Raw genomic sequence first — 46,033 nt, forward strand, 5'->3', positions numbered from 1 at the left:
AGCGAGTTGGAGTGATCCTCTTAATGGCTAAGATCATCTACACCCGCACCGACGAAGCGCCTCTGCTTGCAACGTATTCGCTCAAGCCGATCGTTGAAGCCTTCGCGCACACCGCCGGTGTCGAGGTCGAAACACGCGACATCTCACTGGCCGGTCGAATCCTGGCACAGTTTGGCGATGTCCTCCCCGAAGACCAGCAGCACCCCGACTCCCTGGCCGAGCTCGGCGAACTGGCCAAGAAGCCTGAAGCCAACATCATCAAGCTGCCCAACATCTCCGCATCCGTTCCGCAGCTGAAGGCGGCTATTGCCGAACTGCAGAGCCAGGGCTACGACCTTCCCGAATTCCCAGAAGAGCCGAAGACCGAACAAGAGCGCGACATCCGCGAACGCTACGGACGTGCCCTCGGTTCGGCCGTCAACCCGGTCCTGCGCGAAGGCAACTCCGACCGACGGGCACCGCAGGCTGTGAAGAACTTCGCCAAGGCCCACCCGCACCGGATGGGCGAATGGACGAAGGACTCCGGCACCCGCGTGGCAACCATGTCCGCTGACGACTTCCGCTCGAACGAACAGTCTGTCGTCATGGAAGCCGACGACACCCTGCAGATCCGCCTGCGCGGCGAAGACGGCGAAACCACTGTTCTCAAGGACGGCCTGAAGGTCCTCAAGGACGAAGTCGTCGACTCGACTTTCATGAACGTCCGCGCCCTGGAGAAGTTCCTCAAGGAGCAGATCGCCCAGGCCAAGAAGGACGGCGTTCTGTTCTCCGTCCACCTCAAGGCCACCATGATGAAGGTGTCCGACCCCGAACTGTTCGGCCACGTTGTCCGCGCGTTCTTCCCGGAGGTCTACGAAAAGTACGGTGAAGAGCTCACCGCCGCAGGCCTCACCCCGGACTACGGCCTGGCAGCCCTGCTCAACGGGCTTGACGCTCTCGACCCCGAAGTTGCTCAGGGTGTCAAGGCCGAAATCGACGCGGGCTTCGAAAACGGCCCCGCACTGGCCATGGTCGACTCCTCGCGCGGCATCACAAACCTGCACGTGCCCTCGGATGTCATCGTGGACGCTTCCATGCCCGCAATGATCCGCGACGGCGGCAAGATGTGGGGCGCTGACGACGGTCAGCACGACACCCTGGCTGTCATCCCCGACTCCAGCTACGCCGGGGTCTTCCAGGCCACCATTGAGGACTGCAAGGCCAACGGCACGCTCGATCCCGCCACTATGGGCACCGTGCCGAATGTCGGCCTCATGGCGCAGAAAGCCGAAGAGTACGGCAGCCATGACAAGACGTTCATCCTCGACCGCCCCGGCACGGTTGAAGTCGTCAACGCCGCGGGCGATGTCCTCATGTCCCACGAAGTCCAGACCGGCGACATCTGGCGCGCATGCCAGACGAAGGACATTCCGATTCGCGACTGGGTCAAGCTCGCTGTGACCCGCGCTCGTCTGTCGGACACCCCTGCCGTGTTCTGGCTCGATGAGAACCGGGCACACGACCGCAACCTCATCGAGAAGGTCAACACCTACCTCAAGGATCACGACACCTCGGGCCTGGACATCCAGATCATGAGCCCCGTGGATGCCGCCAAGCACTCCCTGGCCCGCATCCGCAACGGCCAGGACACCATTTCGGTGACCGGCAACGTGCTGCGTGACTACAACACCGATCTCTTCCCGATCCTCGAACTGGGCACATCGGCGAAGATGCTCTCGGTGGTTCCGCTGCTTGCCGGCGGTGGGCTGTTTGAGACCGGTGCTGGCGGATCGGCGCCCAAGCACGTCCAGCAGGTGCAGCAGGAAAACCACCTGCGCTGGGATTCGCTCGGCGAGTTCTTCGCCATTGCCGAGTCCTTCCGCCACTTCCTGCACTCGCAGGACAACCAGCGTGCCGGTGTTCTCGCAGACACCCTGGACCGGGCAACGGAGACGTTCCTCAACGAGAACCGCTCGCCTTCGCGCAAGGTCGGCGAAATCGACAACCGCGGCAGCCACTTCTACCTGACCCTGTACTGGGCAGAAGAGCTGGCCAAGCAGACTGACGACGCCGAGCTCGCCAAGGCACTGGCTCCCATTGCCGAAGCGCTGCGCGAAAAGGAAGGCGTCATCACCGAGGAGCTGCTGGCTGTTCAGGGCCAGCCGGTCGACCTCAACGGCTATTACAACCCTGCTGACGAAACGCTGAGCACACTCATGCGCCCGTCGCAGACGTTCAACGCGATTATCGACGAGCTGGGCTGAGCGTCGATCTGACAGACAACAGCTGAGGGCCGGAAGTTCACCGCTTCCGGCCCTCAGCGCTGTGTGCACAGTGACAAACCCGATGCCCCGACAAGCTGACCTGCGCGGGCGCGGATGAAAGAATGGGTGCAGAGAGAAAGGACGTCCCCATGACTCAGCCCAACGGCGATCACTCCCCCGTTCCTGAAAGCAGCTCCCCCGAAACCGTCGAACAGGCAGCTGAAACTGCACCCCAGCAGGCCCAGACACCGGCACAGTCCCAGGCCCAGACACCGCCGCCTGCTGTGAAGGCTTCCGGCGGACTGTCAGCGGGCATTTGGGCTTCGCTCATCATCGGCGCCCTCATTCTGGTGCTTCTGCTCATCTTCATCATTCAGAACAACGAGCCGACCCAGTTCTACTACTTCGGCTGGGAGTTCACCCTGCCGCTGGGCGTATCCATTCTGCTTGCCGCAATTGCGGGCATCGTCATCGCCGGCATCTTCGGCACAGTCCGCATGTTCATCCTCGGCCGGCAGATCAAACGCGCCAACAAGCGCTGATACGGCAGGCCCACCGAGGATCTGCCACACCCTGAGAAAGGACAGGATATGTACTTCATCGTCGTCAAATTCCGTGTCAAAGACGAGTTCGTGGCCGACTGGCCCAACATCGCCCGCGAATTCACGGAGGCCACGCGCGCAGAGCCGGGCAACCTGTGGTTCGACTGGTCCAAGAGCCTGGAGCGCGATGATGAATACGTGCTCGTCGAGGGCTTTGCCGATGACGAAGCCGCCAGCACTCACGTCAATTCGGAGCACTTCAAGAAGATGCAGCAGGACTTCCCGCAGCACCTGAAGGAAACCCCGCTCATCGTGTCCCGCAAGGTCGAAGGCAGCGACTGGGACCGCATGGGCGAAATCTCGGTCGACTGACCCTTTAGGGCACACGCAGTCGATGCGTACAGACGGGGACCGCGGAACCTTCCGCGGTCCCCGTTTCTGCTGGTGCCCTAGTCTTCCGAGCTTTCCTCGCCCAAGCTGAAGCTCACTTCGGACTCTGCCCGCACCTCGGCTGTCCTCTCAAGGGTGCGTGCAACAGTGCACGTCTTCCCGTGGGCGTGGGCGAGGGCCCGTTCGACAGTGCGCGCAGCGCGGCACGGGCTAGGACTCTTTTGCAAAACGCCCACAACAATACGCCGACAGCGGCTTATCAGCCCGTACAGTGAGAAAAACCTTTGTCTTCCCCATGAAAAGGACTCACATGCGACACCTACCGGCAACACTCGGCGCCATTGGGCTCGCCGTTGCGGTAGCCGTGCCCGCTGCCGCGGCGCCGAGCGCCGGCAGCAGCTCCGAACCGGCACCGCAGGAGACCCCCGCCAGCACTCCGCAGGAAAAGGACAGCGACGGGCAGGATCCCAAGGTCGAAACCGTCAAACAGAAAGTTGACGACGGCACATCGGCCCTCATCAGCGCAACCGGCAAGGGCAATGAAAACTCCGTTGTCATCTTCGGTGCCACATGGTCATCAGCCGCTGACCCCACCATCGAGTACCGCTCGAAAGTCACCAACAGCCTCAAATGGTCGATGTGGCAGGAACTCGAGGCCGACCCTGACGAAGGCCCCGACGACGGCTCGAACGAGGCCAACACCCCCGGCACGGGAGCCGTCAGCGCTGCCTACAACGAAAAGATCGAAGTGCGCACCAAGGGCGCACCCGTCACCGTGACCGTCACGACCACCCCGATCACGGACGCCGACCGCACCATGTTCGGCGGCGTCAACGACGAAGGCACATTCTCCTCCCCCGACCTCAACGAACCCGCATCGTCCGCGCCGGAAGCCGACTCCACCTCGGCAGCCGGCAGCGGCCCCATCGCCGGCGGCAAACTCAACGCCAAGAAAGCCGCATCCATCGGCGGCTTCAAGTACTTCTCGCGCAAGCAGTGGGGTGCGCGGAAGGCTCGCTGCTCGACTTCGACGACCAACCGCAACACCGCGACGATCATCCACCACACGGAAGGCTCGAACAGCTACTCCAAGGAGCAGGTTCCGGGCATCCTCCGCGGTATCCAGTCCTACCACCAGGGCAGCCGTCACTGGTGCGACATCGGCTACAACATGCTCGTTGACAAGTACGGCAACATCTACGAGGGTCGCCCCAAGCTCGACAAAGCCGCCATCGGTGCCCACGCATCGAGCGTCAACCGCGGCACGTTCGGCATTTCGGTGATCGGCTCCTACAAGAAGAAGGCGCCTGAGGCAGCAATCAACTCGGTTGCCCGCATCGTCGCCTGGCAGTCCTCGAAGTGGAACTGGAAGATCGACTCCAAGGTCACCCTGACCTCGGCAGGCGGCGCCACCCGCAAGTACCCCAAGGGTGCGAAGATGACCGTGCAGCGCGTATCCAGCCACAGGGACATCGGCAACACCGACTGCCCCGGCGACGGTCTGTACAGCCAGCTGGGTGACATCCGCAAGAAGGCCATCGGCTTCCAGAAGGGCAAGCCTCCGGCACCGGCTGAAAAGCCCAAGAGCCCCATCCAGAAGTTCCACGAGGCCAACAAGTCCAAGACCGGCAAGCCCACGGGCAAGGAGCACGGCGGTCTGCCCGGCGGCGGCGCGTACCGAGCCTTTGAAAAGGGCGCGGTGCACCACTCACCGAAGACCGGCACCCACTTCACCCGGTTCGGCTCCGGCATCCAGAAGGCATGGGCTGCGCAGGCCTTTGAACGCGGCGCGCTGGGCTACCCGACCGGCGAAGAATCCTGCACCATCAAGGACGGCGGCTGCTACCAGGCGTTCCAGAACGGCTCAATCCACTGGTCGCCGAAGGTCGGTGCGCGCAAGCTCATGTACAACTCCGGTATCCGCAAGGAATGGGCCAAGCAGGGCTTTGAACGCGGCAAACTCGGCTACCCCACAACCGAAGAGTTCACGTGGGGCAAGTACAAGCGCGTCAACTTCGAAGGCGGCTACCTCACCTGGAAGAAGGGTGAAGGAGTAAAGCAGCACAACAAGAAGTGATCGTATAAAGCCTGTGGGGCGGCAGTTCTCTGCGAACTGCCGCCCCACTTGCCTGCGGTGGCTTGGCTGAGCATCTGCGGCCGACGCCGAGGCGGAGGTTAGAGTGGTTGATATGACTGAGCTTGCGAAGCTGGACACCGAAGGCGTTCAACGGGTGCTCGCGGTTGTGGCCCACCCGGACGACATGGAGTACGGAGCATCGGCAGCAGTTGCCAAGTGGGCGGCAGAGGGAATCGCAATTCACTATCTGCTGCTGACCGCCGGAGAAGCCGGCATCGCCTCCATCGAACCAGACCGGACCGCAGCCCTTCGCGCGGAAGAACAGCAGGCGGCCTGTGACATCGTCGGAGCTGCGTCACTGGAAATCCTTGGCTTCCCGGACGGACTGCTGGAACCCGACCACAGCGTGCGCAAGGCCATTGTCCGCAAGATCCGCGAAGTACGGCCGCAGATGGCGATCTCACTGACGTGGGAACTCGAAGTCGGCTTCGGCATCAACCACGTCGACCACCGTGCCTGCGGTATGGCACTCATGGACGCCATTCGTGACGCCGACAACCCGTGGATCTTCCAGGACCTGGGTCTTAAGCGCTGGAAGGTCGAACGGGCCCTATTCTGTGCAGCAACAAAGCCCACGCACTATGTCGATGTGTCCGGCGAACCTCTGCAGAAGGGCATCGCCTCACTGGCAGCCCACGAACAGTATCTTGCAGCGCTGCCCGACCACCCCACCCCAGAAGAGATCAACCGGGGTGTGACAGAGGAAGCCGGCAGGCGCCTCGGGATTGAGGCCGCTCTGCCAGTCCGTGAGGTGCGGCTGTGACAGCTGTTCCGTGGCAGCCGGAGTCCGAGCCGAGCGTCACCGACACCGCACTCGTGTTTGAGGGCGGAGGCATGCGGGCTGCCTTTTCTGCCGGCATTGCCATCACACTCATTCGGGCCGGCATTGACTTCCCGCACACCTTCGGGGTCAGTGCGGGCACTTCGACGACGGCAAACCTGGTGTCGCGCGACATCGATCGCGCCAGGCGCAGCTTCGTGGAGTTCTCCACCGACCCGCAGTTCGGGTCGCTGAAGACTTTTGCGCGCGGGCAAGGGCTGTTCAACGCCGAATACATCTACCAGAACACCGCCCTGCCCGATCAGGCCCTGCCGCTTGACTGGGACACCTTCTGCGCGCACCCCTCAGAAGTGTCCGTTGTGGCGTTCAATGCCGAAGACGGCACGACCGTCGAATGGCGGCGTGCTGACTTCCCCACGATGGACGACTACCTGCTGCGAGTGCGAGCATCATCAACCATGCCGATCGTCATGCCCGTCACAGACGTAGACGGCACCCTCTACGTTGACGGTGCTCTTGGTGACGGCGGCGGAATCGCTCTGCCGGCCATGCTTGATGCGGGTTTTGACCGGGGCGTATTCGTGCTGACCCAAGAACGGCGGTATCGGAAATCCCCCGCGCGGTTCAAACACAGCACCCGGCAGATCTTCCGTCGGCTGCCCGCGGTCCCCGCGGCAATGGAAACCCGCGCGGCACGCTACAACAGCATCCGCGAACAGCTGTTCGACCTCGAAGCAGAAGGCAGAGCCTTCATCATCGAACCGGACATCATGCGCATCGGCAACTCCACCCGGAACCTTTCACAGCTGGCTGCCGCACACCGACACGGACTGTTCATCGGCCGGCGCGAACTTCCAAGGCTGCGGGAATTCCTGGGGCTGCCCTACGAATGAGCGTCGCTTCAGCTGCGCGCTGTCAGTTTGAGACGGCTGCCCACTGACGACAGCAGAAGGGCCGGCGGGGTTTCCTCCCGCCGGCCCTTCCAATCAGCTGAGTGCTGACCAGTGAGCTTTACTTGAGCGCGCCCAGTGCCGCCTCGTAATCCGGTTCCTGACCGATTTCGGGAACCTGCTCGGTGTAGACGACCGAACCGTCAGCGTCCACAACGACAACCGCGCGCGACAGAAGACCCTCCAGCGGGCCTGCCGTCATCGTGACGCCGTAGTCCTCACCAAAAGACGAGCGGAAGGCTGACCCGCTTACAACATTGTCGATGCCCTCTGCCGCACAGAAGCGCTCCTGCGCAAACGGAAGGTCCTTCGAAACGTTGAGAACAACCGTGTTGTCACGGCCGCCGGCCTTTTCGTTGAATGCACGGACGCTTGCCTGGCACACACCGGTGTCAATGCTCGGGAAGATGTTGAGGACAATCTGCTTGCCCGCAAAATCTGTCAGCGCGACGTCAGAAAGATCCGTTCCCACAAGTGTGAACACAGGAGCTTTCGCGCCCTTCTCGGGAAGCGTTCCGACGGTGGTGATAGGATTGCCCTGGAAAGTGATGTCTGCCATGAGAATTCCTTTCGTAGATTGGCCGATCCTGCGGTGCTCAGACCACCGGACGGGAGGTCATTGCTCGGCCTTTTCACGAACCTGCCGCTGAATGCGGGCGAGCATCCCCGACATTCCGTTCAGCCGAAGCGGACTGACCTGCTTTTCAATATTGAGCTTAAGCGGGAAATCTGCGGGAACGTCGAGGACTGTCTGCACGGTCGATCCGTTGAGCCCTTCATTGAGGATGCCCGCAAAGCCGCGCGTGGTCGGAGCTTCTGGCGGTGCCGAAAAGAACAGGTGCACAGTGCTGTCCGGCTGGGTGCCGTCAACCTCCACCCGGATGAAGATCGGCGACTGGCACTCCGGAACCGGCTCGAGAAGCTTCGGGTCGTCCTTCAGCCGCTGCGGAAGGTCCGGCAGTTCGTCGCTGAATTCCAGCAGCAGCTCCAGCCGCTGGCTTTCCTCCATAGCGCCGAAGTCGTCGGCGATTTCCTGCAGTGCCTGCGGGATGGTCACTTCTGCAGAGCCTCTCCCGGCTGGTCTCCCTGAACAATGGGCACGCGCATAGCGTTGCCCCATTCGGTCCAGGAGCCGTCGTAGTTCTTCACGTTTTCAAAGCCCAGCAGGTAGGACAGGACAAACCAGGTATGGCTGGAGCGTTCGCCGATCCGGCAGTAAGCGTAGGCCACATCGGTCTTGCCCAATCCGAGATCGTCAATGTAGATCTTGCGCAGTTCCTCAGCCGATTTGAACGTGCCGTCCTCGTTTGCCGCGGTTGCCCACGGAACGGAGTGCGCGGTCGGAATATGTCCTCCGCGCAGAGCGCCCTCTTCCGGGTAGTCCGGCATGTGGGTGCGCTCACCGGTGTATTCCTGCGGGCTGCGCACGTCGATCAGCGGGATCTGGCCGATGGCTTCCAGCACCTCTGGCAGGAGAGCACGGATGGGTGCGTCGTTGCGCTCCACAACCGGGTAATCGGAGCGTTCACGCTGCGGCTTCTCTCGCGTCATTTCGCGGCCTTCGGCCTCCCACTTGGCACGACCGCCGTCCATGAGCCGCACATCGGCGTGGCCGAACAGCTTGAACACCCACATGGCGTATGCGGCCCACCAGTTGGACTTATCGCCGTAGACGACGATCGTGTCGTCGCGGCTGATGCCCTTGGAGCTCATCATTTCGGCGAATTCGGGCCCCTGCACGTAGTCGCGAATCACCTGGTCGTTCAGTTCGGTGTGCCAATCGATCTTGACGGCGCCGGGAATGTGTCCGCTTTCGTAGAGCAGGACGTCTTCGTCAGATTCGACGATGACAACTCCGGGAATGTTGAGGTTCTCTGCCACCCACGCGGTGGAGACAAGCGCTTCCGGGTGCGCGTAGTCGGCGAACTTCGGGTCGGTCGTGTCGGGTGAAGCGTTCACTGGGCCTCCGTACGGCTTAGACAATAGGTCATTGTTTTCTAGCCTAATAGACATATGTGCCGTCGAAGCAATTGAGGACGACCTCAGCTGTCGGCGGTCTGCCCAAGGAAACCGCGAAGCACCGCCAGGAATTCCTCCGGCTTTTCTGAATGCACCCAGTGGCCGGCGTCTTTGACCATGACTTTCTGTGCTCGCGGGAAGAGGGCCCGCATCGGCTGATCGTGTTCATTGCGGATGTACTTCGACTTCGCGCCGCCCATCCACAGGACGGGACCGTCGTAGGTTTCGCCGGCGAAATCGGGGAACGCGTTGATGTCGCTGACCGCGCTGTTGAGCATGGCTACGTTCGCCTGAAACTCAAAGCCGCTGTCTGTCCGGCGCAGATTCTGTAGCAGAAAACCGCGGACAGTGGAGTCAGACACACCGGCTTCTTCGAGTTCAGAATCGGCTTGGCCGCGGCTTTTAAGCGCGGCGAGGTCGAGGCCGGCCAGTGCGCTCAGCAGCGGCACAAAGTTGGAGTCCTCCGAACTGACCGGCGACATGTCTTCGACAATCAGCGACTTAAACAGCTGCGGTTTGCGCAAGGCGGCGACCATTGCCGTCTTCGCTCCCATCGAATGTCCCAGCAGCACCACTGATTCTTCACCGGTTTCGGGAAGCACCGTGGTTTCTATGAACTCGATGACGGCTTGGGCCATGTCCTCGTAGTTGAAATCCTCGGTCCACGGCGAGCTGCCGTGATTGGGCAGATCCGCCAGGAAGCAGCGGTACTGATCTTCAAGCGCCTTGGCGGCGGTGAGAAAGTTGCGTCCGCGGCCCATCAGGCCGTGGAGGAAGACGACTGCCGGTCCGGTCGTGCCGTAGGCGGTGTAGGACAACTGCATGGGGCCTCCCTAAACTGATCCGGTGTTTGATCTTAGTCGGCCGCAGCCGCTCCGCGGGCGAGGTGCCGGTGGGCCCCGCCGCTAGACTACGGGGCGTGACTGATGATCTTTCTCGCTTGAGCTCGTTTATTCGCGTCATTCCGGACTACCCGTCCGAGGACATCCAGTTCCAGGACATTACGCCGCTGCTGGCTGATGCCTGGGCGCTGCGCAGGGCGGCCGAACTCATGGTTGAGCCGTTTGCCGGACAGTTCGATGTTGTAGCAGGAATCGAGGCGCGCGGATTCATCTTCGCCGGTGTCGCAGCCGCCTTGACGGGCACGGGCTTTGTGCCGCTGCGCAAAGCCGGCAAACTGCCGATCGCCGCTGCGCGGGTTGACTACGACCTCGAATACGGTTCGGCGGCAATCGAAGCAAGCGACCAACTGGCCCCCGGAGTGCGGGTGCTGCTCATCGACGACATCCTCGCCACCGGCGGAACGCTCGCCGCGGGCCTGGAGCTCATCAGCACGCTGGGAGCACAGACAGTCGGAACGTCCGTCCTGCTGGAGCTGCAGGATCTTGAGGGCCATAGGCGAGTCCCGAACGTGCATTCGCTGTTCGCTGTGTGACCGTCGGTGCGGACCCCCTCGGTGCTGCCCGCCCTCTCGAAGCCAGGTTTGCGCTTTAGTGCAGATTCACGCGCTGATGCAGCGCATTAAAGCGCAAACCAGCACTACAGCGTGAACCTGCAGTGCGACAGCGCGCTGCCCAGAGCGTCGAACTGCAGTCGGTGCGTCAAGAATCGAGTTGAGCGCGGAAAGCGCGTTCAGCTTTCTCCCCGAAGGGCACCAACACAACCCGACTCACGGTGTCCCCGACCTCGTCAGCCATACTCTTGACGGTTTCGACCGCAATGCGGGCGGCATCGTCCATGGGCCAGCCGTACACACCGGCGGAGATGGCCGGAAACGCAACACTGTGCGCACCAATCCGCTTGGCTTCGCGCAGCGATTCGCGGTAAGCAGACGCCAGTGTCGCCGAACGGTCTTCTTTCTTCGCGTACACCGGACCGACGGTGTGGATCACCCAGGATGCGGAAAGCTCTCCCCCGGTTGTTGCGGCAGCCTGGCCCGCAGGCAGCCCATCGGGGTACGACTGCTCGCGCAGCTGTTTGCACTCGGCCAGAATCGCGGGCCCTCCCGCGCGGTGAATTGCACCGTCAACGCCTCCACCGCCCATGAGCGTGGAGTTTGCCGCGTTGACGATCGCGTCGACTTTCTGCTCAGTGATATCGCCCGGTTCAATGATCAGTTCCATGCCTATCGCTCCTCTGTGCGGTCGAAAACGGCTGACCGTTTCAGGCGCTGTCCTGCAGCCACTGGGCAAGTACGGGCACGTGGGAGTGCTCAACGTCTTTGGCGGCTGTCAGCAGGGTGACGTGGGCGCTGTGGGAAAGCCGCTCGGCAAGGGCTGCGGCTTCGCTGTTCTCATCGAGCTCCGCCCGGTACCGGCTTTGGAATTCCTGCCAGCGGCCTTCGCGGTCGTCGTGGAACCACGACCGCAGCTGGCTGCTGGGGGCAGCGTCTTTGGCCCACTCGTCGATGTTGAGGTCTTCTTTCTTGATGCCTCGGGGCCACATGCGATCCACGAGGACACGGGTGCCCTTTGTCTCGGACTCTTCTCCGTAGGTCCGCCGGAAGGTCCACTTCGAACTGAGCTCAGCCATTGCGGCTCCTTTCACTGTGCTTTTCTGATTCCCAGTGCCTCGCTACACCCCGGGTGAGGCGAGCGGACACGGCTCAGCGCTTGTTCATGCGCTTGGCGCGCTTGCGTGCTTCCTTCTCCAGTTTGGCGCGTTCGCGGCGCTGTTCCTTTGTCATGGAGTCAAGCTGTCCGTGCGGGTCGAGGTATTCGCCGGTTTCGTAGTCGTATGGCACCGGATTGCCCTCGGAATCGGTGCGCTGGTACCAGTCGGTGGCTTCTGACGATGTCGAATCGAACCCGTACCCGGCGGAGTACTCCGAGTTCGGTTCGGTCTGCACAACTTTGACGGCAAAGTTATCGCCGTAGTTCTCCAGCCCGTAGCGCACGGCGCTGTCGAGGATTTTGCGCTGGTAGTTCTGCCGGTACGTGCGCGGGTCGCTGCGCAGTGCCTTCCACAGTCCAACGCACATGAGCACGATGATCACCGAGAACGGAAGCGCTGTGATGACGATGAGGTTCTGCAGGCCGGTCAGAGCGTCGTCTCCGCCGGTCAGCAAGATCACGATGGCGATTCCCGCCATGCACAGCGACCAGAACACGGTCACACCGCGGCGTGGGAAGGGATTGCCCTTCTGCGCAAGCTGCGAGTTGACCAGCGATGCTGAATCAGCGGTTGTGATGAAGAAAATCGCCAGCATGAACATGAGCAGCGGCGCCACAATCTGCCCGCCGGGCAGGTGGTCGAGGACAATGAAGATGGTCTCTTCCGGTGCGGGCATTTCACCGGTTCCGCCGGTGACTGCGCCCGCAGTGTGTTCAAGGTAGATCGCGGTGCCGCCCAGGATGGTGAATGCGAGCACGATGATCGACGATGGGATGAGCAGCACGCCCATGACGAACTGGCGGATGGTGCGACCACGGGAGATCTTCGCGGTGAAGATGCCGACGAACGGCGACCAGCTGACCCACCACGCCCAGTAGAAGATCGTCCAGTTGGTCAGGAACTCTTCCGTGTCGTCGCCTTCGGACATGTTGCGTGCCAGCATTGTCGGCAGTTCGCCCACGTAGTCGATGACAACACCCGGTACGACGTTGAGCAGGAACGCAGTGGGACCGACGATGAGGAAGAAGAACGCCAGGCCCACCGACAGCCACATATTGGTGTTCGACAGCAGGCGAATGCCCTTCGAAACACCGGATACTGCGGATATGATGGTGCCGATTGTCAGCACCATGATGATGAGAATGGCGATCGTGTTGCCGGTCGTGTTCCAGCCGGTGACAACCTCTGCGCCGCGGGCGATCTGCAGTGCGCCGATGCCCAGCGAGGCGGCGGTTCCGAACAGGGTCGCGATGATAGCCAGACCGTCGATGATCCTCGAACCCAGCGAGTTCGAGTCACCCGTGATGAAGCTGAGGATGGACGACATAAGCGGCACACGGCCGCGACGGAACGAGAAGTAGGCAACAGCCAGGCCGACAATCGCGTAGATGGCCCACGCGTTGAGGCCCCAGTGCAGCGCTGTCTGCACGAGACCGCCGACGATCGCGGGGTCGGTGCCGCCTTCATATGCGTTCGGCCGCGGCTGAAGGTAATGCAGCAGCGGTTCATAGGGGCCGAAGAAGATCAGCGCAATGCCGATTCCTGCCGCAAACAGCATGGCCGCCCACGAACCGGTGGAGAATTCGGGCTTTTCGCCGTCGAGCCCAAGGGGAATGCGGCCGGCTCGGCTGAAGGCCAGCACCAACAGGAAGACGAGCAGACCGGCTGCGATCACCGTGAATATCCAGCCGAGGTTCTGCATAGTCCAGGTGAGCATGGTGCCGGAGATGCTCTTCACAGCTTCTGGCTGAACAATGCCCCAGGCCACGAAGGAAATGATCAGCGCACCGACAACCACAAGAATCGGCTTGTCAATGCCGTAGCGAACGCGCTGATCTTCGATGGACACGCCGGGTACCAGGGCGGGGTGAACCCCGTGCGGATATTTTGGCGGTTGGAAGATCTTCTTGCCCGCACGCAGGGTCTTATCGAGCTTGCTGTGGGGCTTTTCCGGCGGAGTGTCCTCTGCTTTCGAAGGCGTCTGTGGTTTGTCGTTCATAGTTTTCTACCTTAGGAAACCGCAGAACTATTGCAAGGACACCGTTTTTCGGAGGGGAAAGCAGAACAGAAGCACGAGGCGGAAGTCGCCTTCCGCCTCGTGCCTTGGGGTTGTTCGCTGAGCTGAGTCAGACAGCTGCCGCCCTCTGGCGGGCCCGGTTGTAGTTGAGGAGGCCGCGCACCCAGGGGGCGTAGTCTTCGCGCGGGACTTTTTCGGAAAAGACGTCCGTTTGTGCGTCGTAGGCGAAGTTGTCGTTGAGAACAGCCAGTCGAATGAACTCTTCGCAGGCGCTTTCGGGAATGCCGAATTCCTCGGCGAACTGCTCGCGGCTGAACGCAGCGGGTGCGGTTTCTGTGAACGGGCGGATGTTTACATCTGTCTTCATCACCCTTCTATTCAAGCAAACGCCGCGCGCAGCTCCCAGGCGACCCCACAGCGCGGCTGACATTCTGCCCGGTGCGCACCTAGGCTGGGCGTATGAGTGATAGCACGCAGATGAAGTACAACCGCCTGGGCCGTGCGGGCCTCAAAGTGAGCGAACTGTCGTTCGGTTCGTGGGTCACATTCGGCGATTCCATCGACACCGGTCTTGCCAAAGAGTGCATGCAGACAGCTGCCGAGGCGGGTGTGAACTTCTTCGACAACGCCGAGGTCTATGCCGGTGGGAAGTCCGAAGAGATCATGGGCCGGGCTATTGAAGAGCTCGGCTGGAAGCGCAGTTCCTATGTCATTTCGACCAAGCTGTTCTGGGGCATTGAGGACAACGTCAATCTCAAGAACACCCTCAACCGCAAGTATCTGATGCAGGGCATTGACGGCTCGCTTGAGCGCTTGGGGCTTGACTTCGTCGACCTTGTCTTCTGCCACCGTCCAGACCCGGAGACGACCCTGGAGGAAACGGTGTGGGCGATGAGCGACATCGTCTCCAGCGGCAAGGCTCTCTACTGGGGAACCTCCGAATGGTCTGCCGAGGAGATCCGCGGCGCCTACGAAATCGCAGAGCGCCACCACCTGCACAAGCCCTACATGGAACAGCCGCAGTACAACCTGCTCAACCGCACCCGCGTGGAAGACGAGTACGCGCGCCTCTATGACGACATCGGGCTGGGTCTGACCACGTGGAGCCCGCTTGCAGGCGGCATCCTCACAGGCAAGTACCTCGACGGCGTTCCCGAAGGTTCACGTGCGACGGCACAAGGCCACAGCCATTTGGCCGAAGAGTCCGCAAAGCGGGAAACTGCTGACCGGGTGCGCCGCGTTGTCGACATGGCCCGCGACCTCGATGTCACACCGGCGCAGCTGTCATTGGCCTGGCTGCTCAAGAACCCGCGTGTTTCGACGGTCATCACGGGAGCAAGCTCCGTCGACCAGGTCACGGACAATATGGGTGCACTCGCGGCCAAGGAGCGCCTTGACGACAGCGCCAAAGCTCAGCTGGACGAGATCTTCAGCTGAATCCGTAAGGCAGAGTGCTCTGCAAGGCGGGGCGCTCTGCACGGACAGTGCCGAAGCATCCGGCTGCCCGGCAGGCTTTACGCACCCGGTGCAGGGTCGATCTGCCAGCGGGTCAGCGGCTCTGCTTCGGCCGTCAGGGCTGGCCGGTAGGCGGCTTCACCCGCGGCGTGCACTTTGATGAACGCCGTGATGCGCGACAGAATGCGCGGGTCGTTGATGATTCCGCTGTCGTGTCGGCCGGCAATCCGGGTGAGCATCGCGCGCTGCCGCGACTTCTTCATGCTGGTGTAGATGGGCCGGGCGTGTTCGCTCATGGGTGCGACCGTGTCGTTGCTGCCGCCGACAATGAGCACCGGCGCTGTGACCTTGCTGAAGCCGCGCTTGGCCCACGGGTTGAGGGCGACGACCGCGGAGACGCTTTCGCGCTCCGCGGCGATCAAGGATCCTCCCCCGCCCATGGAATAGCCGACGAAGGCGGTTTTCGCGGGGTCGATGACGCTTGCCCATTCACCGCGGCCGCGTGCGTCGTCGAGTGCGCTGAGGATCTGTTCGGCTCGGTTTTCCGGAAACGCCTTCGGTTCGATTGAACCGGCGGCAAGAACCGCACAGCCGTGGGTGGCAAGCCGTTTGCCGATGATGTGCATTTCCTCCGCCCTGCCCGTATAGCCGGGGAAGGTCACGACCACGGGGCAGCGGTTCTGCGGTTCTCGGGGCCAGAAAAGGGTGGCAGCGCCGTAGCCGGGTGTCCTGACCAGGCGCGACTGGAGGAGTTTGTGGGGTCCGGGAACGCGCACATCAGCGGCGGAAGCACTGACCGCACCGAACTGTCCCGGCTGTGTGCGGGCAGCGGGCATGACTGTCAGTGCGGCGGCTGCGAGGCTGCCGAGTGCAAATGATCGTCTGCTGACGAACCTGCCGGACATGGCACTCCTGGAATGTGGGGAAGACCCATTCAATGTAACGCCCGCCTGCTCGTTTTCGGCTGAAGTGCCGACCGGGCGTGTTGGTCTGCCCGGCTGTCTGGGGAGGCTCAGGACTGACGAGGCGCCGCCTGCTTCCGCTCGGTCCGCGCCTTTTCGATGAAGGCCCTAATGAGTTCGGGATCCTTCACTCCCCGACTGGATTCCACGCCGGATGACACATCGACGCCGATCGCCCCCGATGAAGCCGCAGCTTGCGCGACGTTGTCGGGTGTCAGGCCTCCGGCGAGGACAAACGGCCCGCGGTCGCGTTCATGCAGCTGTGTTTGGTCCCAGCGCTGGCCTGCACCCGGCGCGGGAGCATCAAGCAGCAGGAGGTCGTCACCATAGGCACCGGCGCGGGCTTCAGGGTCGTGAGCGAGCGACACAGCACGCCACAGCTTCAGACCCGGTGCCGCAGCGCGTGCGGCAGTGAAATCAGAGTGCTCGTAGTGGCCATGCAGCTGCAGAGCATCAGCGCCGATCCGCTGAGCCATAGAAGCAGCACCAGCCGCGTCCATGTCGAAGACCACGAGAACAGCGAGTGCTGACCCCGCCTCGTGAATCCACGTGACAATCTGTTTCGCGGTGTCCTCGTCCACGTGCCGCGGCGAGGGTCCGTAGTGCATGATGCCCAGAGCATCCGCACCGGCGTCAACGGCAACCCGCACGTCTTCGCGTGTTCGCACACCGCAGATTTTCACAAACAGAGATTCGCTCACGGTAGTCATCCTGCACTTTCGTGTTCACCGTCGACGTAGAACCAGCGACCGGCGCGTGTCACAAAGGACGAACGCTCCCGCATGGTGCCCGGCTGACCGCCGACACGGTAATGGGCCGCGAACTCGACGATTCCCGTCGAATCACCCGCTCCTCCGTCGACCGTGTCGAGGATGTCAAGAGAAGTCCACTCCACCTCGGGATCAGGCTGTGTATCAGTCGGCCGGGTGCGAGGATGCCAGGTGCGGAACAGATAGTCGGCATCGTGCAGGACAAAAGCCGTAAAGCGCGAGCGCATGAGCGCTTCAGCCGTGTCCGCTGTACGAGTTCCCTCAAGCAGAGGCAGACAGCACTCGCCCAGGGCACTCCCGCGGGGCAGGCCGCCGCATGGGCACACGTCAGAGGTAGGGCGTGGAATCATCAGCTGGCTTCTATGATCCGGTCGTTTTCGTCTTGGCCCGAACCTTCTGCGCGGCGACCGCCGATCTTATCGACGATCATGGCAATCGCACCGTCGCCGGTGACATTTGCCGCAGTTCCGAAGCTATCCAGCGCTATGTAGGCGGCGAACATGAGACCGACTTCCATCTGCCCAAAGCCGAGCATCTGAGTGAGAAGACCGGCCGCAGCGGCAATCGCGCCACCGGGAACGCCCGGTGCGGCAATCATCATCACTCCCAGCATGAGAATGAACGGAAGATACGTGAGGAACGCCGTATCACCGCCGGTGATCATGAGAACCGCCATGGAGAAGCACGTGATCTTGATCATCGAACCGGACAGGTGGACGGTTGCGCACAGGGGAACGACGAAACCGGCCACAGTGTCGGACACCCCGTTCTTCTTCGCCGAGCGCAGGGTCACCGGGATCGTGGCGGCCGAAGACGATGTTCCCAGAGCGGTGAAGTAGGCATCGCGCATGTTCCACAGGGATTTGAGCGGATTGCGCCCGGCAATCGCTCCGGCCGCGGTGTACTGGATGAGCAGCATCAGCACGGTCAGCGCGAACGACACGATGACCACCAGCAGGAACTTCTGCACCACGATGACGGCTGCACCGCTGTGGGACAGGTCCGCGAATATGCCGAAGATGAACAGCGGCAGGGCCGGGACGATGACGTTGCGGATGAGGCTTTCGACAATCGAGCGGAACTCGATTGCGCCGCGGTAGAGAACCCGGCTGCGGAACCCCGTCAGGCCAGCGCCGATGATGATCGCCAGAACGAGGGCGCTCATAACGCCGATGACGGGTTCGAGCACGATTTCGGTGGCGACTTCCGCAGCTGCCGTCGGATCAGCGGCATCTACTTCAGTGGGTGCGCTGACCACCGTGAAGTAGGGTTCGAAGCCGTCCCCCTCTGCTTCTGCAATGCCCTTGATGTCAGTACCCTCAAGTGAAGAGCGGAACAGCCAGCTGGCGGTGAAGTAGGCCAGCAGGCCCGCAATGAAGGTCGAGGTGTAGGCGATTCCCGCGGTCAGGCCCAGCTGCTTGCCTCCCCCTTTGCCCAGTTCCGCAATCGCCGGGGCGACAAGACCGAAGATGATCAGCGGCACCACGAACGCCAGCAGTCCCGAGAACACCGAATTGTAGGTGGCGGAGATTCCGCCGAGCCATTCCGGCAGGATTGGGCCGGTAAGGATTCCGAGGACGATCGCGATGACGATCCACACCAGCAGCGGGAGTGATCGGGACAGCTTCATTGGTCGTTGTGCTTTCTGCGGTGGGCAAAGAGGCGGATGAGGGGAATACACAGGATTCTAGGAAAACCCTGTGCGGCTGGTGCACTCAGCCACCGCTGGACTCGTCTTCTTCTGCGACCCGTTCGGCCTCTTCGACCATTTCGTCATGCGTCATGTCGCGCTGGTCGGGCTGGCGTCCCTCAGCCAGCGCCTTGTCCGCGGGAGACTGCGGCATAACGCGCGTGCCGATAGTGCCGGGCTGCTGGCGGCCGTGAATCGAAGCACCCGCAGTTTCTGGCATGAACCACGTGGCCACCAGACCGATGACGCAGGCGAGGATCATGTAATACGCCGGGAACAGGAGGTCGCCTGTTGCCTTGACGCCGGCTTCGTTGATCAGGCCGGCCGTGCCGCCGAGAGCCGACACGGACAGGTTGTAGGTGACCGAGAAGCCCAGCAGACGCACGTGTGCGGGGAACATCGCCGGGAAGGTCGCCGAAATCGTGGCGAGCATCGGTACGTAGGCGATGCCGAGAACGGCGAAGCCCACGAGCGCAAAGCCGAAGCCCAGCGACATCATCTTGAACATGGGGATGGCCAGAACGCCCACCGCAATGGTCGTGAAGAACCACAGCGGGCGACGGCCGAACTTGTCCGATGCCGCGCCGAAGATCGGCATGAACAGCACGATGAACAGCTCGCCCACGAGGATCACGATGAGCGATGTCTGTGAATCCATGCCGATCTGCGCTTCAAAGTACGACGGCATGTAGGTCAGCAGCGTGTAGTTGACCATGTTGACGGTTGCGACCAGCGCAAACAGGATGATGACGTCGCGGCGGTACTCCTTGAACACCGCGCGGAAGCGGTCCATTGTCGAGGTGTCGTCCTCTTCCGGATCTTCCTGGATTTCGTTGAACACCGGGGTGTCCTCAAGCTTCGAGCGCAGGTACCAGCCGATGAAGCCCATGGGCAGTGCGATGAGGAACGGGATCCTCCAGCCGAAGGAGTCCATCTGCTCCGGGGTCACGGTGAACTGGATGATGAGCATGAGTGCCGCACCGATGACATAGCCGGTCAGCGAGCTCGCTTCGAGGAACGAACCGAAGAAGCCGCGACGGCGGTTGGGAGCGTACTCAGCCATGTAGGTGGCGGCTCCGCCGTACTCACCGCCGGTGGAAAAGCCCTGCACCAGACGCAGGACGATGAGCAGGATGGGCGCCCAGATGCCGATCGTCTGATAAGTGGGCAGCAGGCCGATGAGGGTTGTTGCCCCGGCCATGAGCAGAATCGTGGCGGCCAGCACGCCCTTGCGGCCGATCTTGTCGCCCATGGGCCCCCAGAAGAATCCGCCCAGGGGTCTCGCCAGGAAGGAAATGGCGTACGTCGCCATGGTGGCCATGATCTGGTATTCGCCGAGTGCATCGAAGAAGTGATGGGCGATGTACGTTGCGGCGATCGCGTAGACGCCGTAGTCGTACCACTCGGTCATATTGCCGATGGCCGAGGCTGCTGTTGCCCTGCGGACAACCTTCGGATCAGCCGCGTGGTCTTCGGCTTCGCGTGCGTAGTCTGATGCGAGCAATTCTTCTGAGCTGCTGTCAGAACTCATACAAACCTTCCTGTTTCGAGACATCAATCACTGTAACGGAGAGCAGTGACGATGGCTAAAGCAGGAAAATCTACATGGCCGGCAGGCGCAGGGTGACAGTTGAACCCTGTCCGTACCAGGACTGCAGCGCGGCGGTGCCGCCGTGGCGTTCGACGATGGCACGGACCATCGGCAGTCCGAGCCCGCTGCCTTCCGTCCCGCGGACCTCGCGTGAACGGCCGAGCTCTTCCCATACGGTTTCGATCTCATCCGGCGCTATCCCGCGGCCCGTGTCGGCACATTCAATGACAACCCAACCGTTCTCTTCACGGCCGCGAACTTCAATGTGTGCTCCCGGTGGCGAGTACTTCACCGCGTTGCTCAACACGTTTGACACGGCCAAGAACAAAAGATCTGAGTCACCTCGAACGTGCGGCAGGGGCCGCGGTGCCTGAGGCAGAGACACCTGGAACCTGCGCTCCCGGGCACCCGGAATTTCAAGAACCGTCTGCACTGCCTCGTGAACAAGAGCGCCGATGTTGACCGCGGAGGGTTCGAGTTCAGCGTGTTCGACTTCGCTGATCTTGCGCAGATTGTTCAGCAGACTGCTCAGGCGCACAGCCTGAGCATCGATGCTGTCGCGCTGCCGCTGGGACGGTTCGTCGGCCAGGGCTGCGCGAATGCCCTGAATGGGGTTCTTCAGTTCGTGGTCCAGACGGGCCAGCAGGCGCTGGCGGCGGCGCATCTGCTCATCGCGCACCTGCGCTGAGGCTTTGACGGCACCGCGCCTGGCAAGGACGACGGCGGCGAAACCAGCCGCGAACAGGCCGGACAGCAGCAGGCCGAAAACGAGGGGCGCCCACGCTACCCGGGCCGTGATGACCGCCTGGGTTTGGGAGTCGACGAACAGCCACCCCACCGTCACGATCAGCCCGATGAGCAGGGGCGCAAGCAGCGCAGAGGCGATGACCAGCGGCGTCCGCTGCTGTTTCTGTTCGCTCATCCGCGATCCACTGCTCCAAGAAATCGATATCCTGCACCCGACACCGTCTCAATGTAGGCGGGATCGCTCGAATCATCACCCAGTTCCCTGCGGATTTCAGCAATTCTGTGATCAACCGCGCGCGTGGTCACAATCGCTTCGAAGCCCCACACGGTTTCCAGCAGACGCTGGCGAGAGAACACCTCGTCAGGGTGGCTCATGAGGAACTCCAGCAGAGCGAAGGCGCGCGGCGTCAGCTGTCGTTCGCATCCGTCGACGAAAATCCTGCGGGCCGGTCGGTCCAAACGAAGCTCACCCGATACCAGAGCCTGGGCGGCGCTCAACGGCGTCTGGCCCCGCTGGGTGCGGCGCAGAACCGCGCGGACGCGCGCCATGAGCTCAACCGGATCGAACGGTTTGGTCATATAGTCATCCGCACCGTCATCGAGGGCGGCTGCCCGTTCGAAAGTCTCCCCCACCTCGGTCAGCAGGATGACGGGCAGCCATTCGTCGTCGGCCCTGATGCGGCGCAAGACCTCACGACCGTCGAGGTTCGGCATAAGTACATCAAGGATGACAAGGTCCGGGCGGCGGGCTTCGATAGCCTGCAGCGCCTCGACACCGTCAGCTGCGGTTTCAGTGTCGAGGCCGCTGCGGCGCAGCACGGGGGCCAAGTGCTCGCGGATGGTGGAGTCATCATCGACGAGCAGCACATGCGGTCGCGTCTGGGCGGACATTGTGTTCCTTCGCGGACTCAGCCGTCGTAGCGGATTTCAACCCGTCGGTTCTTCTCGCGACCTTCCGGATTGTCTTTGCCGCCCTTGTCATTCGGTTCGATCGGCTTGCTGTCACCGAAGCCCTTGACTTCGGTCTTGATGTCAGACCGGGCTTCCTTAATGGCTTTCGACACTGCCTCGGCGCGACGCTTAGACAGAACGTCGTTGCCTTCCTTGTAGGGCAGATTGTCCGTGTGCCCTTCAACCCGGACGGTAGCGTTCTGCGGCACTTTCTTGACCAGTTCGGCGATCTTCTTCTTCGCACCGTCAGACAGGTCCCATTTGCCGAGGTCAAACAGCACATCCGAGGACAGCGTGACGACTTTTTCGCCGGCGTCTTCGCGCGTGTCGTCCATCGGCTCGATGTTGTCTTCCAGCGGGATGATCTCGGCCTTGATCGGGTTGATTTCCGCTTTCACGGCAGCTGCTGCGGGAACAGCGCCGAACGCCATGACTCCGACCAAGCCGACGGCTGCGAGCTTGGCGCGGGCGCTCACTGGATCTTCACGCCCTTGACCAGCGGCTCACCTTCCCACAGGAAGATGTCCATCGTGTCAACGTCTTCCGGCGGAGCACCGAAAGCGGCCTTGGCCTGTGCCTCTCGGCCCGGGTTCAGCTTGGTGTCTGTGACATCGGTGAGTTCGTCAATAGCCTTGTGCTTGTTGAAGTTCTTCGTGTCAACCGCGTATGGACGGAAACCGGAACCGCGGACCCTGAACAGCGATTTCTGGTCGTCCATCGTGGTTTCCAGAGTAAAGCCGTAGACAGCTTCTACCGTTTGCTGGTTGCGCTTGACGCTGATCAGGCGAACCTTGAGCTTGGCATTCTTGTCGCCGTCAATCTCCACCGGAACTTCGGCTTCACCCAGCGATTCGCCCGAAGCAGCCGCTTCTGAACCGCTGCCTGAGTCCTGCGAATCGTCACCGGCAGAATCTTCACCGCTCTGGGACGCCGCTTCACCGGAACCGCTGTCAGAGCTGTCAGAGCTGTCGTTCTTCTGCGACTCTTCAGAGGTTTCCTTTTTGTCGTCAGAGCCGGTGTTGAAGTCAACCGAGCACCCTGTCAGACCCAGGGATGCAGCCACGGCCGCAGCGGCGATGACTGTTCGTGCTTTTGTCGTGCGCATGCGAAACCTTTCGGTAGCGGACCGGGTGGGCCCTGTCGTGCTTGCTGACTCAAGACTACGAACGCGGAAAGCACTGTTCGTCGCACAGAAGTCGCAAGAGTCCGGAAACTTGTACCAGCTTCGCGACATTCTGAGACACACAGGTGAACTCAGCGTGTACGCCTCAGCGGCGGCTTGACTCAATCACCTCGCGTGCAAAGCCGTCGAACAGCGCCTGCGCATTGCGTGCGCTGTCTGCTTCAACGCGGTCTGCGTGTTCAACAAGAGCGTCCTTGTCAAAGCCCAGCTTGGCCAGACCGTCTGCTTCCCAACGGCGCACCGAGTCAGCGGACGCTTCGGGATGGAATTGCATGCCCCACGACCGTCCAATGCGGAAAGCCTGGATTTCGCACAGTTCGCTGCTGCCCAGCAGCTGGGCTGTGGCCGGCAGCTCGGTGATGCGGTCCACGTGGCTTTCGATGAAGTGGGCTTTCGGCCCCACCTTGCCGAACACGGGGTCATCGGCAGCCTCTGAGGTGAATGTGATTTCGGTTGCGCCCTTTTCGGGTGCCCCGGTTTCGGCCTTCACCGTGCCGCCTGCCACGTGGGCCAGCAGCTGGCCGCCCAAGCAGATGCCCAGCTGCGGTTTGTCGGCATCCCACGCGGCGCGTACGAGTTCAGCTTCACGCTCCAGCCACGGCGCCCGGTCGGTTTCATCCGGCATGTACCCGCCGCCCAAGTAGACGAAGCCGTCATAGTCATTGACCACTTCCGGGCCTGGAATGTCGTTGACAGTGCCGTCGGGTCCCGGTCCGATCCGCAGATCAAACTCGATGTGGTGGTCAATGAGGCGTGGGAGCAGTCGCCTGGGCTGTGAATCGATGTCGTTGACGACTATGAGGATGCGGGCCACGATGCTCACTCTCCCGAGCGCAGGAAGCTGCGGTAGCGGTCGTCGTGAGCTTCCAGCACGCGCAGCGCATTGTCGAAGCCGAGCTTTTCAAGGTCTTCTTCTGACCAGGAACGCGAGCGCAGTTCGTCGATGAGCGCCGGATAGGTGCTGGCATTGTCCAACCCGGTGGGGAAGGAATCCGTTCCGCAGAAGTCCGAGCCGATGCCCACGTGATCAATTCCGATGCGTTCGCGCACGTAGTCGATGTGGTCGGCGACTTCGCTGATGGTGACTTCCGGAGCTGTGCCCTTTTCGCCGTCTTTGACCCACTCGTATCGGTCCTGTGAAACGAAGGAGGGCACGAAGGTCAGCATGTGCACTCCCCCGTTTGCCGGCAGCCGGTCGATGATGTCATCGGGCACATTGCGCGGGTGCGAGCACAGGCTCATAGCGTTTGAGTGGGTGAAGAGCACCGGCAGGTCGGTCATGCCAAGCACCTGGTCCATGACACTGGGCGCCACGTGAGACAGGTCCGGGATCATGCCGATCCGGTTCATCTCCGTGACCACTTCCCGGCCGAAGTCGCTCAGTCCCCCATGCACCGCCTCGTCAGTTGCGGAGTCTGCCCAGCTGTGGGTGGTCGACCACGTCAGTGTCATGTAGCGAGCGCCGAGCTTGGCGAACATGCGCAGGGCACCAAGTGATTCGTTGATCTGGTTGCCGCCCTCAACACCGAGCAGACCGCCGATGCGCCCGGCAGCTCGTGCTGCGCGGATGGCTTCCGCTGTTGTCGCCCAGGCGAGGTCAGCCGGATAGGTGCTGATCATGCGGTCAACGAGGTCGATCTGCTCGAGTGTCCAGCGGACAGCTTCGTCGCCCTTGATGGCCGAGTCGACGAACACCGACCAGAACTGTGCGGCGACACCGCCGTCGCGCAGCTGCGGAATATTGGTTTCGACAACCTCGTCGGGCCGGTCGAGATCAGTGACCGATGAGCCGCGGGTTTCGCGCAGCAGATACGGGAGGTCATTGTGGCCATCGAAAATGGGGATGAGTGGAGACGACATCGCGGGTCCTTTCTTCAGTCCGGATGGGGTTAGTCAGGCGTGCAGGTGGGCGCTGATGAGACCGCCGGCTTCGCGCATGATCGGCATGACTTCGAGCACTCGGTCCTCATCTGCCGCCCAGTTGGCGAAGACAGCGTAGGCCACGCGGCGTTCGCGCGTGAACGCGATTCCGGTGTCGGCCCGAACGCTGGAGTCGGTGCCGGTCTTGTTCACAATCCATTCGCCGCGCGTGTAGTAGTAGTGCGCGAGCGGATCGGGTTCGAAGTAGGACGCCACCATCGACGTATCCGCCCCAGCGCCGAGCCAGCGGCGCAGCATTTCAGAAGACATCGGGTCGAACAGTTCGTCACGTGACAGCCGCGCCATGTAGTCGCTCAGTTCATAGGCGGTGCCCGATGACAGACGACGGGGTGCTCCTGCCGGTCGCGGCCAGCGCAGGAAATCGTGCAGTGCAGAGTCTTTGTAGCCCAGTGCTTCGATTTCCTTGGCCACGCGGTCCAGGCCGACCCGAGAGATGAGCACGTTTGTGGCGAAGTTGTCGCTGAACGCTCCGATGAGCATGCCGACGTCGTGGATTGTGAGGTCCGGCTGGTCCAACAGGTACCAGATGCCGGATTCGTCGACGCGTTCGGCGGCGTTGCGGGTCAGCCGTTCATCCAGGCGCAGTTCGCCGTTGTTCTTCATCTTCAGTGCTGCGTGCAGCAGGAAGATTTTGGCGATCGAGGCGGTTGAGAGCACCCGGTGGGGTTCGTGGCTGAATACCTCTTCGCCCGTGTCGATGTCGATTGCACGTGCTGAGAATTCGACCCCGTCAAGACGTGTGAACAGGTCCGCTGTCATTGTGCTGCCTTTCTCCGGCGCTGTTGGCAACCGGCTGTTTAGACGACGTTAAAACTATGCGAAGAGGCTCATGACCTGGCCGGCGGCCAGACCGAAGAACGTACCGGCGAATGCCCCGATGAGGGCGAAGAGAACGCCCACGGGAACAAGTTCGCGGTTGAAGGCACCGGCGACGACGGGGGCGGACGCCACACCGCCGATGTTCGCGGTCGAAGCGACAGCCAGGCTGAACAGCTCCGTTTTGGTGAGTTTGGCGTAGATGATCATGAGGACCATGTGGATGGCCACAACCATGAGTCCTGCGAGCAGGTAGATCGGCGCTTCGAACAGCGATGTGAAGTCCGAACCGGCTGCGATGACGCCGATGATGATGTACAGCATGATGTACGCGACGTCCGAAGCGCCGGCCATCTTCCCGTACCGGGTCGAACCGATCACCAGACCCACGATGCTCACGATCAGGATGGTCCAGGTTGTCGAGTTCACGACGACGCCGATTTCCGGCAGCTTTCCGCCGATCACGGTGGCCAGCGCCGAACCGAACAGCCCGATGGCCAGCACTCGCAACAGTGCCACGAGGTCCATTGTGTCGGCATCAGATGCGCTTTCCTCGGCGCCTTCAGCGGTCGATGCGGCATGAGACAGGGCCGCGGTGTCGGCTTTTGTCCACGCGTTGAACTTGTCGGATACGCCGACGGACGAAAACATCACCAGCAGCCACAGGGAGTACACGATGGTGTCGACGATGAGCACGTGACCGAAGATGTTCTCCGGTGGGTTGAGGATGCCCTGCACGGCAGCCATGTTCGCCGAACCACCGGTCCACGAAGCCGCGAGTGCTGCCAGGCCCTTCCACGCTTCGGCATCCAGCACACCTTTGAACACGGCGAAGGTGATGATGAATCCCAGCATGATCGAAACTGCGGTCGCAGCGTAGGTCAGCAGCAGCTTCGGTCCCAGTTTGATGATCTTTCGGACATCGCACTGGAACAGCAGCAACATGATCATCGCCGGCAGCAGAGCGTCTTTGACTCCTCCGCCAACAGCGTCGATCGAATCAGACTCACCGAAGACCCCGACGGTGTTCAGCAGCGCTGCTATCAGGTAGAGAAAGACGAATCCAGGTACGTACCGGAAAACCGGAAGCCCGCGGGCTTTGTCCAGGTAGACGAGAATCGCGGCTATCGCAATGAGCAGGCTGATGAACAGAAAACCGTCAGTGATCATGGCTGCTTAGGGCTTCACTCCTCGCTCGGCTCTATCGTCACAGTGGGCATTGTGCCGTCTTCCGGTGCGCTCAGCTTGGCGCGCACGCCCAAGGGTATCGAACCGGCGTGCGGGTGATGGCCCAGTTCAACCTCCCACACGACCGGCACCCCCGCCTCACCGAAGTACTCCCGCAGAAGCGCCCTGCGGTCGGCATCTTCACCGCAGCTCTCCCACGAACCCAAGACCACCGCACCGGCGCGTTCAAGCCAGCCGATGCGCTTGAGCTGCAGAAGCAGGTTGTCCAGGCGGTACACGTCCTCGTCAACGTCTTCCAGAAAGAGGATGCCCGGCTGATCGGGCGCTCCCGGCTGGAATTCGGGTGCGCCGACCCCGGCAGCGAGCAGACTGAGATTGCCCCCGTAGGTGATTCCCGTGAACTCACCAGCCGTGAGAGTCTGTGCGGACTTGCCCAGGCGGATCTGCTCATCTGACCACGGCGAGAACAGCCAGCGTTTGATGTCAGCGCGCACGCGTTCACTGTCACCGAAAACAGCATTGCCGACCATGGGACAGAACAGCGTGGGCACTCCCACGTGGTGCGCCCAGGCCTGGTGCAGGGCGGTGATGTCGCTGGAGCCCGTCAGCAGCTTGGGTCGGCCATCGGGCCTCAGAGCGCTGTCGGCCATGCGCCCGAAGTCGATTTCATCAAGCAGACGCATGGCTCCATAGCCGCCGCGCAGTGCGATGACCGCCGCCGCTTCAGGATCACACCAGGCTTCCACCAGGTCGCGGCGGCGCTCGTCGTCGCTGCCAGCCAGGTACGAGGCCCGAGCGTCGACTTTGCGGAGGTTCTCACCGACCTGCACGTTAAGCCCCCACTGTTCAAGCGCTGCGATTGCCGGTTCAACCGTGCCTTCGGGAGCCGGCCCCGAGGGGGCTACGAGCCACACTCGATCGCCCGGCGCCAGCGGAGCCTGCTCAGCGAAGGGATTGCGATCAGCCATCGGCGGCGCCTCCTGTTTCCGGTGTTTCGGTGGTGTTTGATGAAGCGGCGCTCACCTGTGCCGCAGGTGCCGGTGCGGTGTTCGACTGTGCGGCCCGCTCAGCACGGAAGCCGGGCACAGCTGCCAGCAGTCTGCGCGTGTAGTCGTGCTGGGGGTCCAGAAGAACGTCCTCAACCGGGCCGTGCTCAACGATTTCACCGCGATACATGACCGCAACCGTATCGGCGATGTTCCAGGCCAGACCGAGGTCGTGGGTGATGACAAGCGCGGTCAGCCCGATGTTCTTCTTCAAAGCCAGGAAAAGAGACAGGATCTCGCCGCGCACCGAAGCGTCGAGGGAGGCCACCGGTTCGTCGGCAATGAGCACATCGGGCTCGAGTGCCAGCGCGCTGGCAATAACAACGCGCTGGCGCTGCCCGCCGGAAAGCTCCTGCGGGATGGGCTCGAAGAAGTCCTCCCCGGGGGTCAGCTCCGCAGCTTCCAGGCTTTCGCGCACCCGCGCCCGTTCGTCACCGGTGAACTTCTGCACGCGCAGGCCTTCGGCGACGGACTCATAGACCGAGCGCGAAGGGTTCAGCGATCCCGACGGGTCCTGCAGAATCATCTGCACGTCGCGCCGAAACCTGCGCAGACCGCGCTTGGTGCTCGGCAGGGACTCGCCCTGGAACAGAAGCTCTGATCCGCTGTCGGGCGGCTGCAGGCCCAAGAGCGTGCGCGCAAGCGTAGTCTTGCCCGAACCGGACTGACCGACAACAGCAAGAATCTCAGAGCGGTGCAGCTTGAGGTCAACGTTGTTGACGGCCTTTGTCAACCGCCCGCGAGCCTTAAAGGTGACGTTGAGGCTGCGCGCCTCGAGCACCACCTCGTCAGTCATGGTGTGGGGAGTTTCGACGTCAACTCGGGCCGGGTTGCGGGTGATCGGGTTGAGCCTTGACGCAGGGTCGCCGATGGTGGGGAACGCATCCGCCAGCTGCTGGGTGTAGGGCTCCTCCGGCTTGCTGCAGATCTGCTCGGCGGGGCCGATTTCAACGATTCGCCCGCTCTTCATAATCGCGATCCGCTCACACGCCGTGGCAAGCACGGAGAGGTCGTGCGAAATCATCAGCAGCGAAATTCCGCGAGCCTCGACGAGTTCTCGCAGGCGCGTGAGGATCTGCGCCTGGACGATGACGTCGAGTGCCGTGGTCGGTTCGTCGGCAATGATGATGTCGGGATCGCACGCCAGCGCCATTGCGATCATGACCCGCTGCTTCTGGCCACCGGACAGTTCGTGCGGATATGCCTGGGCGATCTGGGCGTCGAGGTCAACCTGTTCCAGCAGGCTCACCACACGCGCTTTGCGCTCAGCTTCGGACCGCCATTCGTCTTTGACGTGCAGGTTGAGCGCTTCGAGTATCTGCTTGCCCACTGCGCGCACCGGATTGAGCGAGTGCAGGGCACCCTGGAAGACGATCGCGGCTTCTGACCAGCGCACGGCGCGCATCTGGCCGAAGTTCAGTTCGGCAATATCGGTTCCGCCCAGCAGCACCCGTCCAGTCAGAGTCGCATTGTCCGGCAGCAGGCGCAGCACGGAGAGGATCAGCGTGGACTTACCCGAACCGGATTCGCCCGCAATGCCCAGGGTGCTGCCAGCCGGCAGTTCGAGGCTGACGTTCGACACGGCGGGAATGTCGCCGCGAGAGGTTTTCGACGAGTACGTAATCGACACATCGTCAAAAACAAGGTCCTTGCCCAATGCAGCGGCAGATTTTTCTGCTGGACTCATCAGCGGCTCCTGAGTGTCGGATTGGCAATGGCTTCAATGGCGCGGCCCACCAGGGTAAAGGCGAGGACCACCGCGACGATCGCAAGTCCCGGGGTGAGGATGAACCACCAGTAGCCGGAGGTTGCTGCCGAAACATCCATGGCGTTTTTCAGAATGGTTCCCCAGGACTGCTGTGTTGTGTCGCCCAGGCCAAGGAAGGCGAGTGTCGATTCGGCGATGATCGCGCTGCCCACCGTCAGTGTGGTGTTGGCCAACACCAGCGGCATGACCGCCGGCAGCAGGTGCGTGGTGATGATGTGCCAGTGACCGGCGCCTAAGACCTTTGCCCGCTCAATGTAGAGGCGGGATTCGGCCGACAGCGTCTGTGCGCGGACAATGCGCGCTGTCCCCGCCCACGAGGTCACGCCGATCGCAATGACGATTGTGAAGACACCGCGTTCAAGCACGGATGAAAGGACAATTGCCAGCAGCAGCGAGGGCAGCACGAGGAAGAAGTCGATGATCCGCATGATGAGCCCGCCGACCCAGCCGGTGAAGTGACCGGCTGCAATGCCCATGATCGTTCCGATGATCATGGACATCGCGGTGGCGGCCACACCGACGATGAGCGAAACCCTGGCACCCCACACCAGGCGCGCCCACAGTTCGCGACCGTAGTTGTCTGTGCCCAGCGGGTGCTCGGCACTCGGGGGTGCGTAGCGCGGATTATCGAGGTTCTGGGTGACGTCGAGCATTGCACGGTCGGCAATGAGCGGGGCGAACACGGCCACGATGATCACCAAGAGCAGAACGATCGCACCGATGATGCCCGCGCGGTCTTCCAGGAAGATCTTCCAGTTCTTCTTGGCAGCCTCGGCACGCCGGTTCCACGCGAGTGCGCGGGCGCTCGAGGGAACCGCGGCACGCTGTCCAGCGTCATCGGCTGCCGTCTGCTGTTCAGAGGAGGCGTTGCGGGATGTCATTCAGGCCCTCCTGACGCGCGGGTCGAGCTGGCGGTACACGAGGTCAGCCAGCAGGTTCATGATGATGATGGCAGCTGAGAAGACGACGAAGGTCCCCTGCAGCAGAGGGAGATCAGGCCCGGATATCGCCTCGTAGGTCAGCTTCCCCAGCCCGGGCCACGAGAACACGGTTTCGACCGTGAGCGCACCGGCAATCAGGCCGCCGATGTGCATGAAAACCAGCGTCACCGTCGGCAGCAGGGCGTTGGGGACGGCGTGCTTGAGGCGGACGTCGTCTTCGCGCAGCCCCTTGGCGCGGGCGGTGGTCAGGTAGTCAGCACTCATCTCACCCAGCAGTGATGCGCGCATCACCATGAGGTACTGCGCGTAGACGACCGCTGTCATCGTGATGACCGGGAGGATGAGGTGCTTGGCGACATCGAGCACATAGTCAATACCACCCGGTTCGATTCCCGGTGAGACCATGCCGCCGGTCGGCAGCCACTGCAGCCTGCCGGAGAACACCATGAGGAGCAGAAGTGCGAGCCAGAATGTCGGCACGGACCAGAAGATCAGGCTCGTGGAGGTTGTCAGCTTGTCGAACAGCGATCCGCGCTTCCAGGCGGCCAACTGCCCCATCCACAGGCCCAGGCTGATGGCCAGAATCGCTGCGGTGCCGGTCAGCAGCAGGGTCGGCCACGCGTATTCGGCAATGAGGCTGCTGACTGACTGCTTGTAGACGTAGCTGGTCCCCAGGTTCCCGGTGAAGATTCCCACCAGGTAGTCCCAGAACTGGACCAGCACAGGCTTGTCAAGTCCGTATTCAGCGCGCAGCTGTGCCATCTGTTCGGGGCTCATCTGCCTTTCGCGGGCAATCTTCTGCACCGGGTCGCCCGGCAGGATTCGAAAGGCGAAGAAGCCGAGTACAACAACCATGAGGAGGCTGATGAGAGCTCCGCCGACCTTTCTGAGCAGATAGCTGAGGTAGGACTGGCCCGCCGGGGGCGCGTCAGTGTCGTCAGGACCGCCGGAAGCTCCGCTCTTGAGCTTCTGCTCTTCGGCCTGTGTTTGTGCGTTCACAGACATGTTTCTGCTTTCCACGCTCTGCTTGGATCTGCGGCAGGGCGTTAACGGTGCTCGAGGCGCCGGTCACCACTCGTGTGTCCGGCGCCTCGAATCTGTGGGCTAGGTGGCCCGTGGTCTCACGCTCGGTCGTCGGCGCTGCGGCGCCGCAGGATCAGCGGGATTGCCACAGCGGCAATCACGACGACCGCTCCGATGCCGATCCACAGTCCTGCCGAGGAGCCGCTTCCCTTGCCGTCGTCGACTTCGTCTGCGGGAGCCGCCGTCAGGAAGCCCCAGTAGCCGGACTGGTTGCCGATCACACCGCCGTCTTCGGGCTGCGTGGTGAAGCCGCCGAAGCGGTCGGAGCGGTAGGCCTCGAGTTGCTTGGGGTACCACAGGGTGATCTGCGGGGCGTCGTCGTAGTGCTGCTGGAGGGCCTGGTGGACGTACTCCTGGCGTTTGCCTTCGTCGAGTTCGGTGTGCTGCTTCTTGTACAGTTCGTCGAACTCCTTGCTGCAGTAGCCGTCCTGCGAGGTCGGGCCGTTGCCCTCAGCGTCCGGACGTGATGCGCAGGTGTTGATCGACAGCTGGTATTCCGGGTCGGGGGTAACCGACCAGCCGGTCACGTAGATGTCGAAGTCACCCTTCATCGTGCGGTCGGAAATCGTGTCGGAATCGCTGGATTCGGCTTTGATTTCAACTCCGATTTCTTTCAGCCACGGCGTGATGAACTCTGCAATGGACTGTTCCGTCGGGGTTTCGGCATCTGTCAGCAGGCGCAGGGAGAGCTTCTTGCCGTCCTTTTCGCGTATGCCGCCAGAGCCTTCTTTCCAGCCGGCTTCATCGAGCAGCTTCTTGGCCGCTTCGGGATCGTGGGAGACGATCTTGTCGGACTTGGGCAGGTGCCATTTTTCAAAGGATTCGGGAACGAAGCTCGTCGCTTCCGTCGCGTAGTCCTTCATGACCTGTTCGCGCAGGGTGTCTGTGTCGATGCCCAAGCGCAGAGCCTGGCGGACCTTGACGTCTTTGAGCGCTTCATTGCCGGTTCCGTAGGCTTCGCCTTCAGGGGTTTCAAAGCCGGGGTTGACGCCAAGAGCTGTGAAGCGGCGGGATTCGCCCACATTGGTTTCGATGTTGTCGGCGTTTTCCAGCGCTGACATCTGTTCGGGGGTCAGCCCGGTCACGAAGTCGACGTCGCCGGCGCGCAGCGCCTGCACCATGGCGTCGCTGTTGGTGTAGTAGGTGTACTGGATGGTGTCGATCTTCGGCTTGCCCTTCCAGAAGTTCGGATTGGCCTTCAGCGTGATCGACTGGTTGGCTTTGTAGCTGTCCAGGACGTACGGACCGGAGCCTACGACTTCAGAGTCGTTGGCGTCCTTGGCGGGGTCCTTCTTTTTGGACCACACGTGTTCGGGGACGACAGGAAGTTCGACACCGGGGTTCGGCGCCTGCGGCGACTTGAGTTTGATGACCACGGTGTGTTCGTCAGAGGCTTCGACCGATTCGAAATTCTCCACCAGCGAGCCGTTGGCCGCACCCATGGCCGAGTCGTCCATGATCTGTTTGTAGGTGTAGACAACGTCGTCTGCCGAAATCGGCTCGCCGTCGGACCACTTCATTCCCTCGCGAATGGTGAACGTCCATTCGTCACCCGAATCATTGGCGTCCCATTTCTCCGCCAGCCCCTCGGTCGGAGCGAAATCCTTCGAGTCGTACTGCACGAGGTTTTCGTACACGTAGCGATTGATGGCTGTCGGCGTGAGGTAAATCGAAGTGAACGGGTTGAAATTGTCAACAAGGCCCGATGTGGCAATCCGCATGGTCGTTTCCGACGCCGCCTGCTCGGTCGACTGGGCTGCTGCGGGCAGTGCGGCTCCGGTTGATCCGAGAACCGTCATCGCGGCAGCCGCGGCTGCTGCTGTGCACCGTTTGAGAGCTGATCTGAACATATCTTCCTTCCGGCTTGCTTCTTCAGCGCCAGCTTCTTCGCGTGGCGTTTGGGGCGGGCCGAATGTGTGCTGATTCGACAGCCCCTCAGAAGCTGTTTCTGTAAGTTACATCACAGACTCCTGAGTGATCAAAATCATTCGCCGAACAACCTGGTGTGAAGTGCTCGGGCCTCCTCCCCCACCCCTGTCGGCATGAAATTCAGCCGAGTACCCTGGAAGTGAGGGCAGCGACGATGATCGGGCCACAAGCTCGAATTCACAGTTGTTCTCACACACAGACATCACAGTGCATGAGGAGCAGTGGTATGAAGGCCGCACGCTTTTACGACCGTAAAGACATCCGCATTGAAGACATCCCCGAACCCGAGCTGAAGCCCGGCACCGTTGCCATTGACGTCGCGTGGTGCGGCATCTGCGGCACGGACCTCCACGAATACCTCGAAGGCCCCATCTTCATCCCGCCGAAGGGCCACCCGCACCCCATTTCGGGCGAAGAGGCGCCGGTCACCATGGGCCACGAATTCTCCGGCACCATCACCGCTCTCGGTGAGGGCGTCACCGGCCTGGAGGTCGGACAGAACGTCGTCGTCGAGCCCTACATCATCGGTGAAGATGTCGACACCGGTGAAGGTCAGGAATACCAGCTGTCCGAAAACATGAACTTCATCGGCCTGGGCGGCCGCGGCGGCGGTCTGTCCGAAAAGATCGTCGTTGAGCAGCGCTGGGTCCACCCCATCGGCGACGTTCCGCTGGACGAAGCTGCTCTCATTGAGCCGCTGTCCGTGGGCCACCATGCCTTTGTCCGCTCCGACGCAAAGTCCGGTGACGTTGCGGTTGTCGGCGGTGCTGGCCCCATCGGCCTGCTGACGGCAGCTGTGCTCAAGGCTGAGGGTCTGACCGTCTACATTTCGGAACTGTCCGAGGCCCGCAAGGAAATGGCCCGCAACACCGGTGTGGCCGACGAAGTCTTCGACCCCCGCGAAGTCGATGTCGCAGCCAAGGTGAAGGAACTCACCGGCGGCAAGGGCGCTGATGTGGGCTTTGAATGCTCGTCTGTCCCGGTTGTCCTCGACATGCTCATGGACGCCGTTCGTCCCGGCGGTGTCATCGTCAACGTGTCCATCTGGGGCCACAAGCCCGAGGTCGACATGCCGACCCTGGTTCTCAAGGAAATCGACCTGCGCGGAACCATCGGCTACTCGAACGACCACCCTGCCACCATCAAACTGGTGCAGGACGGCAAGCTCGACCTGTCGAAGTTCATCACCGCCCGCATCAAGCTTGAGGAACTGGTTGACAAGGGCTTCGACCAGCTCATCAACAACAATGAGCAGCACGTGAAGATTCTCGTAGACCCGAACGCCTGATCGGTTCAGGGCTGAACGAAGCTCAAACAGATGATCCGGCCCGGCGGGAAACCAGTACGGTTTCCCACCGGGCCGACGGCTGCTGGTTCAATAGCCTTAACCGATCTCGTCAAACAAAGTGAGAGCCATGGAGCGCTTCATCATCACCGTCGCCTGCGCAGATACACCGGGCATAGTCCACGCCGTCACGGAGGTCCTCGTTGGCTTAGGCGGGAACATTGTCGAGTCCCAGCAGTTCACCTCGCCGGACTCCGGAACATTCTTCCTGCGCGTTGAAGTCGACGCACCGTGCAGCCGCGACCAGCTGGAAGCAGCAATGACGCCGGTCAGGGAGCGCTTCAGCATGGAGCTTGGCCTGCACCGCAAGGCCGACAGGGTGCGCACTCTCATCATGTGTTCAAAAGACCCGCGGACCCTCAACGAAGTGCTGTTCGATCACCACCTGGGCCAGCTCAACATCGATGTGCCGCTCGTGGCGTCGAACCACATGGACCTGAAGAAGCACGCCGACTTCTACGGCATCGACTACGAGCATGTCCCGATCACCAAGGACACGAAAGCCAATGCCGAAGCTCGCCTGCTGGAACTCATCGAGGAACATGACATCGAGCTGGTCATCCTCGCCCGCTATATGCAGATCCTGTCAGACGACCTCGCAGAGAGGCTGGCGGGGCGAGTCATCAACATCCACCACTCGTTCCTGCCTGCATTCAAGGGGGCCCGCCCCTACCATCAGGCACACGCGCGCGGCGTAAAGCTCATCGGTGCCACGGCCCACTATGTGACGGCCGACCTTGACGAAGGCCCGATCATCGAACAGAACGTCGTACGCGTCGACCACAGCAAGTCACCGGGTGAGCTCATCGCCATCGGCCGCAATGTTGAGGGGCGGACTCTGGCTCAGGCGGTGCGCTGGCACGCCGACCACCGTGTGCTCATGGACGGAACCCGCACCGTCGTGTTCAGCTGATACACCCCTCTTCAGCCCTTGTCGGAGAACATACGACATAGTTTTGTTGCGTTATAAGATGAGGTTAGCCTAACCTAATGTTTCGTCTCTTTAATCCAGATCGAAACAGAGCAACCCTGTGTCTCCATTCCCCACCGCTCGCGCCAGGCGAGCTCTCGCAGCAGCGGCAATCGCCGGCTCACTCGCATTCACCCTCGCTGCCTGCGGCACCGAGCAGTCCGGCAGCAGCGGCAGCCAAACACAGGCCGCCACGGCCACTGACGAATTCCCGGTCACGGTCGAGCACGCATTCGGCAAGACCACCGTCGAGCAGAACCCTCAGCGAGTGGCGACGGTCGGATGGGCCAACCACGAAGTCCCGTTGGCCCTCGGAATTGTGCCGGTCGGAATGTCGAAGGCCACGTGGGGAGATGATGATGGCAACGGCATCATGCCGTGGAACGAAGAGAAGCTCTCGGAACTCGGCGGAGAAGCGCCGGTCCTCTTCGACGAAACCGACGGCATCCCGTTTGAGGAAGTTGCCAACACAAAGCCCGATGTCATCCTCGCGTCCTATTCCGGGCTGACGAAGGAAGACTACGAAACCCTCAGCAAGATCGCCCCGGTTGTGGCCTACCCCGACATTCCCTGGGGAACGTCGATGAAGGACATGACGGAGATGAACGCTGCGGCCCTGGGACGAAAGGCCGATGGCGAAAAGCTTGTTCAGGACGCTGAAAAGAAGGTTGCCGACGCTCTCGACAAGCATCCAGACCTGAAGGGCAAGAAGGTGCTGTTCACGTCGTTCAGCGGTACCGAGGATTCATCTAAGGTCGGCTTCTTCTCAACAACAGATCCCCGCATGGGCTTTTTGGCTGAACACGGCCTTGCCGCACCGGACTACGTCAAGAGCGAATCCGAGAAGAGCGATGAGTTCTGGCTCGAGGTGTCAGCGGAGAAGCCCGAGGTGTTCAAGGACGCCGACCTCGTTGTGTCGTACTCGTCAGGCAGCAAGGAAGACGACGAAAAGCAGTTGAAGAGCATGCAGTCCGATCCGCTCCTGTCGAAGATCCCCGCAATCGCCGACGGCCGTGTCGCATTCCTTGAGAACGGACCTGTGGGAGCAGCCGCAAACCCGTCGCCGCTGTCGATTCCGTGGGGCATTGACCGCTACTTCGAACAGCTGAATGAAGGCCTCAAGGGCTGACGCGAAGCCGCTGAGTTCGCTTGCTTCGTCAGCAGGCGGCCTCAAGTCGGCAACGGCGATTGTCCTGCTCATTGGCCTTGTGGCCGCTGCCGCGGTGTGCTCGCTGATGTTCGGAGTGCGAAGCATTTCGGCTTCTGACGCACTCGGCGCTCTGACCGGCGGCACGTCAACTGCCGGCGAGGCAGCCGCGGCGGTCAGGATTCCGCGCACCGCGCTGGCCATGAGCGTCGGTGCGGCGCTTGCCGCGGCGGGAACCACACTGCAGGCTGTCACCCGCAATCCGCTGGCGGACCCCGGCATCTTCGGGATACTCGCGGGTGCCGCACTGGCTGTATCAGCTTCTATGGCGTTCACCGGAATGTCGCTTCCCGCTCCTACTATGGCCGTCGCCATTGTGGGAGCGTTCGTCGCGGCCGCCTTCGTCTACGCCGTCGGGTCCCTGGGCCGAGGCGGTGCAACTCCCCTGAAGCTCGCTTTGTCGGGAGCTGCGACCGCCGCTGCCCTGTCGAGCCTGACCAGCGCTGTCATACTTCCGCGGGAAGACGTCATGGACCGGTTCCGCTTCTGGCAGATCGGCTCTGTAGGAGGCGCCGAGTGGTCGTCGCTCACGGCCGCCGCTCCCCTGCTCGTAATCGGCGCTGTCATCGTGTGGATGTCCGCTCCCGGACTGAACGCTCTGGCTTTGGGCGATGAAGCGGCGACTGGCCTGGGCGTACCAGCGAGCAGAACCCGACTGCTTGCCGTCATCGGCGCGGTGATCCTGTGCGGAACCGCTGTCGCGGTCGCAGGGCCGGTCGGATTCATCGGGCTCATCGTTCCCCACACCCTGCGCCTGCTTCTGGGTACAGATCACAGACTTCTCATTCCAGCCTCGTTCCTGGGAGGTGCCGTAATCCTCACCGCGGCGGACACCCTCGGGCGCGTTGTCGGCCGACCCAGTGAGATTGCGGTCGGCATCATCACGCCCTTGTTGGGGGCACCTCTGTTCATTTGGCTGGCTCGGCGAGCGAAAGGAGGCGGACTGTGACTGCTGCTATCACCCAAAGTCTGCGCTCTGCTCGCCGGTCAGCGCGCTTGAGCGCAGCGGTCCGGTTGACGGCTCTTACAGCAGTGGTCCTCGTCCTGTGGTTCTGCAGCCTCATGATCGGCGATGTGTTCTATTCCCCTGGCGAAGTCTGGGCCGTTCTCACCGGCCACACCGTCCCCGGCGCATCGTTTGCCGTTGGCGACCTGCGGCTGCCGCGCGCCACGGTCGGCGCGGCCGTCGGGGCTGCATTCGGCGTCTCGGGCGCACTGTTCCAGACTCTGCTTCGCAATCAGCTGGCCTCACCGGACATCATCGGAATCTCCAGCGCGGCCTCGGCCGCCGGCGCAACGGCAATCGTGTTCTTACACTGGGGAACCGCGGCTGTATCTGCGTCTTCGCTGATCTTCTCGCTTGTCGTTGCCGCGGCGGTCTTCTGGTTGGTGCCACGACCTCGTTCGGGACCGAAACTCATCCTCATCGGCATCGGTGTTGGCGCCGTGATGCAGTCGTGGACGTCCTATGTTCTGTCACGAGCTGCCGCATGGGATGCTCCGGCGGCGGTTCGGTGGCTGACAGGTTCTCTCAACAGCGTGAGCTTTGAACAGGGCTGGCCCGCCCTCATCGCAGCGGCCGCTGCTCTGAGTGTGGGAGTTCTCGGCTCGAATCGCCTAGCACTGCTGCAATTCGGCGATGACACGGTCGAAGCTCTGGGCGTCCGCTCACGGATGCTCCGACCAGCACTGCTGATGGCCGCAGTTCTGGTCCTTGCGGCCGCTGCATCCGTCGCGGGCCCCATCGCGTTCGCGGCTTTCATGGCCGGTCCGATTGCATCCCGGCTCTTCCCTGCCGGGACGTCTCTCATCCTTCCTTCCGGTCTGGTGGGTGCGGCACTCATTCTCACCGCCGACGCGATCGGCCAATTCGCGTTCGGGACGCGCTATCCCGTCGGCGTCGTCACCGGCGCACTCGGCGCTCCGCTCCTCATTGCCCTGCTCATCCGCACTCGAAAATGACACACCGAAACAGAAAGGCCTGATCGACGATGACTGTGCTCTCCTCACCCCCGTCGCCCGAAGACGCTTGGAGCCTGTCGGCTGAGAACCTCAGCTCGGGCTACGGCGATCGCCGCATCGTCGACTCGGTGAACCATGAATTCGCCGCAGGGCGGATCACATCAATCATCGGCCCCAACGGCTGCGGCAAGTCGACTCTCCTGCGAACACTTGCCCGCCTCATCAAGCCCAGTGGCGGGACTGTGAAGCTGGCCAGACGGACACTATCTGACTTCGGGACGAAGGAGCTGGCCCGCAGGGTTGCGATGCTGCCGCAGACGCCGACCGCGCCTGAGGGCATATCGGTGTTCGACCTCGTCGGGCGCGGAAGAACACCTCACCAGGGACTCTTCGGCCGCTGGAGTGCCGAGGACTTCGAGGCAACAGCGCGCGCACTGGAGGACACGAAGACCGCAGATCTCGCAGACCGCCCTGTCGACGAGCTGTCCGGCGGCCAGCGCCAGCGCGTGTGGATTGCCATGGCGCTTGCCCAGCAGACAGATGTGCTGCTGCTCGATGAGCCGACGACGTATCTGGATCTGAAACACCAGCTTGAGGTGCTCGACCTGCTGACAGATCTCAACCAGCAGCGCGGCACAACGATCATCATGGTTCTCCATGACCTCAACCTCGCAGCCCGGTACTCGGATGAGCTTGTCGCAATGCGCAGCGGAACTGTCAAGCGCGCTGGAAGCTCTCACGATGTCATCACCGATGCAGCGCTGCGGGAAGTCTTTGACCTCGAAGCGTCAATCGTCGCTGATCCTGTATCGGGATTGCCGTCGATCATGCCCATCGGCCGCCACCACGCTGGCGGCTTCATCCGCCAATCACACATCAACGCACCCCACTGATAGAAGGAGCACCCATGTACCTGCCGTTTCGCGTCAGCGTTCTGCGCAGCGAGCGCATCACCCCGAACTTTCAGCGGGTGACGTTCACAGGTGTCGACCAGATGGGACCGGCGCGGGTGACCCGCGACCTGCGCATCAAGATCATCCTCCCGGGACCACCAGGCCTTCCAGATCTGCCTGAGTCCCCGGAAGCGATCCACGTCAGAAGGGCCCTGCCGGCAGACGAGCGCGGAATCATGCGAACATACAGCGTTCGCGACTTCCGCCGTCCCGAAGACCCGGACCAGGGAACGCAGGACCGAGCAGAGCTCGACATCGACTTCGTTCTCCACACCGACGAGCACGGACACTCCGGCCCCGCCTCGCGCTGGGCAGAAGAAGCCAAGCCGGGCGATGAGCTGTACGTAATCGCCCCGAGCATCGACGATGATTCAGGCGCTGGTATTGAGTTCTCGCCCGGAGACTGCAAGACCGTGCAGCTGTACGGTGACGAAACCGCGTTGCCGGCCATTGCCAAGACTCTCTCGGAATGGCCGGAGGGCACCATAGGGGAAGCCTTCATCGAGGTCCCGACCGAGGCCGACAAGCAGAGCATCGACGCTCCTGCTGGTGTCAGGATCCACTGGCTCGTCCGCGAAAGCGACAATGCCGACCACGGCGACCTCCTGATCAGCGCACTCGAAGCAGCTGCACCCATCGCGCAGTCTGGCAACGAACCCAGCGACCAGCTGAAACTCGATGTTCCTGCTGACGACGCGAGCGCAATGGTATGGGAAACACCGCAGTTCTCGCGCAGCGGAGAGGACCTCACCCCTGTCGAGCACGCCGAAGCAGACGATGTCTACTACTGGATTGCCGGAGAATCCGGGGCGGTCACTGCCATGCGGCGCCTGCTCGTTCAAGGGCGTGGAGTCCCACGCCAGTGCGTGTCGTTCATGGGCTATTGGAAGAAGGGCGTTGCCCATAAGGGATAAGGCAGTTCACAGCGTTTCCAACGCCTAGCCCTTTGCGCGCCACGCCGAGGGTTACATGTCAGCCCACACCGCTTGAGCACCGGAATGTCCAAACAACGACTGCAAAGTGCACCACGAGTAGGGACCCAGGCCAGCCATGGGTTCACTTGAGCAATGACTTCGGCAGGCGGTGGACTGCTACAGCGCCGATTGCGGTGAACGGGTGCAGCGGGTCAGGGTTTTCTGAACCGGTGGGTCCGCCCAACTCTGAGTGCACCAGAGCACTCATGACGACGTAGGCGTCTTCGCGAGAATAGCCGTTGTCCTCAACGAGGAAGTCGAAGACGTCTTCATAGCCGCGCTGAATCGAATCCTGTACGGGGCTGCCCAGCCCGATGAAGATCCATTCGTCTTCTGTTTCGATGCGCGGGGCCCGGTGCTTTACACCCTTGATGAGGTCGACGGACACAATCGCCGTGCCCTGTGCTTCGATCGCAACGAAGCTGGATTCACCGCGGGACATAATGGCGTGGATGTCGCCGATCGACAGGAGCGCACCGGGCACGTCCACCGGCAGGTAGACGGTTGAGCCGGGCTTGGCATCGGTGAGGTCCATGTTGCCGCCGTTTGCGAAGCTGGGCATGACGACGGAGCCTTCGCCTTCGGCGGGCGCGGTGCCGATGCAGCCGATCATCGGCAGGGCATCGACTTCCAGTCCATCGAGCAGGGTCACCTTGCCGTTCTTCACTGGGATGCGGCGGGCCATCTGGTCCTGGCCCATGCGCTCGGCCAGGGCGCCGGCACCGGGCAGGTACACCGAGTAGCCGAACTCGGTCAGCTCAATGTCGTGGATGTGGACTGCGAGGGTATCCCCCGGCTCTGCGCCTTCGACGTAGACCGGTCCGGTGACGGGGTTGATCTGTACTGTGATCTGGTCGAGGGTTTTGCCTTCGTACAGCTGGTCGTAGACCTCGTCGTCAGTTTCAAAGCCGATGGTTTCACCAGTTCCCGGTTTGATCCTGAGGACTGGTTCGATGGCGGCGCTGAAAGAGCCTTTGCCGTTTTCGTTGGAGAGGAAATGGTCAATCGTTGTCATGGCTCAACCATCGCCGATTTCACGGCAGCGTGACCGGTGGATTTGCCATGCGGACCCTCACTGCTCACCGTGCACAATCAGAGTGCACAGCTTTTCCAGGCGCGTGCGCACCTGCTCAAGGTCAACCTCGCCCGCGGCCAGCTGCAGCATGAAGCCGTCGCAGGCACCAGCCAGCAAAGAGGCAAAGCCGTCGATATCTTCTTCAGCGACATGGCCCTCGGCAGCGAGGGCACCCAGCCATGTTTCGAAGCGGCCGATGCCGAGCCGGTAGAGCCGCTCCAGAAGTCGCCTCGGAGCTTCGTCAGCTTTGAGTCCAAAGCCCCGGCCCACCTGCTCCGCCCAGGCGCTGACCAGATGCGAAACCTCGTCAGCGCTCGGCGGCAGGAACTGCATCGCGCACTCCGTGAGCCGCTGCTGTGGCGGCAGTGACGAGTCTTCGATATTGAGGTCGGGGATGGTGCGCTGCATGAGACGCTCCGATACAGCAAACGCAAGATCACTCTGCGCTGGAAAGTAGTAGCGAAGAGTGCTCGCCCCAATCCCCGCTCGTTCGGCAACCGCACGCACGCTGAGCGCACCTGGCCCGCTTTCATGCGCCAACTGCAGTGCTGCCTCGAGAATCTGTTCGCGCCTATCAGCCACTTAGACCCCCACCTGGCTGAGAAACTGGTGTCCGTTTTTCTGTTGACAACCTAGCACGCTGTGCCAGTACACTGAACTAGCACGGTGTACCAATCGCGGAGGAACCATGATCGAAGCACTTCAGAACTTCACGCAGTCACTGCCCGAATGGGCCCGATGGGCCGGAGTCATGCTCATTGCCGCACTGCCTTTCGTTGAATCCTACGGCGGATCCGCTGTGGGCATCATCGCTGGCGTCCACCCTGTTGTCGCGGTGACTTCCGCAGTCATCGGCAACACAGTGTCAATGCTCGTTCTGGTTTTCGGCGCACACAGTCTGCGTCGCCGCTTTGCCAAACGCGAACCCAAACGCAGCACACAGCGTCTGCGCAAAATGTTCGACCGCTGGGGCGTTCCCGGCGTCAGCCTGCTCGGGCAGACGGTCCTGCCCAGTCAGATCACATCAATGGCAATGGTTTCCTTTGGCGCTTCGCGCAATGTTGTTGCCGTATGGCAGATCATTTCGATTGCCGTGTGGGGCATCCTGTTTGGGGTTCTGACAGTCGCTGGATTCAATCTTCTGGGCTGAAGACGGACTCAGGCAGCCCTCTTGACCGCACCACGCCCGAGGTGAACGCACGGTATTGTCCGTGCGTTCACCTCGGGCTTGCCGCCGGGCCAACCACCGGCCAGCATCCAGCCACTCTTTGCGCGTGCAATAGGTCCGATGAACAATCTTCTGAGGAGCACAGCATGAGCTTCGCGAGCACTGTCGGCCGCTTCGCGATCGGCACGGCTGTCCTTACCGCCCTGGCTGTGTCTGGTGCCGCACCGGCTTCAGCGGCACCAGACCAGACGGAACAGATCATGGCAGGCGGCGCCTCGACGACGGAATCAAAGGCAGCCGTCCCTCAGCACTTTGGCAGCCCACCGGATGTCGAGAGCATTCGCGCTGTCTACGACGGCGGCGGAAGCTCACTTCCGCAGACGACAACTGAACTCACAGTTGCGGCCGCTGTTGCCGGCGGTCTGCTGACCACCGGTGCCGCGGCGGTGTTCGCCGGTCGGCGCAAACGCACAGCCGCCGAAGCCTGAGATTCAAAACCGCGAGACTCTAATGTGGAAGTCCGCCGTTCACAGTGGCGAATTGACGCGAAGTTAACTTCACGCTCGCTTCGCAGATAGCCCGCGGTCAAGCCCCTTCGATGAGGTTGTAGAGACAGGCAACTACAACTTGAAGGAACGCAATGAGCTTCGCATCAACCGCTCGCAGAGCACTCGGCGGCGCGGTCGTCTGCACTGTGGCCGGCTCCACGGGCTTCGCCGCACCCGCCATGGCCGAACCGCAGTCCGAACCGCGCAACATCATCATCATGATCGGCGACGGCATGGGCTTCAACCACGTTGACGCCTCCAGCCTCTACACAAACGGCAAAACCAACTGGCAGATTCAGGGCAAGCCCGGAGAGAAGATAGCCAAGCAGGACGGCTACGGAAAAACACCGTCGCAGGTATACGAGGGCTTCGACGTGCAGCTTTCTATGAAGCACCCCTCACTCGACTCCCCCGAATACAAGAGCGAAGACGCCTGGGGCGATTTCGGCTGGGCCAACAACAACCCCACAGATTCGGCAGCCTCGGGCACCGCACTTGCCACCGGCAAGAAAACCCACAACGGCTACCTGGGCATCGACGGAAAGAAGAACCCCGTCAAGAACGCCGCTGAGCACGCGCACGAAACCGGCCGGGCAACCGGCGTCGTGTCATCGGTGCCTTTCGGCCATGCGACCCCAGCAGCATGGGGCGCTCACGTCAACAGCCGCAAAGACAACCACAAAATCGCGCAGCAGATGATCGACGGTTCGCTCGACGTGGTCATGGGCGCAGGCCACCCGAAGTTCGACGATGACGCCAAGCCGCGCGAAGCAAAGTGGGACTGGCTGACAGAAGATCAGTACACCGGCCTTCAAAAGGACGGTTCGGGACGCACATTCGTCGAGGATTCAAACGGCATTGACGCCATTGCCCGCGGAGAAAACGTTCCCGAACGCCTGTTCGGCCTCGCTCCCGTCGCCGAAACACTCCAGTTCAACCGATCCAGCCTGGCTGCAGCCGAACCGCGAAACACCAACAACGGTCGCGTTGACGGTCAGCCGATCACCGGCGACGCACCTCTGCCGGGCGAGGCAAAGAAGAACGACGTCGTATCGCTGGAGAACATGACAAAGGCCGCTTTGAACGTCCTGTCGCAGGACGAAGACGGCTTCTTCACCATGATCGAAGGAGGTGCAATCGACTGGGCCGGCCACGGCAACGCCACCGTCGGCAACCTGGAAGAAATGGACGACTTCAACAAGTCCGTGGAAGCCGTCACCGACTGGGTTGAAAAGAACTCCAGTTGGGAGGAAACCCTCCTGATTGTGACCGCGGATCACGAAACCGGCTACCTCAACGGTGCTGTGAACAGCTCCACCGACGAAGAAGCTGCCGGTGAGGGCACGCCCAGTGAGGGTGCGACCGATGACAGCACATCTGACGACAGCGCCACTGAAGAGAATCCTGCTGCCCCTGCTGCTTTCGGTGTTCCTGCGGCAGCGGCACCGTCGCCTTCGGAAGCAGACAAGGCGGACACCAAACAGTGGGCGCCGATGACTGGTGAGAAGGGCGCCCTCCCCGTCGACAGCTGGAACTCCCCAGAGCACACCAATCACCTGGTTCCGTTCTTCACCCAGGGCGCTGGTGCTGACAGCGTCGGCAATTACGTGAAAGGCACCGACCCCGTGCGCGGGGACTACATCGACAACACCGACGTAGCCAACATTTCGTTCGACCTTATGAAGGAATCGAGCGAAGACCCCTCTGATAAGCCCACCAAGCAGCCGGAGGGCAGCGATTCCGAGAAACCGGCAGAGGAACCCCGCGAAGACGAACAGTCAAACAGCGAGGCACCGCGGAACGAGCAGCGTGAGGACGACGATTCCTCACCGGCTTCGGATGACGAGGCATCGGAAACACCCGCTGCAGCGGGCACCAGCTCGAACAGCGGCGACGGTGCGCTCCCCCGCACAGGTACGGAGATCGGCGCAGCAGCTGCAATCGCAGCAGGCCTGTTGGCAGCTGGCACCGCAGCCGTGCTGGTCGGCAGGCGCAAGCGCGAAGCTGCCGACGCCTGATCGACGGGCTCAGTCAACAGCAGCCTGATATAAGGGCGGGCCTCGGGAAACCCGAGGCCC

46 protein-coding genes are annotated in these 46,033 nt (G+C 62.0%); 18 read left to right on the top strand and 28 right to left on the bottom strand.

What is annotated here, in order from left to right:
* Nucleotides 1-23: 23 nt before the first annotated feature.
* From HMPREF3162_RS09700 to HMPREF3162_RS09725, 6 genes are all read left to right on the top strand, one after another.
* Entirely contained in the window at nt 24-2,243 is a 2,220-nt protein-coding gene (locus HMPREF3162_RS09700) for an NADP-dependent isocitrate dehydrogenase (protein ID WP_070573946.1), read from the top strand.
* A gap of 149 nt (nt 2,244-2,392) precedes the next feature.
* Complete coding sequence (locus HMPREF3162_RS09705; protein ID WP_070573948.1) at nt 2,393-2,785, top strand: LapA family protein; 393 nt, start codon at nt 2,393-2,395, stop codon at nt 2,783-2,785.
* A gap of 48 nt (nt 2,786-2,833) precedes the next feature.
* Complete coding sequence (locus tag HMPREF3162_RS09710) at nt 2,834-3,157, top strand: putative quinol monooxygenase (RefSeq protein WP_070573950.1); 324 nt, start codon at nt 2,834-2,836, stop codon at nt 3,155-3,157.
* A gap of 328 nt (nt 3,158-3,485) precedes the next feature.
* Nucleotides 3,486-5,252 carry an N-acetylmuramoyl-L-alanine amidase gene (locus HMPREF3162_RS09715; protein ID WP_070777679.1) on the top strand — a complete coding sequence of 589 codons (1,767 nt, stop codon included), beginning with the start codon at nt 3,486-3,488 and terminating at the stop codon, nt 5,250-5,252.
* A gap of 112 nt (nt 5,253-5,364) precedes the next feature.
* Complete coding sequence (locus HMPREF3162_RS09720) at nt 5,365-6,075, top strand: PIG-L deacetylase family protein (RefSeq protein WP_070777680.1); 711 nt, start codon at nt 5,365-5,367, stop codon at nt 6,073-6,075.
* A complete protein-coding gene (locus HMPREF3162_RS09725) occupies nt 6,072-6,986 on the top strand; it encodes a patatin-like phospholipase family protein (protein ID WP_083318978.1) in 915 nt (304 codons plus the stop codon). The genes HMPREF3162_RS09720 and HMPREF3162_RS09725 overlap by 4 nt, the downstream gene beginning before the upstream one ends.
* A gap of 118 nt (nt 6,987-7,104) precedes the next feature.
* Here the strand turns inward: HMPREF3162_RS09725 and tpx are convergent, their stop codons facing one another.
* From tpx to HMPREF3162_RS09745, 4 genes are all read right to left on the bottom strand, one after another.
* Complete coding sequence (gene tpx / locus HMPREF3162_RS09730) at nt 7,105-7,602, bottom strand: thiol peroxidase (protein ID WP_070777681.1); 498 nt, start codon at nt 7,600-7,602, stop codon at nt 7,105-7,107.
* Nucleotides 7,603-7,659: 57 nt separating this feature from the next.
* Entirely contained in the window at nt 7,660-8,100 is a 441-nt protein-coding gene (locus HMPREF3162_RS09735) for a SufE family protein (RefSeq protein ID WP_070777682.1), read from the bottom strand.
* The gene (locus tag HMPREF3162_RS09740; protein ID WP_070777683.1) at nt 8,097-9,002 is read right to left on the bottom strand and encodes a sulfurtransferase; all 906 of its coding nucleotides are present in this window, start codon (nt 9,000-9,002) and stop codon (nt 8,097-8,099) included. The genes HMPREF3162_RS09735 and HMPREF3162_RS09740 overlap by 4 nt, the downstream gene beginning before the upstream one ends.
* A gap of 83 nt (nt 9,003-9,085) precedes the next feature.
* A complete protein-coding gene (locus tag HMPREF3162_RS09745) occupies nt 9,086-9,886 on the bottom strand; it encodes an alpha/beta fold hydrolase (RefSeq protein WP_070777684.1) in 801 nt (266 codons plus the stop codon).
* A gap of 95 nt (nt 9,887-9,981) precedes the next feature.
* Between HMPREF3162_RS09745 and HMPREF3162_RS09750 the strand changes: the two genes are divergently transcribed.
* Nucleotides 9,982-10,497: an adenine phosphoribosyltransferase gene (locus HMPREF3162_RS09750; protein WP_070777685.1), complete on the top strand. Its 516-nt coding sequence runs from the start codon at nt 9,982-9,984 to the stop codon at nt 10,495-10,497.
* Nucleotides 10,498-10,663: 166 nt separating this feature from the next.
* Here HMPREF3162_RS09750 and HMPREF3162_RS09755 read toward each other — a convergent pair whose 3' ends face one another.
* From HMPREF3162_RS09755 to HMPREF3162_RS09770, 4 genes are all read right to left on the bottom strand, one after another.
* Nucleotides 10,664-11,185, bottom strand: a complete 522-nt coding sequence (locus HMPREF3162_RS09755; RefSeq protein WP_070777686.1) for an O-acetyl-ADP-ribose deacetylase — start codon at nt 11,183-11,185, stop codon at nt 10,664-10,666.
* A gap of 40 nt (nt 11,186-11,225) precedes the next feature.
* Complete coding sequence (locus HMPREF3162_RS09760) at nt 11,226-11,594, bottom strand: DUF488 domain-containing protein (protein WP_070777687.1); 369 nt, start codon at nt 11,592-11,594, stop codon at nt 11,226-11,228.
* 73 nt (nt 11,595-11,667) lie between these two features.
* Nucleotides 11,668-13,674, bottom strand: a complete 2,007-nt coding sequence (locus tag HMPREF3162_RS09765; RefSeq protein ID WP_070777688.1) for a BCCT family transporter — start codon at nt 13,672-13,674, stop codon at nt 11,668-11,670.
* A gap of 127 nt (nt 13,675-13,801) precedes the next feature.
* Nucleotides 13,802-14,059 carry a hypothetical protein gene (locus HMPREF3162_RS09770; RefSeq protein WP_070777689.1) on the bottom strand — a complete coding sequence of 86 codons (258 nt, stop codon included), beginning with the start codon at nt 14,057-14,059 and terminating at the stop codon, nt 13,802-13,804.
* A 92-nt stretch (nt 14,060-14,151) separates the two neighbouring features.
* Between HMPREF3162_RS09770 and HMPREF3162_RS09775 the strand changes: the two genes are divergently transcribed.
* Nucleotides 14,152-15,129, top strand: a complete 978-nt coding sequence (locus HMPREF3162_RS09775) for a potassium channel beta subunit family protein (protein WP_256282708.1) — start codon at nt 14,152-14,154, stop codon at nt 15,127-15,129.
* Nucleotides 15,130-15,206: 77 nt separating this feature from the next.
* Here the strand turns inward: HMPREF3162_RS09775 and HMPREF3162_RS09780 are convergent, their stop codons facing one another.
* The 18 genes from HMPREF3162_RS09780 to HMPREF3162_RS09865 all read right to left on the bottom strand — a co-directional run bounded on the left by HMPREF3162_RS09780 (nt 15,207) and on the right by HMPREF3162_RS09865 (nt 33,674).
* Entirely contained in the window at nt 15,207-16,052 is an 846-nt protein-coding gene (locus HMPREF3162_RS09780) for a poly(ethylene terephthalate) hydrolase family protein (protein ID WP_070777691.1), read from the bottom strand.
* Nucleotides 16,053-16,159: 107 nt separating this feature from the next.
* Nucleotides 16,160-16,810: a phosphoribosylanthranilate isomerase gene (locus tag HMPREF3162_RS09785; protein ID WP_218079180.1), complete on the bottom strand. Its 651-nt coding sequence runs from the start codon at nt 16,808-16,810 to the stop codon at nt 16,160-16,162.
* Between the two features lie 5 nt (nt 16,811-16,815).
* Complete coding sequence (locus HMPREF3162_RS09790) at nt 16,816-17,229, bottom strand: YchJ family protein (RefSeq protein ID WP_070777692.1); 414 nt, start codon at nt 17,227-17,229, stop codon at nt 16,816-16,818.
* Nucleotides 17,229-18,509 (bottom strand): dicarboxylate/amino acid:cation symporter, encoded by a 1,281-nt coding sequence (locus tag HMPREF3162_RS09795; protein WP_070573980.1) that lies wholly within the window; start codon nt 18,507-18,509, stop codon nt 17,229-17,231. The genes HMPREF3162_RS09790 and HMPREF3162_RS09795 overlap by 1 nt, the downstream gene beginning before the upstream one ends.
* A gap of 85 nt (nt 18,510-18,594) precedes the next feature.
* A complete protein-coding gene (locus HMPREF3162_RS09800; RefSeq protein ID WP_070573981.1) occupies nt 18,595-20,100 on the bottom strand; it encodes an MFS transporter in 1,506 nt (501 codons plus the stop codon).
* Between the two features lie 70 nt (nt 20,101-20,170).
* The gene (locus HMPREF3162_RS09805) at nt 20,171-21,082 is read right to left on the bottom strand and encodes a sensor histidine kinase (RefSeq protein WP_070573983.1); all 912 of its coding nucleotides are present in this window, start codon (nt 21,080-21,082) and stop codon (nt 20,171-20,173) included.
* Nucleotides 21,079-21,798, bottom strand: a complete 720-nt coding sequence (locus HMPREF3162_RS09810) for a response regulator transcription factor (RefSeq protein ID WP_070573985.1) — start codon at nt 21,796-21,798, stop codon at nt 21,079-21,081. Before HMPREF3162_RS09810 ends, HMPREF3162_RS09805 begins: the two co-directional genes overlap by 4 nt.
* Before the next feature lie 17 nt (nt 21,799-21,815).
* Nucleotides 21,816-22,334: an OmpA family protein gene (locus tag HMPREF3162_RS09815; protein ID WP_070573987.1), complete on the bottom strand. Its 519-nt coding sequence runs from the start codon at nt 22,332-22,334 to the stop codon at nt 21,816-21,818.
* The gene (locus tag HMPREF3162_RS09820; protein WP_070573990.1) at nt 22,331-22,963 is read right to left on the bottom strand and encodes a hypothetical protein; all 633 of its coding nucleotides are present in this window, start codon (nt 22,961-22,963) and stop codon (nt 22,331-22,333) included. Before HMPREF3162_RS09820 ends, HMPREF3162_RS09815 begins: the two co-directional genes overlap by 4 nt.
* Nucleotides 22,964-23,126: 163 nt before the next feature.
* Entirely contained in the window at nt 23,127-23,864 is a 738-nt protein-coding gene (locus tag HMPREF3162_RS09825) for a type 1 glutamine amidotransferase (RefSeq protein WP_083304114.1), read from the bottom strand.
* Nucleotides 23,861-24,901: a dipeptidase gene (locus tag HMPREF3162_RS09830; protein WP_070573992.1), complete on the bottom strand. Its 1,041-nt coding sequence runs from the start codon at nt 24,899-24,901 to the stop codon at nt 23,861-23,863. The genes HMPREF3162_RS09825 and HMPREF3162_RS09830 overlap by 4 nt, the downstream gene beginning before the upstream one ends.
* 33 nt (nt 24,902-24,934) lie before the next feature.
* Nucleotides 24,935-25,741: a serine hydrolase gene (locus tag HMPREF3162_RS09835; protein WP_070777693.1), complete on the bottom strand. Its 807-nt coding sequence runs from the start codon at nt 25,739-25,741 to the stop codon at nt 24,935-24,937.
* A gap of 54 nt (nt 25,742-25,795) precedes the next feature.
* On the bottom strand, nt 25,796-26,968 hold the full coding sequence (locus tag HMPREF3162_RS09840) for a DUF819 family protein (protein WP_070777694.1): 1,173 nt from the start codon (nt 26,966-26,968) through the stop codon (nt 25,796-25,798).
* Nucleotides 26,969-26,982: 14 nt separating this feature from the next.
* Entirely contained in the window at nt 26,983-27,954 is a 972-nt protein-coding gene (locus tag HMPREF3162_RS09845; RefSeq protein WP_070777695.1) for a S66 peptidase family protein, read from the bottom strand.
* Nucleotides 27,947-29,719, bottom strand: coding sequence for an ABC transporter ATP-binding protein (locus tag HMPREF3162_RS09850; protein ID WP_070574001.1), 1,773 nt, complete (start codon nt 29,717-29,719; stop codon nt 27,947-27,949). The genes HMPREF3162_RS09845 and HMPREF3162_RS09850 overlap by 8 nt, the downstream gene beginning before the upstream one ends.
* The gene (locus HMPREF3162_RS09855) at nt 29,719-30,681 is read right to left on the bottom strand and encodes an ABC transporter permease (RefSeq protein ID WP_176745891.1); all 963 of its coding nucleotides are present in this window, start codon (nt 30,679-30,681) and stop codon (nt 29,719-29,721) included. Before HMPREF3162_RS09855 ends, HMPREF3162_RS09850 begins: the two co-directional genes overlap by 1 nt.
* On the bottom strand, nt 30,682-31,746 hold the full coding sequence (locus HMPREF3162_RS09860; RefSeq protein ID WP_070777696.1) for an ABC transporter permease: 1,065 nt from the start codon (nt 31,744-31,746) through the stop codon (nt 30,682-30,684).
* 116 nt (nt 31,747-31,862) lie between these two features.
* On the bottom strand, nt 31,863-33,674 hold the full coding sequence (locus HMPREF3162_RS09865; RefSeq protein ID WP_083318979.1) for an ABC transporter substrate-binding protein: 1,812 nt from the start codon (nt 33,672-33,674) through the stop codon (nt 31,863-31,865).
* 305 nt (nt 33,675-33,979) lie between these two features.
* Here HMPREF3162_RS09865 and HMPREF3162_RS09870 point away from each other — a divergent pair, with 305 nt between their 5' ends.
* From HMPREF3162_RS09870 to HMPREF3162_RS09900, 7 genes are all read left to right on the top strand, one after another.
* Nucleotides 33,980-35,041: a 2,3-butanediol dehydrogenase gene (locus HMPREF3162_RS09870; RefSeq protein WP_070777697.1), complete on the top strand. Its 1,062-nt coding sequence runs from the start codon at nt 33,980-33,982 to the stop codon at nt 35,039-35,041.
* A gap of 127 nt (nt 35,042-35,168) precedes the next feature.
* Complete coding sequence (gene purU, locus HMPREF3162_RS09875; RefSeq protein WP_070574008.1) at nt 35,169-36,011, top strand: formyltetrahydrofolate deformylase; 843 nt, start codon at nt 35,169-35,171, stop codon at nt 36,009-36,011.
* A gap of 118 nt (nt 36,012-36,129) precedes the next feature.
* Nucleotides 36,130-37,197, top strand: coding sequence for an iron-siderophore ABC transporter substrate-binding protein (locus tag HMPREF3162_RS09880; RefSeq protein ID WP_070777698.1), 1,068 nt, complete (start codon nt 36,130-36,132; stop codon nt 37,195-37,197).
* The gene (locus HMPREF3162_RS09885) at nt 37,178-38,224 is read left to right on the top strand and encodes a FecCD family ABC transporter permease (protein ID WP_141759583.1); all 1,047 of its coding nucleotides are present in this window, start codon (nt 37,178-37,180) and stop codon (nt 38,222-38,224) included. The genes HMPREF3162_RS09880 and HMPREF3162_RS09885 overlap by 20 nt, the downstream gene beginning before the upstream one ends.
* On the top strand, nt 38,221-39,237 hold the full coding sequence (locus tag HMPREF3162_RS09890) for a FecCD family ABC transporter permease (protein ID WP_256282709.1): 1,017 nt from the start codon (nt 38,221-38,223) through the stop codon (nt 39,235-39,237). The genes HMPREF3162_RS09885 and HMPREF3162_RS09890 overlap by 4 nt, the downstream gene beginning before the upstream one ends.
* 29 nt (nt 39,238-39,266) lie before the next feature.
* Complete coding sequence (locus HMPREF3162_RS09895) at nt 39,267-40,130, top strand: ABC transporter ATP-binding protein (protein ID WP_070574011.1); 864 nt, start codon at nt 39,267-39,269, stop codon at nt 40,128-40,130.
* Between the two features lie 14 nt (nt 40,131-40,144).
* Entirely contained in the window at nt 40,145-41,104 is a 960-nt protein-coding gene (locus tag HMPREF3162_RS09900; RefSeq protein WP_070777699.1) for a siderophore-interacting protein, read from the top strand.
* Nucleotides 41,105-41,246: 142 nt separating this feature from the next.
* On the opposite strand, the gene HMPREF3162_RS09905 is transcribed toward HMPREF3162_RS09900, so the two are convergent.
* Together HMPREF3162_RS09905 and HMPREF3162_RS09910 are read right to left on the bottom strand one after the other, a co-directional pair.
* Entirely contained in the window at nt 41,247-42,179 is a 933-nt protein-coding gene (locus HMPREF3162_RS09905) for an acetamidase/formamidase family protein (RefSeq protein ID WP_070777700.1), read from the bottom strand.
* A gap of 57 nt (nt 42,180-42,236) precedes the next feature.
* Nucleotides 42,237-42,821 carry a TetR/AcrR family transcriptional regulator gene (locus tag HMPREF3162_RS09910; protein ID WP_070777701.1) on the bottom strand — a complete coding sequence of 195 codons (585 nt, stop codon included), beginning with the start codon at nt 42,819-42,821 and terminating at the stop codon, nt 42,237-42,239.
* A 106-nt stretch (nt 42,822-42,927) separates the two neighbouring features.
* Here HMPREF3162_RS09910 and HMPREF3162_RS09915 point away from each other — a divergent pair, with 106 nt between their 5' ends.
* From HMPREF3162_RS09915 to HMPREF3162_RS09925, 3 genes are all read left to right on the top strand, one after another.
* Nucleotides 42,928-43,389, top strand: a complete 462-nt coding sequence (locus HMPREF3162_RS09915; RefSeq protein ID WP_070574020.1) for a hypothetical protein — start codon at nt 42,928-42,930, stop codon at nt 43,387-43,389.
* Nucleotides 43,390-43,553: 164 nt separating this feature from the next.
* Complete coding sequence (locus HMPREF3162_RS09920) at nt 43,554-43,895, top strand: LPXTG cell wall anchor domain-containing protein (RefSeq protein WP_070574022.1); 342 nt, start codon at nt 43,554-43,556, stop codon at nt 43,893-43,895.
* Nucleotides 43,896-44,047: 152 nt separating this feature from the next.
* Complete coding sequence (locus tag HMPREF3162_RS09925; RefSeq protein ID WP_070574024.1) at nt 44,048-45,973, top strand: alkaline phosphatase; 1,926 nt, start codon at nt 44,048-44,050, stop codon at nt 45,971-45,973.
* The last annotated feature ends 60 nt before the right edge of the window (nt 45,974-46,033 follow it).

This window comes from Brevibacterium sp. HMSC07C04 (genome assembly GCF_001815905.1).
In the GTDB taxonomy this organism is placed as follows: Bacteria; Actinomycetota; Actinomycetes; order Actinomycetales; family Brevibacteriaceae; genus Brevibacterium.

Bases quoted from the DNA above. Each gene is read 5' to 3' on its own strand.
- HMPREF3162_RS09700 (WP_070573946.1), top strand. From the start codon at position 24: ATGGCTAAGATCATCTACACCCGCACCGACGAAGCGCCTCTGCTTGCA.
- HMPREF3162_RS09705 (WP_070573948.1), top strand. From the start codon at position 2,393: ATGACTCAGCCCAACGGCGATCACTCCCCCGTTCCTGAAAGCAGCTCC.
- HMPREF3162_RS09710 (WP_070573950.1), top strand. From the start codon at position 2,834: ATGTACTTCATCGTCGTCAAATTCCGTGTCAAAGACGAGTTCGTGGCC.
- HMPREF3162_RS09715 (WP_070777679.1), top strand. From the start codon at position 3,486: ATGCGACACCTACCGGCAACACTCGGCGCCATTGGGCTCGCCGTTGCG.
- HMPREF3162_RS09720 (WP_070777680.1), top strand. From the start codon at position 5,365: ATGACTGAGCTTGCGAAGCTGGACACCGAAGGCGTTCAACGGGTGCTC.
- tpx (WP_070777681.1), bottom strand. From the start codon at position 7,602: ATGGCAGACATCACTTTCCAGGGCAATCCTATCACCACCGTCGGAACG.
- HMPREF3162_RS09745 (WP_070777684.1), bottom strand. From the start codon at position 9,886: ATGCAGTTGTCCTACACCGCCTACGGCACGACCGGACCGGCAGTCGTC.
- HMPREF3162_RS09755 (WP_070777686.1), bottom strand. From the start codon at position 11,185: ATGGAACTGATCATTGAACCGGGCGATATCACTGAGCAGAAAGTCGAC.
- HMPREF3162_RS09760 (WP_070777687.1), bottom strand. From the start codon at position 11,594: ATGGCTGAGCTCAGTTCGAAGTGGACCTTCCGGCGGACCTACGGAGAA.
- HMPREF3162_RS09765 (WP_070777688.1), bottom strand. From the start codon at position 13,674: ATGAACGACAAACCACAGACGCCTTCGAAAGCAGAGGACACTCCGCCG.
- HMPREF3162_RS09770 (WP_070777689.1), bottom strand. From the start codon at position 14,059: ATGAAGACAGATGTAAACATCCGCCCGTTCACAGAAACCGCACCCGCT.
- HMPREF3162_RS09775 (WP_256282708.1), top strand. From the start codon at position 14,152: ATGAGTGATAGCACGCAGATGAAGTACAACCGCCTGGGCCGTGCGGGC.
- HMPREF3162_RS09780 (WP_070777691.1), bottom strand. From the start codon at position 16,052: ATGTCCGGCAGGTTCGTCAGCAGACGATCATTTGCACTCGGCAGCCTC.
- HMPREF3162_RS09790 (WP_070777692.1), bottom strand. From the start codon at position 17,229: ATGATTCCACGCCCTACCTCTGACGTGTGCCCATGCGGCGGCCTGCCC.
- HMPREF3162_RS09795 (WP_070573980.1), bottom strand. From the start codon at position 18,509: ATGAAGCTGTCCCGATCACTCCCGCTGCTGGTGTGGATCGTCATCGCG.
- HMPREF3162_RS09800 (WP_070573981.1), bottom strand. From the start codon at position 20,100: ATGAGTTCTGACAGCAGCTCAGAAGAATTGCTCGCATCAGACTACGCA.
- HMPREF3162_RS09805 (WP_070573983.1), bottom strand. From the start codon at position 21,082: ATGAGCGAACAGAAACAGCAGCGGACGCCGCTGGTCATCGCCTCTGCG.
- HMPREF3162_RS09810 (WP_070573985.1), bottom strand. From the start codon at position 21,798: ATGTCCGCCCAGACGCGACCGCATGTGCTGCTCGTCGATGATGACTCC.
- HMPREF3162_RS09820 (WP_070573990.1), bottom strand. From the start codon at position 22,963: ATGCGCACGACAAAAGCACGAACAGTCATCGCCGCTGCGGCCGTGGCT.
- HMPREF3162_RS09830 (WP_070573992.1), bottom strand. From the start codon at position 24,901: ATGTCGTCTCCACTCATCCCCATTTTCGATGGCCACAATGACCTCCCG.
- HMPREF3162_RS09835 (WP_070777693.1), bottom strand. From the start codon at position 25,741: ATGACAGCGGACCTGTTCACACGTCTTGACGGGGTCGAATTCTCAGCA.
- HMPREF3162_RS09840 (WP_070777694.1), bottom strand. From the start codon at position 26,968: ATGATCACTGACGGTTTTCTGTTCATCAGCCTGCTCATTGCGATAGCC.
- HMPREF3162_RS09845 (WP_070777695.1), bottom strand. From the start codon at position 27,954: ATGGCTGATCGCAATCCCTTCGCTGAGCAGGCTCCGCTGGCGCCGGGC.
- HMPREF3162_RS09850 (WP_070574001.1), bottom strand. From the start codon at position 29,719: ATGAGTCCAGCAGAAAAATCTGCCGCTGCATTGGGCAAGGACCTTGTT.
- HMPREF3162_RS09855 (WP_176745891.1), bottom strand. From the start codon at position 30,681: ATGACATCCCGCAACGCCTCCTCTGAACAGCAGACGGCAGCCGATGAC.
- HMPREF3162_RS09860 (WP_070777696.1), bottom strand. From the start codon at position 31,746: ATGTCTGTGAACGCACAAACACAGGCCGAAGAGCAGAAGCTCAAGAGC.
- HMPREF3162_RS09865 (WP_083318979.1), bottom strand. From the start codon at position 33,674: ATGTTCAGATCAGCTCTCAAACGGTGCACAGCAGCAGCCGCGGCTGCC.
- HMPREF3162_RS09870 (WP_070777697.1), top strand. From the start codon at position 33,980: ATGAAGGCCGCACGCTTTTACGACCGTAAAGACATCCGCATTGAAGAC.
- purU (WP_070574008.1), top strand. From the start codon at position 35,169: ATGGAGCGCTTCATCATCACCGTCGCCTGCGCAGATACACCGGGCATA.
- HMPREF3162_RS09885 (WP_141759583.1), top strand. From the start codon at position 37,178: ATGAAGGCCTCAAGGGCTGACGCGAAGCCGCTGAGTTCGCTTGCTTCG.
- HMPREF3162_RS09895 (WP_070574011.1), top strand. From the start codon at position 39,267: ATGACTGTGCTCTCCTCACCCCCGTCGCCCGAAGACGCTTGGAGCCTG.
- HMPREF3162_RS09900 (WP_070777699.1), top strand. From the start codon at position 40,145: ATGTACCTGCCGTTTCGCGTCAGCGTTCTGCGCAGCGAGCGCATCACC.
- HMPREF3162_RS09905 (WP_070777700.1), bottom strand. From the start codon at position 42,179: ATGACAACGATTGACCATTTCCTCTCCAACGAAAACGGCAAAGGCTCT.
- HMPREF3162_RS09915 (WP_070574020.1), top strand. From the start codon at position 42,928: ATGATCGAAGCACTTCAGAACTTCACGCAGTCACTGCCCGAATGGGCC.
- HMPREF3162_RS09920 (WP_070574022.1), top strand. From the start codon at position 43,554: ATGAGCTTCGCGAGCACTGTCGGCCGCTTCGCGATCGGCACGGCTGTC.
- HMPREF3162_RS09925 (WP_070574024.1), top strand. From the start codon at position 44,048: ATGAGCTTCGCATCAACCGCTCGCAGAGCACTCGGCGGCGCGGTCGTC.